This window comes from Nitrospira sp. NS4 (genome assembly GCF_049546785.1).
GTDB lineage: Bacteria > Nitrospirota > Nitrospiria > Nitrospirales > Nitrospiraceae > Nitrospira_D.
In genome coordinates this window covers 169,535-227,205 of sequence record NZ_JBMWAN010000001.1, presented here as the reverse complement: position 1 = coordinate 227,205, position 57,671 = coordinate 169,535, and the positions used below count along the sequence as shown (strand labels likewise).

Sequence of the window (57,671 nt, the reverse complement as noted above, 5' to 3'; positions counted from 1 at the left end):
AAAGGGGAAAAGAAAGAGGACAAGGAAGTCAAAGAGGACGACTACTATCGCCGGGAGCGCTCCTACGGCTCGTTCTTGCGGACGGTCTCCCTGCCGTGCGAAGTGAAGAGCGGCGAAATCAAGGCCTCATTCAAAGACGGAGTCCTGGAAATCCGGATGCCGAAGACGGAAGAAGCCAAGAAGAAAGCCGTGTCGGTCAAAATCGATTAGTTGTTCTGAGAAAGTCCTACGTATGGCCTGCAGCGGGCGAGGCGCCCGGAACACCGCGCCTCACCCGCTCTGGTTTGATTCAGGCGACTCACAATGGTTCCGATCTTCTTGTATGACGCTATGTCTGCTGAAGTCTTCGAACTGATCCTCGCCGGCGCCGTGGTTGCGGTGCTCTTCTGGATATTCTGGAAGAAAGGGAAGTCGGACTAAGCTGGCCCGTCCCGGATGATTCAGGTCCGATGGTTCAGCGGAGTAAAAGGCGTGGCCGATCCCGTTCCCCTCACAGGAATCCTCGAGTCCATCCCCGAAGCGGTTGCGGCAGCGGTCCGCCGGTCCGGCGGACGCGTTGCGCTGCAGATCAAGGAGGCAGGTGAGTACAGACGCTATACCTACGAGGAACTCGATCGTCTGGTCACAACCCTGTCTTCTTCATTGTCCTCTCTCGGCTTTTGTCCAGGTCAACGGGCCGCGATCTTGTTGGAGAACCGGCCCGAATGGGTCATTGCCTACTTCGGGATCCTGTCATCCGGCGGGACCGCAGTCCCGTTAGATATCCAACTCACCAGCCAGGAGATCCAGTCTCTGCTCGCCCGGTCCGGCAGCCGGTTCCTGTTTGTGAGCAGCAGGACGCGGCCACTGATCGGCACAGCATCGCTTACCGATGTGACGATCGTGACGGTGGATCAACCGGAGGCCTGGGCCCTGCGTAGCCTGCAGGAACTGCTCCGGGAGGAGGGGGGTGCCGGGACTGGGGGTAAAGCCGTGACGGTGCATCCGGACGATATTGCCGCGCTCCTCTATACCTCCGGGACGACCGGGGAACCGAAAGGCGTGCTCCTCTCCCACTGGAACCTGGTGTCGAACGCCAGGGGGTTGATCATGTCCGGCTTGGCCGGCCCCGATGACCACTTCGTGGCCCTGCTCCCGCTCCATCACGCCTATCCCTTCATGGTGAGCTGTCTGGTGCCGTTGCTGCTCGGGGCCGAGATTACCTTCGCGCCCACGCTCAAAGGGCCGGAGTTGCTGGAGTGCCTGCGCGAGGCCCGCATCACGTTCTTTGTGGCAGTCCCGCAGGTCTATGCCATGATCCGTCGCGCCCTCGGGGAAGAGATCAGCCGTCGCCCGGCGCTGACCCGGGCCTTCGTCAGGCTGTTACTGCCTTGTTCCGGATGGCTGCGGCACCACCTGCGGATCAATCCCGGGCGTACGTTCTTTGCCCCCGTGCATCGTCGGTTCGGGCCCTCGCTGAGGATCATGACCTGCGGAGGGGCGAGGCTCGATCCGGAGGCCGCCGAAGAGTTCCACCGATTCGGATTTACTCTGCTCGAAGGCTACGGTCTGACGGAGACGGCGCCGGTCATCACCTTCAATCCAGGCAGGAAGCCTAAGTTCGGTTCCGTGGGGTTGCCGATCCCGGGAGTCGAGGTCCGCATTGCAAATCCGGACGAGCAGGGGATCGGAGAAGTGACGGTTCGGGGTCCCAATGTGATGCTCGGGTATGACGGCAATCCCGAGGCCACGGCCGCTTCGTTCATCGACGGGTGGTTCCGTTCCGGGGACCTCGGCTATCTGGATGGCGAGGGGTATCTCCACCTCACGGGTCGCGCGAAGGAACTCATTGTGACGGCAGGGGGCAAGAAGATCGTTCCGGAGGAGTTGGAAACTCTCTATGAGGCCAGCCCGTTGATCGCTGAAATCTGTCTCGTCGGAGCCGTTCGACCCGGAGAAGGCGAGGGACTCTACGCGGTCGTCGTACCCGATCTGAACTATGTGAAAGCGGAGAAGATCCTCGATGTGCGCCAGGAGGTGAAGTCCGAACTGGCCAGGATCGGGTGGTCTTTGCCTGTTTACAAGCGGATCAGCGGGCTGTCGATCCTGTCGAGCCCCTTGCCTAGAACCAGGTTGGGGAAGATCAAGCGCTATCAGGTGGCGGCTCTGGTCGAGAGCATGGGGAGGGGGATGGCTCAGCCGGGCTCGCTCTCCGAGGCTGACCGGCGGTTGCTGGAGACGGAAGCGGGAGTTCATGTCTCGAAGGCCCTGAGACCTTTCCTTGAAAAAGGGCGGGTTCTGTCGCCGGAGGATCATCTGGATCTGGATCTGGGCTTTGATTCGTTGCGGCGTCTGGAACTACTGAGTGCGCTTGAGCAATGGTATGGCCATCTGCCGGAGTCTCTCATCCGGAATGTGATGACGGTGCGGGACCTGATCGAGCAGGTGAGCGGGCAATCCCCCGGCGGCGCCGTTATGGACGCCGGAGGGAAATCCTGGCGAGATCTGCTCAAGGCCGATCCCCCGCCGGACATACGGGAGAGGCTTCTGAGACCTCCCGCCCCGCTGTTCCGGCTGATGCTCTCTTTCGCGCGGCGGCTGGTGCGACTGTTGTTTCGTGTGGCGTTCCGGTTACGGGTGACCGGCATTGAGCAATTTCCCGTCACCGGGCCGTTCCTGTTGGCGGTCAATCACGCCAGCTATCTTGACCCGTTTCTACTCCTGGTTGCGGTGCCGGATGAGGTCTCCGGCCGGGTGCACTTCATCGGGTGGGAACCCTATTTCCGCAGCAGGGTCAGTCGATGGATCAGCAGACTGGGTCGTGTCATTCTTATCGGAGCAGAGGCGTCGTTTGTGACGGCGTTGCAAGCTGCCGCGCTGGTTGAACGCCGTGGTGGAGTGCTCGGAATTTTCCCTGAAGGCCAACGGTCCATCGACGGGAACCCGCTGCCGTTCCAACCGGGGATCGGGATCCTCGCCTGCGAACTGGGCGTCCCGGTGGTTCCCGCCTGGATCGAAGGGACTTATCAGGCCTGGCCGGTCGGGCGAACGCTTCCCCGGTTTAGTCCGGTGTCGCTGGTTGTCGGCCCTCCTGTCCTGGTCACGCCGGAACTGATCCAACGCTGGCAACAGGAGGGATCTCCCGTCTATGAAGCGGCCACGCAGATGGTTCGTGATGCCGTTCTGGCCTTGGCTCCGCCCTCGCCCTCGATACCCCCTGATACATAGGAAGGGGTGGCGCGGTTCACGCGGTTCATATGTAAGAGTGGATTCGGCCTGGCGCCGATGTGCCGGTGCTCTAGCGGTCTGACTCCATCGTGCGGGAGGGGGCGTTCGCCAGCTCCGTTATGACGCGTTGGAGGCCGAAGACCAGGCGGGCCATCCGGGCGTAGTCCACCTTGTCCGGCGTGTCGGCGGCTGTATGGTAGTGGGGATAGCGATTTGGCGCCGTGTCTGTCACCATCACGGCCGGATAGCCTTCCTTCCAGAACGACCAGTGGTCGGACCAGGCTACGCCGGGAATCCATTCCCATACCGCTCCCCCTTCAGACGGAAATTGTGCGTGCCGGCGAAAGGCCGTGAGGAGCCGCCGTACCCAGGGGGCGCATTCCATGTTGCTGACAAACGCGATGAAATTAGCGGTGGAAGGATAGAAGAAACTCAAGGGGAACGGATAGCGCTGGCTTCCCGGCTCATCGGAGTAATAGCCGATCGTCTCCAGGCTCAGCATCAGCAGGATCTTCTCGCCCTGCGCACGGCTCTGTTGCGCGTAAACCCGGCTTCCCATGTGGCGGCTCTGAAAGAACGGCGGCTCTTCATTGGTAAAGGCGACGAATCGGACGGTGCGCGAGGGTCTGGTCCTGGCGAAGGCCCGTGCCAGGGCGAGCAGGGCGGCCACGCCGCTGGCGTTGTCGTTGGCGCCGGGACTGCCCTGGACTGAATCGTAGTGGGCGCCGATGAGAAGAATCTCCTCGGGCTTGTCCGTCCCTCGTACTTCCGCCTCCAGATTGTCACAGGCTTGGCCGGATACCTGGTACCTCTGCCGACCGACCTCGTAGCCGAAACCAGCGAGCGTCGCGTGGATATACTCTGCCGACGCAACGAGTTGCTTGTAATGGAACAGATTGCGCTCTCCGATGGTGCCGGCGAGCTGCTGCACGGAGGCGCGCAGGTTTTCTTCGAGCCTCCGCTGTTCGTCTGTCAGAGGAGGGAGCGGCCCTCGAAAGCTGTCGCCCGGCATGCGGATCATAGGGGCTATTGTTGCACAGTCCGGCAAGCCGGTGTAGAGCGGTGTTGCCCCTCCATGCCGCAGTGCCAGCTGGACTCTGTGGCAATCTCCCCCAGTTTCCTCTCCGGACCGAGCCTGACGATTAGTCTTTCCTCCAACTTCTGCTGGAGACACAGGGGTTTCCGTTCGCACCGCTGATCGTGTTCCGGGCACTGGTCTTGCTCGTCTTCCTGACATGGCCGTCAAGGATCGGGTAAGCTCTGTACTCGCACTGATGACGATCCGTTGCACCGTTGGTCATGCTTGTCATGGCGGCAGTATTTGCGGGTCGGTTGATAGGAGGGAGGAGACAGATGGCGTTTGAACTCACGAGCCCGTCATTCAGGGAAGGTGATCGTATTCCAGACCGGCATACTTGCGAAGGTGACGATCTGTCGCCGCCGCTTCACTGGGGAGTGCCGCCGGCCGCCACGAAAAGCTTCGTCCTGATTGCAGACGATCCCGATGCTCCGGCCGGCACCTGGGTCCATTGGGTCATCTACAATCTGTCTCTTGATCTGCGCGGGCTGCCGGAAGGCATTCCTGCCAAGGACCATTGGCTCAACGGAGCGCTGCAGGGTCTCAACGACTCCAAGCGGGTCGGCTACGGAGGGCCCTGTCCTCCGCCGGGCAAGCCGCATCGCTACTATTTCAAGCTGTATGCGCTGGATGCTGTCCTCACTCTGAAGCCGCGGGCAACCAAGAGCCAGGTGTTGGAGGCGTGCAAGGGGCATGTGCTGGCAGAGGCCCAGCTCATGGGACGATTTTCCCGCTAGCAGGATGCTGAAAAAGTCCTCCGGCGGCGTTCTCGCATCGTTCAGAGCCTCAACGTACGGGGGAGATCACTGGAGGCAAAGTACTTCTCCGCTCGCAGGCGATCGAAGCGAGCGGATCAAGCGAATCTTGGTCTGTACCTCCTCTGCCCTTCCCTCACTGCGGCCTTGCCTGCGGAATGGGGCGTCTTGGCGCGCCGGGGTCGGGCGGGTGAGAACCGGGAGCTTTTTGAGCATCCTGCAGGATCGTGCTCTGTTGTTCCGATCATTCAGACTATTTGATTTCCCGTTGAGCGAACTCGTTTTTCCGTAACCTGCCAGGGAGGAGAGAGGAGTCGTCAGTGGCAGAGACTGAGACCAAGAGAGACTACTATGAGGTGCTTGGCGTAGATCGGTCCGCGACCCGCGAGCAGATCAAGCACGCCTATCGGCGGTTGGCGCTGCAGTACCATCCTGACAAGAACAAGGATCCCGCCGCGGCGGCGAAGTTTCGCGAGCTCGCGGAGGCTTACGCCGTGCTCTCCGATGACACGAAGCGGAAAGAGTACGATGCGACGGGTCACGTCGGCGTGAGCGAACGATGGTCGCAGGATGACCTCATGCGGGATTTCCAGTTCGGGGACTTCTTCGGCGGCCGCTTCGGCGATCTCTCGGGCATGTTCGGGGATCTGTTCGGCCGCCGCACGAGGCCTGGTGCAGGCGCGGCGAGAGGGGTGGATCTTCGATATGATCTGGAGCTCACGCTGGAGGAAGCGGCTCGCGGGGGAGAGCGCGAGATTCAGATCACACGATCAGAGAGGTGCGGGCCTTGCGGAGGCAGCGGCGCCAAGGCTGGCACCAAGCCGCTCTTCTGCCAGGATTGCAAGGGAACCGGGCAGAAGCAGGAGGTGAAGACGAAGAAGGATATGCGGCTCGTGACGTTGACTACGTGTGCTCGCTGCCGGGGGCGCGGACAGATTGTGGAATCTCCCTGCCCGATCTGTCAGGGAAACGGCTATCAATTTCTCCCGCACACGTTGAAGGTGAAAATTCCTCCAGGAGTCGATGACGGCATGATGATCCGTTTGGCCGGTCAGGGAGAGGCGAACGCGAATGGAGGGGCCCCGGGGGATCTCCTCATCCGTCCGCATCTCCGGCGCCACCCCCTATTTGAACGTCATGGCGACGATCTCTATATGGTTCAGTCGGTCACATTTCCTGATGCGGCGTTGGGGAGAAAGCTACGCGTGGCGGGGCTGGAGGGGGAGGCCTTACACGTTACGGTTCCGGCAGGAACCCAGAACGGCACCGCGCTCCGGTTGAACGGGAAAGGCATGCCCAAAGTTGGAGGAAGAGGGAATGGCGATCTGTTTGTGGTCGTGGAGGTCCGGACTCCGACCGATCTGACCGAACGCGAGCGAGGGCTCTTGCAGGAACTGGCGAAGTTGCAGCAGGCGCAGTCACGGGAAGAAGCGCCACCCCACACCTCACAGCCGTACACGCAGGAAGCGTGAGTAAACCGGTTGCATTCCTTCGTTCACAAGGGGGCTTCAGACCGGGCGGGAACAGATGAGGTGGTATGTAGTGAGCTGGCGGACAGGATGTTCGTGACGTTCCAATGTTCTAGATGTACTGTCTCAATGCTTCCTTGGCTTTGGTAAAACATGTCGGGCAGTAGGTGTGTGTGTGAAGGATATCGGTCGGGTTCACGCCATGGGTTTCGCGATATGTCCGCTGGGTAACCCAGTGGACGTGATCGACGGGAGATCCTGTCTCATCTCGAATGAATCCGCAGAGACAACAGACGGCGAGCAGCGTCGGAGCGATGAATGGTTCGCTCATCGAAGCAGAAGGAGCCTCACGAACGGTTCGAGCGAGCAGTTTTTTAAGAGACATATGCCACCCTGTTGTTCATTCACGCGTCCGAAGGAGGCCGGCGTCTTCGTTGCCTGATTCGGCCACGCCACGAAAGGCTCGGTCTTACAGGGATTCTTATAATCGCCTACAGCCATATACGGAACTGGGGCGCCTGCCAGTTCCAGTGGATCAGTTTACTAGCGTCTGAAGATTTGGACGGGAGTCTGCGGGGGGAGGGTCCAGAAGAGCCGGACCGGTTCCTTCACTCATTCCTGAGCAATTGGCCGGGTGTGTTGCTGGAAGCTGCGGCGCTGGCGATTTCTCTTACATATCGATTGTACCCTGCGAGTCATCCCCCAACTGGTCGGTGCCGGAGATCCTATCCGAAGATTCTCATGTGCCGATTCCAGGCATCGAGACGGAAGTGTGCGGAGAAAGCAGGATCACGATACGGGAATGGGGCAGGCCCCTCCGGTCAGGGAGGCCGAATCCTTTCAAGAGGAGCGGATTGGCGGAGTCGCCGATCGTGCGGGATCGATGGAATTGTTGCCAGTTCTGCGCTGCCTGGCGTTCCCGTAAGGTTTCAACGATGTCCTGGCAATGCCGGTGCAGTGGAGCGGTGACGCCCCGCTCTGTTCCTATACTCCGTGCAGTGCATTCCAATTGTGTAAGCAAGGCTATCGCTCGCCGGTTCATGTGTAAGACTTGCAAAGCAGGTGACAGCACGACGATGCCGGGTCCGGTCGCCTCTCGTTCCAGATTCACTGCGATGGCTCCTTGTTTCATGTGATGATGTCGTTGACGAGACAGTCGATGGTGTGGGGCGGGATGACGAGGACGCAACGAACGGCATGGATGGCTCAGTGACATATGGAAACATGCGTGTGACCGGCTCGATCCGCATTCAGGCCGGCATCAGGCGCCTGCTTCGACAGACTGAAGCGGTGCGAGCGAGAGGAGGTAGAGGAACGGACCTGGGTGCTGGAAGCTGAGGGTGCCTTCTCGCGTCAGCCGGTCCACGGCGTCAAAGACTTGGTTCCAGGAATAACCAGGTAGCAGATCGACGAGTTCATCCAGCGAGCAGGTGCCGACCCGGGCGAGTTGCTCGTGGATGGCCGATTCGATCGAATATGCCTGGGCCATAAAATCCTCCTCTGCACGACAAGTCACGAGTGGTGAAATCTGTGCGCCCTCTCGCGCGCAACCCTGTGGCTCAACTGACAGATAAATAACCCAAGGCCCTCTTCAGGGATACTAGGATGACCCCTTGTCCTGGGGAGAGACATTACTAGAGCCTGGTTTGCGACGGTTGGCCTGCTTGTCCGGTATGGGGAAAAGGCTTAGACTTGAATTCGTGAACAGCCCTTCAGCCGCGGGCGACGGCTTCTCAATGCCGCGGCCTATGTCATGCCGAGGAGGAGATTCTGTGGACGCGGCACGAAAACCCTCAAAAAGAAAAGCTACTGCCAAGACCGCCGCCAGGAACAAGGGTGCCAAGACGAGACCCGTAAGGATACTAAAGACACGGTCGCCTCTTCAGGAAAGCAACGCGTCTCAGACGCTGCGGGACGACGAACTCGACCGGGATCATCAGTTGGAGCTCGAAGCGGCCCATGACCGCGATGCGGACCTCTACGATTTCTCTCCGGTTGGCCATCTCACCCTGGATCGGGACGGCACGATCGTGGAGGCCAATCTGATGGCCGGAACGCTGCTCGGCACCAACCGGAAAGCGCTGATCGGACAATCGCTCGCGCGCTTTATCGCAGCGGAGGATGAGGGCATATTTCACCGGCATTGTCAGGAGGTCCTGAATACAAGCACACGACAAGCCTGTGAGGTGCAGCTACGGAAAAAGGCCGGCGCATCCCACTACCTTTATCTCAAGAGCCTTGCGGTCCACAAAGGGTCGGGGCGCTTCACCCACTGGCGGACGTCGTTCCTGGATATCAGTGATCGCAAACGGGCTGAGCAGGAGTCGGAGGCTCAGCGGGCGCAGCTTGAGGCGATCATCGGGGCAGCGATGGATGCCATCATCAGCGTGGATGAGACCCAGCGCGTCATCGTCTTCAACGCGGCGGCCGAGTCTGTCTTTCTCTGTCCGGCGGCAGATGCCATCGGGCAGCCGCTGGAGCGATTTATTCCACAACGGTTTCATGAGGCCCATCGGAACCATATCCAGACCTTCGCGAAGACTAAGGTGAGCACTCGCAGCGCGGGCCGGCTCGAGTCGCTGGTGGGGCTTCGGACCAATGGAGAGGAGTTTCCGTTCGAGGGATCCGTCTCACAAGTCACTGTCGGGAATAGCAGGCTCTTTACAGTGATTCTTAGGGATATCACCGAGCGCAAGGCTGCGGAGGAGGCACTCCGGTCTAGCGGCGCGTTCACTCGCACTGTCCTTAATTCGCTCTCCGCGCATGTCTGTGTGTTGGACAAGGACGGGGTCATCCTGACGACGAACGACGCTTGGAAAGAGTTCGCCCATATCAATTCGGATCGCGCGCTCACCGGTATCGATGTCGGGCAGAATTATCTGGAAGTGTGCCGGCGAGCGATCGCCGAAGGAGAGTCGATGGCACAGACGACTCTCGAGGGTATCGAAGCCGTGCTGGCGGGGCGTGCACCAATTTTTACCCAGGAATATGACTGTCATTCGCCGATAGAAGAACGCTGGTTTCTGATGCGCGTGACCCCGTTGAAAGGGGCGCAGGGCGCCGTTATCTCCCATACGGATATCTCAGAGCGGGTCAGAATGGCACGGGCGTTGGAGCAGCACATCCTCCTGCTTGGCGAAAAGCGGGAGGAGATGGAATCCCTGGCGGGGAAGCTGATCGAGGCCCAGGAACAGGAGCGCAAGCGGATCGCGCGCGAATTGCACGACGACTTCAATCAGCGACTGGCGGCGCTGGCCCTCGAACTGGAGGCGCTAGAACGTCTCTCCATTGGCCACTCCCCTGACTTGATCCCCAGGCAGCTCGCGGGGATTCGCGCCGACCTCGGGCGGCTCTCCGATGACCTGCATGATCTCGCGTACAAGCTGCATCCCTCGTTGATTGAGCATGTCGGCTTGGAGGTCGCCATGCGGGACCATGTCGCCGAGTTTACGAAGCGGACGGGGGTGCCCGTGACGTTCACTGCCCGCGAGGTGCCCGCGGCGCTCTCACCGGCGGTGACCACCAATCTGTATCGCGTGATGCAGGAGAGTCTCCAGAATGTGTTCAAGCATGCCCAGGCGAGTGCGGTCACGGTCAGGTTGAGCGGATCGTCGAAGGGGATCGGCGTGTCGGTGCGTGATAACGGCAAGGGATTCGACCTGGAGAATAAGGGCGCGCGGATGAAAGGAATCGGTCTCACAAGCATGCAGGAACGGGCGCGTCTCCTGGGCGGCTTTCTCAGGATCCATTCCCTCCCCAAGGAAGGCACGAAGGTCTGTGCCTGGATTCCCTCTGCGCGGGAGGACGCATGAAGAGGCCGCGCGTCCTCATGGCCGACGACCACTCGCTGATTCTTGCCGGTTTGCGGAAGCTGGTAGAGGCGGAGTGCGACGTGGTGGGCACGGTGGAAGACGGACGGGCGCTGGTGGAGGCGGCGGAAAAGCTGCGGCCGGACCTGATTCTGCTGGATATCTCCATGCCGCTCTTGAACGGACTCGAAGCGGCCCGCCAGCTTACGAAGCTTGTCCCTGAGAGCAAGCTCATCTTTCTGACCATGCATGCCAGCCCGACCTATGCGACGGAGGCCTTCCAGGCTGGGGCCTCCGGGTATCTCCTCAAGCGCTCCGCTGCGTCAGAGCTCAGTCTGGCGATCCAGTCGGTGCTCCAGGGCCAGCACTATCTCACGCCCTTGCTGACGAAGGATGTGCTGGATTCGGTCCTCAAGCCATCCACCGGCGAGCGAGGCAAGGCCGCCTCCGCCACGCTCACCGCGCGCCAGCGGGAAGTCCTGCAACTTGTCGCCGAAGGCCGCGGCACGAAGGAGATTGCCACGATCCTCAACGTATCGGTGAAAACGGTGGAGTTCCACAAGTTCCGCATGATGCGGCAGTTGGGCCTTCACACGATCGCCGACTTGACCAAGTATGCGATCACCCACGGCATCACCGGCATTTAGCGGATTACTGAACAGAGCATGTGGCGTATGATGGAGAGCATGCCCGTGGAACCGGTAGGGGATTGTCTGGGTCCATGCGATCCACTATGAGCTAGCAGCTCCGCTCTCCCACGAGATTCGTTTCACGGCTCACGTTTCACGCTTCGGAATCGGTTCCGCTCCTTAGACCTCTAGTAGGATTGGTTCTCAATACAAGGGGGGTTCCTAGTTCCAGCGTCTCTCCTAAGGACGCTAGGATGCGCCGTCTTGTCTGAGCGAAGGACGGCGGCGCATGGCAAAACCACGAATCCTGCTTGCGGACAATCATCCGGCAATACTAAACGCGTTATCCGGCTTGCTGGCAAACGGCCTGGGTGAGGTGGTGGCCGCCGTGACCGATGGCGAGGCGCTCGTGGGAGCCGCACAACGGCTGAAACCGGACATTATTTTCTCGGATATCTCGATGCCTGGGCTGAACGGCCTCGATGCCACTCGCACCCTCCAGACCTGTGCGCCGCAGAGTAAGGTGATCATTTTGACGAGTCATCAGGAGCCAGCGTACGTCACCATGGAGTTCAATGCTGGGGCTTGCGGCTACCTCCTCAAGAGAACGGCTATCTATGAAGAACTGTCTCAAGCCCTCACACAAGTGCTCGCCGGCGAGCGTTATATCGGGCGAGGGGTGAGAGAGGAATGGCCGCTTCACGACGGAGACGAAGCGTCGAGGCGGGTGCCGGAGCGCTAAAGGCGAGACACGGGGAATCAGAAGTTTCGTGCCGTGCCCGTCACGCGCTGAAGGGGCTGAGTGGTAGTGAAAGGGAGACTGTGATGGAGGAACAGCAATTCCGGGAGGAAGTCGGGGATGAGGTCTCTGGCCCGAGGATCTCCATGGCGCGGCGAAGCGGCGTATCAGGAGAAGCGGGGGCGATGCCGCCAAAGACAGAGGCGGCAATGGAAGCCGTAACGTTCCAGAATAGCAGCAAGGTCACGTTCATAAACACATGCGCTCACCAGCGGCTCATTGACGAGGTCCTGACCAGAGACGGCAAGCGGACCGGCAAGGTTCGATGCCTTGAATGTGGTGAGGTAATTGCCGACCCCTACCGGGGCGTGAAATGACTGGTTGAGCCAGTGGCTGGGCAGTTCCCCGTCGTTGGGGAAACGCCCGCCTGGAAGATCGCTCCTTAACGTAGAATCCCGCTCACGATCAGTTCGATTGCTTCCTCGGGACTCAGTCCCCGGGCCATTAAGGTTTCCAACTCCTTCTTATCCACACTCCCGATCGCGGCTTCGTGCGTGACTTTTGCTTCCGGGTGAAAGACCCGCACGATCGGGATGGCGCTGGCGTGGGCCTGGCCCTGCACGATCTCCATGCAATCGACGTGACCGCGTGCCCCTTTGGCATAGGCTTCGGTGATGCCGGTGATCTCGGCCTGTGCCTGATCCTCCAGCACCACACGGCTTTTGATGAGGCTGCGCGAGCGCTCCCCCCGGAGCATCACGGCTTCTTTCAAGATGATGCGGTCGGTCTTGTGGGCGAAGATCTTCGCGCTGAGTTCGGCTAGGCCCTCTTCCTCCACCTCGACGAGATAGTCGATATCCAGCCTCCCGACTGAGCCGGAGAGCAACGAGAAGTCTGAAAAGTAGCGGGCGCCTTTCCCGATCTTGATCGTCGCATGGGGCAGGACCTGCATGCCGCCGTGGGGGCCGTGGTAATGGCCTTCGGTATAGACCAGCGACGCCCCCGGACCGATCTCCATGACGGCCTGCATCCGGTGTTCTGCCGCTTCCGCGAAAGGAAAGAGACAGTGCGAGAGCACTCGCGCCTGTGCCCCTTCGCAGATCTGTACGTCGATCCTGATTTGTTGTACCCCGGTCGGGTGGGCGAGGCCGAAACACATGTGGATCGGCTGGGCGATCTGTGCCCCTGCTTCCACGATCAGTTTCCCGACGATGGCGTCCGGCGTTTCTTCCATTTCGACGCGGAGACCGGGTACTGTCCGCTGACTCAGGATGTGATGTCCATGAGCCACGACATGCGCGATGCGTGTATCGTCAAGGATGGCCGGTTCGGCTCCGACCATCGGGAGGGTGCGTCTCAGGTCGTCAAGCCCGGACATAGTTACAGACTTCCCCATCGCAACGAACGCAGGTCCGTCCGCGGAAATGATCGACGGCTTCGCGTGGACTGCCGGAGAAGATAATGCGCCCGGCGCAGAGCTGCGAAGCCCGGTCGGCGATGAGGGCGACTTCTTCCTGGTGCGTGATTAAGAGGACTGATCCCCCGCCTGCTTTCACGGCGCGAATGATGCCGATAATGTGATTGATCGAGAGCATGTCGATCCCCGCCGACGGCTCATCCAGGATGGCCAGTTTCGGCCTCATGGACAACACCGAGGCCAGCTCGATCCGGTGGCGTTCTCCGCCGCTGAGCGCTTTATCCACCCGGCGAGTCAGATAGCGTTCCGGATCGAGGCCGACTTGTCTCAGTGCCGGCTCCGGGGCGCCATCCGGTTTTCCCAGGGTGAGGTACTCGCGAACGGTGACACCTTCGAAACGGGCCGGCTCCTGCCATGCGAGCGTCAGGCCCAGCCTGGCTCGCTCATGCATCTTGAGGGGAAGCAGGTCGGTGCCATTCAAGAGCACGCGTCCGGCACTCGGCGCATAGCCCTCGCAGCCCATGAGGACATAGGCCAGGGTGGTTTTCCCGGACCCGTTGGCCCCGAGGAGTGCATGGATTTCTCCCGGTTGGACCGCCAGATTGAGCCGGTCGAGAATCGTATGGCGATCCGCCTCGTAGCTGAGCCGTTGTATGTCGAGTAGGGGATTGGACATTGTCGCACAGACTACTCCATCTCTGTACCTGCTGCATGAGCTGTGCCCGGAGCCTGAGGGCGCATTTGTGGGATAGAGACGCTAAGGTGGATCGTCAGCGTAGCGTTTTGCGGCATTCAGACAGGGGCGTCTGGGGAGTTCCTCCTCACCATGCCGGATTTCAGTGTCGAACGCATCGTGTCTCGGGTGGTGAAAAACATATATACCCAAGGACTTGTTACGATCGGAAAGCATGGCATTACCGTTGCGTTATCTCAAGGAGATTCAGGTTCAGAGGCTGCGATGTCTGTCATCTCTGCGGGGGCTGTATGGCTAAGCACATTACCATCATCCAAGGTCATCCTGATGCAGGTGCTCGCCATTTCGGCCATGCATTGGCGGATGAATATGCGAAGGGCGCGGAAGACGGCGGGCATGAGGTGAAGCGCATTGAGGTGGCCCGAATCGATTTTCCCCTCCTGCGGACGAAGGAAGACTTCGAGAAGGGGGTGCCGCCGGATGCGATCAAGCACGCGCAGGCGGCGATCGGATGGGCGGACCATCTGGTGGTCATCTATCCCCTCTGGTTGGGTTCCATGCCCGCGCTTCTGAAAGCGTTCTTCGAGCAGGTTCTTCGACCGGGCTTTGCGTTCGAGTATCAGAAGTCCGGCGGCATGGCGAAGAAACTGCTTACCGGCAAGTCTGCGCGCATTGTGGTCACGATGGGGATGCCGGCGTTCGTCTACCGCTGGATCTTTTTCGCGCACAGTCTCAAGAGCCTCAAGCGCAATACCTTCTGGTTCTGCGGAATCGGGCCGGTCAAAGACACCATCATCGGGTCCATTGAGGGGATGACCGAGAAACAACGTGCCGCATGGCTGGACGAGATGCGGGGGCTGGGAGATGTGGGGAAATAGTAGGACCGAGGAACGGTGGTGGTTCGCTCATCCTGTCATCCGTTGATCATTGAAGCCGGTTCGATGGAACACCTCGCATGTTGCGCCTGATGAGCTATCCCCATAGAATGCGCCGATGTTGGACGGGGCGCAGGTTGTTCGGCGTGGATGCGTGCCGTCCCAGTTCCCCTGGCAGGTTACACACGAGGTTCATATGATGAAATCCCTCATACTGGCCGGTATTATTTTGGGCTTTACCGTCGCTGCAAGCCATGCGGAAGAACAGAGCGAGGCGCGAGAAGCGGCCCGACTGCTGGCGGTACTGTTCGATTCTGGGCGCATGGCCGTCGGGAAGAACCAAGATCTCATTAACGATCCGGCGAAAGGGGACAAGGGATTCACTCCGGCGGTATTTGAAAAGCAGGCGTTGGCAGTCTTCGAAGAGCGAACCGGGATCAACCTGTCCGATCCCCATGCGAATGTTCCGGAGATGGCACGGCCGCTCCTCGCGCGACTGCTCGAAGAGGGCAAGAAAACGGTAGCCAGCTACCAGCCGGTCATCAATATTCCGGGGGTTCGGTATAAAGGCCTCATCCCTGCGACCTTCGGAACGGAGACGGCCGCGCGCTTTCAAAACTGGTCCGGTATCTATCTTCGGCAAATCGCGCCTGACCGGCTGTTGAGAAATCCCAAAAACAAGGCCGATGAGTATGAAGCGGGCGTGCTGAAAGCCCTGGCTGAACAGGCCTCCGGTGCAGGCAATACGAGTCCGAGTGCCGAGGTGACCGAGGGGGGGCGAATGTTGCGCGTCATGCTGCCCTTGTACTATGGCAAGGCCTGCCTGGATTGCCATGGGCAACCTCAAGGCGAGCGGGACATTTCGGGGTATCCGCGTGAGGGCGCCAAGGAAGGCGATCTAGGCGGGGCAATCAGCGTCAAAATGCCATTGAAATAACCGGCTGTGGCGAACGCCTTGTGGCCTGCGCGTCCTTCCGGGCGGGCACGGATTGAAACCTCTCCGCTGGTCCCGGTTTCCGCACGGCCGAGCTTGCTGGACATCCGGCCTTCGAATATCTTCCGGTTAGAGAAGAGTCTGAGCCCCTTTCCCTCTCACTCCGGCGGTCCCCTGTGCACCTCGTCAGTTGGTGACATTAACGGAGGGGGACAATGATTGCTGACATGGAGTATAATACGACTTCAAATTGTCCATCATGATCAGAGCGGAGTTGTGATCATGAGATGCGTTCCCGCCACAATTGCATCGTCAGTGTTCCTCACTCACTTCCAGATCGACCTCTCTCGGAAGTTTGGTCACCTCAGGAGGTGTCCTCATGTCCATTTCACAAACACTTAAAGCGTATCTTGATCGTGAACGGGTGCATTATGACGTGCTGCCCCACCCGGAGGTGTACCGTGCCGTGGCCATCGCTCAAACGCTTCATGCTCCGGAGAAGGAGATGGCCAAGGTCGTGATCGTGAAGGTGGGTGAGCGGTTCGTCATGATGGTGTTGCCGGCGAGCTGCCGCGTGGATCTCCATCGCCTCCGGGAGATCTTTGTGACGAACCATGTACGGCTCGCGACCGAGGATGAGTTCAAAGGTCTATTCCCCGACTGCGAGGTGGGGGCCATGCCGCCTTTCGGCATCCTCTATGGGCTTCCTGTCTATGTGGATCGGTCGCTTACCGAGGACGAGCAGATAATCTTTGAAGCCGGAACCCACTCAGACGCGATCCGTATGCGTTACTGGGACTTTGCCGCGCTCGTCTTTCCGGTGGTGACGGAGTTCCAACGATCACCCTCAGCAGTCTGGTGACATATGCTGCCACAAGATCCCGCCGCCGGATTTTCTCAGGGGAGTCGCAGTCGATCACGAATTTTAATTGGGGTCGATGACTCGGAGGGTTCTGCCCGGGCGCTTGGCTATGTGGGCAACCTCCTGCGCGATGCTCGCGACGTGCAGGTCACGTTGTTTCATGTGCTGAAGCCGATGCCGCGCGAACTTCTTGAGCATGGCGGATCCGAGGATCCGGCAGAGGAGAGACGCCTGGCGGAGGCCTTGCGCCGGGACCAAGAGGACTGGGTTCGCGCGGAAACCGCGATCGAGTCTCCGATTTTGGCGAACGCGTTGGAACTGTTCGGGAGGACCGGGTTCCCTTTGGAGCGCGTCGCGGTGAAGAGCGGCTGCGAAGATAGCGTCGCCCATACCATCCTCGATGAAGCACGCTCCGGCGGCTATGACACCATCGTGGTGAGCCGCCATGACTCGAATGGGCTCAACCGCTTGATGCACGGAAGTGTCACGGACCAGTTGCTCCGGGCCGCAGCCGGCTTCACGTTGTGGGTCGTGGAATGACCGGGACCCACGACCCGGGTTCCGGCTGAATCCTGGGCGCGTCTTCCTTGATGGATCGCATCATGTATGCCAGGTTGTTGTCTTGATCGTCTTGACGCCGTTTACATGGATTGTCGCGATGCGGGCCTCGTGCGATGAGAGTGACGAGCCGCACCAGGCCTGGAAGCCGGACACGAGCGCCGGCGAATACCATCATCGGAACGCGGCCTAAGACCAATCGTCACGCGTATGGGTTGGAGGCCCTCGAGGAAGCGAGCCGGGCAACTGCGCGGGCGGGTCCTGTCGTCGCAGCGGCCCGAGAGCTGCCATGTGATTGATGCGGGCATTCCAACCGGGAAATACCGAGTCAGCTCCTTGCCGTTGCCGCTCTTGACCGGTGTGTGACCGGGGCGTAGAGTAAAGACTCCTCTTACGAACCGCCTCAGACGGGGGTGGTGGCCATGATCCTCCGTGGAAGACAGATCCAACGGTGCGGACATGGCAAGTGCGGCCTCTTCTCCGATCACGCTTTCCCCATCAATCTAGCTGAGTTGGCGACGTCCGGCGGCCTTGGCCCATCCGGATGGGCCTTGCGACGGTGTCTCGCGTCTTCGCCATTTCAACACCGGGAGGTTCAACTCGTGTCCGACTGTAAGGACCGGAAACCGGTTCTTGTGGCTCGCGCAAGATGGCGCGGGGTGCGCCGGCCACGCGCCGAATTGCCCGATCCCGAAAGGAGGTCGTTATGCCGTACCGCTTCAACACCTTCGATGTGATCGTGGGAGTCGGGCTGTGCGCGATTGTCTTTGGCGCCCTGCTGTTTGTTGTCGCGGCCAGCGGGACGTTCCAGGCCGTCATCCCACAGCCCCTCTCGACTGACCAGCCCGCCGGCCGTGAACTCGGCATGACCTGGCTCCAGCCCGCCTTGGGCCAAGCCATTGTCGAGCAGTCGCTGTTCGAGCGCCGTGCCAATCAGGTCATGGCCCAATCCGCATCCGAGTGGAACCGGGCGACACTGGCGCATCAGGCCTTCCAATCGCTCCCGGGCGGTCCCTTCGGAGCCGTCAGCCAGCAAGCCGTGGCAGTCCCCGCTGAGCACATGGCCCGCGTTCAGGCGGTCATGGGGCGGGCGATCGTGAATTTCACTCAGCGCGGCATTCGAACCGGAGTGTTATCCGCAGATCAGTTTCGTTCGGGTTACAACATCCGCATGATCCGCGCGACCGAAGCCAGAGGGCAGCGCCTTGATCGCGAATTCTTCTCCACCTGGCAGGCGACTCTCGGGCGCGGGATTGTGGCTGCCATTCAAAATTACATTAGGCAGGCCGGCGCGATCCAAGAGCGGGTCGGGATGGCGCTTCTGCAGGTCGTGCGGGCTCAAACAGGAACGGAAGAAGTCCGAGCTGCGAAACAAGAGCAACTGGCAAGCCTCATCGTGGCCGCTGTCCGAACTGAAGCCTTGGCGGATCGGTTGACCGTGCTGGCGGCGCTTGAGGCCCTGCCAGAAGAAACGGGTGTCGTCTCTACCGAACCAGCCTCCTTGCCGGAGGTGCCGATGGGCGTCGTGATTGTCTCCAGCCTCATGTTGGCGGCGGTCTTTTTTGGCGGACTGTCGCTGGCTGCGCAGAGCAGAGAATCCAAATTCCTCGACGCGAGGAGAAGGGACGATGCCAAGTGGGTGTATCGCATCGCAGCGTGAAGGGCGAGGGAAAGGAAAGGACTCGCGCGGTTCTCACGCGAGTGTGTGACTTATGTCATGGGGATATTGGGGAATCGTGGGAGGTCTCCTGGCGATGGTGGCAACCTTATTCGTCTGCATCGATATCCTGTATCCAAAAGCGAAGGGGTTGCCGCCAGCACCGACCGGCAGGATTGATGAGCCGAAGCAGGCGGTGACTCAAGCCGCAGCCGGCCACCGTCAGGCTGCCTAGGTTCGTGGCCTAGAGACCTTCATCGCTGATATCAGTGAGGTGCTCCATGGTTGAGATCATCGGTCTCGGAACGATGGGTGCGCTCGTGTGGCTGATCGCCTGGTCGATGGCGGGCGAAAGCGAGTCTGAAAAGAGACGGATTGCGATGTCTCGCGAGGGGAGTCGCTCCGTCGAACCCGCCGCAAGCGACATACCAACGAGGCACGCCGCCTAATTTCAGCGATGCGCGGCTCCCAGGGAAGAGGGAAGGGGGGCTTTTGTCCGGACGGAAGCAGAACACTCTGAAGCGGGTAATGGCGGCTTCTGTCGTCTCGACGGCAATGCTTCTCCGGCATCTTGCCGGACGGATCACTCGACCGATGTATTCGCTGATGCGGCGGCTGTGCTGCATCGATATTCCGGAGGGGCCCAGCCGACCTCAGGGCGGCGGTCTTGACGGCGCCAATTGCGCCATCGCCGGATCGGAAGAGCATTACCGAATGGTCTGGAACCATTCGCTCCACCTGGGAATTCTTGTTGATTCCAACGGAATCATCCGGGATCTGAATCGGCGCGGTGAGATCAAGCTGTGGCGATCTGCCGCTCGTCTGCTCGGCACACCGGTGTATGCGCTGTTTCGCCCAGAGGATCAACTCCGGTTGTATGACTTGTTGGCTGAGGCATTCGCCTCAGGCAAGGAACGACCGGCCGGAGAATGGAGTGTGCCGGCTCCTACGGGGGACTTCTTTGTAATGGAGGTTGACCTCGTGCCACTCCGGAAGGGCGGTATGGTCGAGATGGTCATGCTGCAGTTGACCGATTGGACCGAGAAAAAGCTGCTGCAAGACCGATTGCTGCGATCGGAGCGTCTGGCATCCTTGAGCCAGTTTGCCTCCATGTTTGCCCACGACATCAGGAATCCCTTGGCCGGCGTCAAAAAGACTTTGGAACTGATGGGACAGAGAGTGGAACTTCAGACGGATCCGGTGCGACGCTGGTGCGAAGACCTCCAATTTACGATCGAGCAGCTCCAGGGGATGATCAACGACATGCTGGACGTGTATCAGGAGCATTACTCCGGCCTGCCGCTCATGACCTCGTCGGTGTGCCTCAACGACCTGGTCCACGAGGTGCTCCATCTCTTTCGACTGGAGGCCGAGAGCCGGGAGATTACGTTCAATCTCCGGTTGCCCGATGACCGTCTCATGCTCGAAGGCGATCGCCGGCGTCTCGAGCGGGTGTTGAGCAATCTGGTGCACAATGCCCTGAAGTTCTCGCCCCGGCGAGGGCTCGTTACGGTGTCTGCCTGGAGTGAATGCGGGGAGAACCCTGCGGATGGCGCGGGGGACGCAGCCGAAACGGGAGACCGTATATCTATTTCGATAGAGGATGAAGGGCCGGGCATTGACCTGGATGTGCTTCCGCATATCTTTGAGATGTTTTTCCGGCCTCAGGGCGGGCAGGACTGGCGGACCGGCCGAGGGCTGGGCCTGTATTTCTGCCGACTCGTCGTCGAAGGCCATCACGGGTCGATCCGTGCCGCCAATCGACACAATGGCGGCGCCAGATTCCAGGTTGAGCTTCCGGCGGGAAAATCGAGCCATGTCCATCACCTTGCTCATTGCTGAGGATCAACGGCTCTTCAGGCAAAGTCTGCGGTTGCTACTCGAGCGAGAGCCGGACTTGATTGTGGTCGGCGAAGCAGGAGACGGTCGCGAGGCCTTTGACCTGGCGATGCAACACAAGCCCGATATCGTGCTGATGGACGTCGATATGCCGAAACTCGACGGGGTCACGGCAACCAAACTGATTCACGCCTGCCTACCTGACACGAAAGTGCTGATGTTGTCTGTGCATGACGAGGATACACGGATTATCGCGGCCGTGGAGGCCGGGGCCTTCGGCTATATCTTGAAGGACGCCGACCATGCGGAGTTTTTGCACATTATCAGGGCCACCCATCGCGGTGAGCATGTGCTGTCCCCATTCATGCCGGACCGATTTGCGCGGAGCGCCGTGGCGGCCGTCGCAGAAGCGCGTGGCAGTGAACCCTCGCTCTTGTCGACCCTTACGGAACGGGAGCGGGAGATCCTCGCCTGTGCTGCGGCCGGTCGTGGCAATAAGGAAATTGCCGACCAGCTGTGTGTCTCGGTCGATACTGTGAAAACTCATCTGCATCATATCTATCAGAAGCTGTCCGTGAAGGGGCGAGTCGAAGCCGTGCTCGTCTATCTGCACACCACCTAGCGCGTCTGTATCCCTGCCCCGTGTCACCTGCCGGATGGAGGGAAAATCCATCCTTCCGGTAATAGTCTCTTTCTCACGTGTCTTTTATAAAAGAAGCTACCGTTGCGGAGCGCATTGCATGGTGCAAGATCACGGCCGTGATCGGCAACGAGCATACCGGTCTCAAGCGGGGAAGCGCTTCTGACCCGGGCGTGAGGAGATCAGTCACAGAAAGGAGGCGGCCATGAGGAACACACGAATTCATGGCAGGCTATGGGGAATGCTTCTCGGTGTCTGTGTGATGGCCCTGTTGCTCACCAGTCCCGTGCTTGCCGCAGGGAACTGGGTAGACGAGATCTCGAATATGGTGGCCTATGAGAGGGACGCCAATCCCGGATCAAACTTTGATCCGTATTTTGCGCAGTTGAACAAGATCCAGGCCGGGGTATCCGGAGGGGATCAACAGGTTGTGAAAAATGAGACTGAGCATTTTCTCAAGATGTTGGCCAATCGTGACAATGGCATTAACGATGTGGCCGCTGATGAGATTTACAACTTTGCAATGACGGTGAGGCCGATGGAAGAGACACCCGCTGCCGCGGCCCCTGAGCTGGGAGCCGGCAGCGAACGACTCATGTCCGTGCCGGACCATACGATCAACACTCCCTACGAGGGCGGACCGAAATGCCCGGCGGGAGGTTGTGACTATTGGAACGACGATGTCTTCGATCCCGGGGCTTCTTGAGTTGTCATCACCGGGTGGGGACTCTCACCCGAAGGGTGTAGTCCGATTCAACCATTCAGGCAATGGTTCGGATCTCCCCATCGGCGTAGCATCCAGCCAAGGTTACCATAACGGGCCAAACGCACCCCGGAAAGAAGAGGCGGAAAGCGCGAATTCTGAACGCGAGCAGGGGTGCCGTCCGGTGTCGTGAGAGGTGTTCTCGTTCTGGTTAGGCTCTGGCAGAAATGTCCTTAGCGGATCACTGAGCGAGTGCCGTGGGAGGGCGCTTCCCTTTCCCCTCCCACGGCCGATATCCGGCTGTGAGGTTCAAGAAGGGGGAAAGAAGGTGAGGACATGTTCAAGCATTGGATATTGAGTATGGCCGCCGTCATGTTCTTTGTGACGCCGGTCGGTGCCGGTGAGCCGTCGCGGGAGATTACGGCTAATGCCCACTACGGTTTCAGCGGGGTCATCAACAAGATCGAGTCGGGGATGTTGTTTATCCATACCGACAAGAGTCTGCAGGATCGGACAATCAGTCCGAACAAAGCGGACCGCGTGGGGCTGCACAACGCGAAGGTTGGCGATACTGTGAACCTCATGGTTGATTCGGGAAATGTGATGGTCGATGTGTCCGGGGCGGATCGCTTCTTCCCGGATCACCGGTTTGTCGTCGGGACAGTGAACTATGCTGATCCGTACTGGAAGGAGATTCAGCTGTCCACGCCGGACGGGACCGCCACCTTCGAGGTGGATACACTGGCCGGCAACAAACTGTCCGTGCTGCCCGATGGAGCACCGGTGACGATCGAGCTCGATGCTGACAATGTGATGGTTGACATTCATCGAGATCGATAGCCCTGAGGAATTCGAGCTCAGGGGTGCTGGGCACTTCACCAGATGGCCACCGTACGATTTTAGCAGTACGGTGTTCGCTGGCTCGATCCAGAATGGCTGGCGGACACCGGACGGGGCTGGTAGTTGGCATGGCCGGTGCGTGGGAGACGACCGTATGGCGAAGCCTCTGCGCGTAGTCACGGCGGCGCTGCTCTTCCTCACGGCAATTGCTGCGACAGGGGGGCGGCCGGTCTGTGCGAAAGAAGCGGCAGCGGATACGGGAATCACGTTCGAGACGATTCTCGAAGTGGAGCATACGGCCCGTCTCCTCGCCATTCTTCTGGATTCCGGCCGGTCCGTCATCAATGAAAACCAAGACATCTTCGATGAGCCAGGAACATCCGGCAAGGGGTTGGCCCCTGATGTATTCGAACGACAATTGACCGATATGTTTCGCAGCCGGTCCGGGGTTGACCTACACAACCTCAATGCTGGTCACGTGCCGGGTCAGGCCAAGAAGTTGATGAAGGAACTGGTCGCGGTGAGTCGGCACGTCGTTGCCGATGTGCAGTCAGAGAGGAATCCATCGGGGAAGCCTGGGAGATTTATCCCGGCGATATTTGGGGACCGCGTGGCCGCGCTCTTCACCGAACGGACTGGAGTCCGAATGAAACAGACGACGCTGGCGCCTCGCAATGTCGCCAATGCCCCGGACTCGACCGAGCGATCCGCGCTGGAGTTCTTTGCCGATCCCAGTTATCCCCGGGAAAAGCCGATCGGCGAGACGACCGCAAAGAGCGGGATATTCCGATTGATGTTCCCGCTCTATACCACCAGGCGCTGTCTCGATTGTCACGGGGAGCCGAAAGGGGAGCTGGACCGGACCGGCTATCCAAAGGAAGGCTTGAAACTGGGACAAAATGCCGGAGCGATCAGCGTGATTATCCCGATTGCCAAATGAAAAGCGTGGCGTTGACCATAGGGTTGCTGGTGATCGGGCTGGGATCGGCCTTGGCAGCGGAGCGTGTCGGCGGAGTAAGCGAAAAACCCTCCGGAAGCGGGGTGATCGTCGATTCGGATGGGTACGTGCTCACGGCCTCTCACGTGGTGGCGAATGCGCGGCGGATCGTGGTGGTGACGTACGGGGAGGTGCGTGTCCCGGGGGTGGTGGTGAGCATCGATGTTGAACACGATCTCGCGTTGCTGAAAATCGAAATCGCGGGCATTTCTACCGCTCCGCTCGGATATGCGGGATCGGTAAAATTGGATGAGGAAGTCGTGGTCGTTGGTTTTCCCTTCGGACTTCGCGAGGTGTCGGTGACCAGGGGGCGGGTTGCAGCGGTGCGAACCAAAGGCGTCCGGCGGGTCTTCCAGGTTGATGCCGCGGTCAATCCTGGCAACAGCGGTGGTCCGGTCTTCAATGCGCGGGGCGAAGTGGTGGGAGTGATCATCACGAAGTTTAGTCATCCCTCTGGTGTCATCTCGGAAGGGATGGCCTTTGCTGTTCCAATGAGTTATGCCACCCCGCTGCTGGCAAATATCGAATCGTTTGATTTCACGACGCTTGGGAAAGGGCGCAAGAGACCGAAAGGACCGAGCGGGCAGAATCTCGTCGAGGCGCTGGTTCGCGCAACGGTCAGGATCGAAACTGTGCGGGGGGGAGATGGCGCACCACCTCAAGCTGCGTCCCCACCGGAGGCGAGCGGCAAGAGCGAAGCTGCGTCTGCGCGGGTCCCTCGTGGGCCGGTTCCCAGAAGCCATGATTCGTCCGTACCGTTGCCGGATGAGGCGGCGGTTCAGAAGGTTAATGAAGAGCTTCGCCGGGTTCAGCAAAACGAACTTGAGCAACTAACCCAGCGCGGGGTTCGCCCTCCCGAGCAGATGGTGCTGATTCCGGCCGGTGAGTTCTTGATGGGGTCGGAAGATGGATTGGCGGATTCGCGTCCCATGCATCGGGTATATGTGAGCGCCTATTGGTTTGACAAATATGCCGTCACGAATCGCCGGTACCGGCAATGTGTGGAGGCAGGAGCGTGCCCCTTCCCAAAGGATCGGTCGAGCTACGACGATACCGCGCGCGGAGAACATCCGGTGACCAACGTGACATGGAGCCAAGCACGCGGGTATTGCCGCTGGCTGGGCAGAAGGCTTCCGACGGAGGCGGAGTGGGAAAAAGCGGCGCGAGGGACCGACGGGCGGCTCTATCCCTGGGGGAACAGCGATGAGGTGTTCAAGGCCCGGGCGAAAACGGTTGATCAGCAGCTCATGAAAACCGGCACCGATCCGGTCGGCACCATGGATTTTGCCGTCTCGCCCTATGGAGTGGCGGATCTTGTCGGCAATGTGTCGGAGTGGGTCAACGACTGGTACGCGGAGGATTATTATCGCTCGGCCCCTGCGCGCGACCCGCAAGGGCCGGTGCGAGGGTCGTTCCGTGTATTGCGGGGAGGCGACTCCGGCGATCGTTCACTGGAATTGCGCGCCAGCTATCGGGGCTGGGACGATATGACCTATTGGGGGCCTTCGCTGGGATTTCGCTGCGCGGAGGATCTGCCCTGATCGAGGCTTTTCATCCCAGTGTCGGTGCCGCTCTTCATCCATGGCCCAGGTGCATTAAAGACGAGACGAAGCCGCGATGAAGGAGATTCAGAAGGTGGTAAATCTCCGGTCCGCGACGCTCGGATTTGCGGAGAGCCCTGAGCTGATTTGCAAACAAAGCGAGCGATTCTGCTCAGTGCGCTCAGTGCCATTCTCATACGTAAGTTGTTCTACATGCCAAAGAAATAAGCCTGCACGAGAACTACAAAAGAGCTAAATCTCTACAACCCATCGGTTTTGTGGCTTTAGTAGCCGTCACGGTCTCGTTACTCCGATCAAAAAGCAGCACGATCACAAGGCATCTCGACAGGCAAGGATATTGCGTTCGGAAAGCCCGTGGCTTCTGTACACCATCGGGCACGGAGCGAACGAATACCGGTCGAGGCCCGCCTGTCACTAAGAGATTCCACTCGTATAGCTATGTGAATATGAGCGAGGTTTATCGTCGGTACAGGGCCTTGCTCGAAGTCTCTAATGTGCTGAACTCGCAGCGCGAGATGGCCAGCCTGTGGCAGGCATGCACCGAGCGCATCAAGGAGGTCGTTCCGTGGGAACGAGCCGGTGTTTTGCTCTATGCACCTGAAGAAGATGGGTTTCGGTTTCATGCCCTTGAAACCAGCGTCCCGAAGCGGGTGCTCCAACGCGACACCATCATCCCGAGAACCGGCAGTGCCGTGGGGTGGGTGTATGACCATCGCAAAATCCATGTCCGGCCGTATCTCCAAGAACTGCAAGTGTTTCTTGAGGATCAGTACTATGCGGAAGAGGGGCTCGGCCGAATGGTCAACTTCCCGCTTCTTGCGCGCGGGAAGTGTCTGGGAACTCTCAACATCGGGAGTATTGCGTCGGGCGAGCCGGATTCAGAGACATTGGAATTTTTGAGCCAGATTGCAATCCAGGTTGCGTTGGCCATTGAGAATGTACAGGCGTATGAGCAGCTGACCCAGTTGAGTCAGCAACTTGCAAAACAGAACGCCTACCTGACTGAGGAGATTAAACAGGAATATAATTTCGGACTGTTGGTCGGCAAGAGTGAAAGCCTGCGCAAGGTAATGGCGCAAATCGAGGCGGTGGCCGCGACACCCACAACGGTTCTGATCACGGGGGAGACTGGCACGGGCAAAGAGTTGGTGGCGCGTGCTATCCACGAGAGCAGTCTGCGGCACAAGAAACCCTTTGTGCGGCTCAATTGTGCGGCCCTGCCGGGCGGTCTCGTAGAAAGTGAATTGTTCGGCCACGAGCGGGGGGCCTTTACCGGAGCGGTTCAGCGGCATCAGGGCCGGTTTGAACTCGCTCACGAAGGAACACTGTTTCTCGACGAAATCGGGGAGATGCCATTAGAAGTTCAGGCCAAACTCCTACGGGTATTGGAAGATCACCAAGTCGATCGGGTTGGGGGAGTGCGGTCGGTGCCTGTGGATGTGCGTCTCATTGCTGCGACCAATCTAGATCTCGCCCAAGCCGTCCTCGAGAGACGTTTCCGAGCCGATTTGTACTATCGACTGAACGTATTTCCGATCATGCTTCCCCCTTTGCGTGACCGTAGCCAGGATGTCCCGCTTCTGGCACAACATTTTCTCCAGCTCTGCCGGGTGAAGCTCAAGCGGGGCAACCTCACCTTCCATGACTCGGCGTTGACACGGTTGGCGCAGTATGACTGGCCCGGAAATATTCGGGAACTCGAGAACGTCGTTGAACGAGCGGCAATTCTTGCCTCGACCCATATCGTCGACATTGACGAACGCGTCGTGATGCCCCGTCCGAGGCAATCGACGGTTGTGGAACAACCCACATCGGTGCCCGACTCAGAACGTCTTCACATTCTTCAGGTTCTTGAGCGCGCCGGGTGGCGGATTTATGGTCCGCTTGGAGCGGCCAACCGATTGGGGGTTAACCCCAGCACGCTGCGCAGTCGGATGAAGAAGCTCGGGCTGTCACGGCCCACCTTTCCCGCTCCCCTTGAACAAGCCTCTCCATCATGTTCCTCAACCATCGCGGCCAATCGCGAGTCTGTCTGAGCAGCATGGAGCGATCGCGTCCTGAACCGTGACGATGGTAAGGCTGATGACCTCCCACAGTACTAGCTCAAATGCTGAAACTACTCTGATTCTGGCCCTGTAGTTTCCCAACTTACACGTATGAAAGAAGCTAAAAGGTAGCCGCAGCCTCTACGTTGCCCGGCCACGACGCGCAGGCCTCGGAGGTGCAGAACTCCTATCCGTCCTCCAGGCCTATGCCTTGCGTTCAACAGCGTGGAGCGCCGTGACTGTTGTCTCATCTCACGAACACCTCTTCATTGAAACTCCCCGTCCGTTCGCAAGGTTCGCGGTAAAACGCGAGTCTTCGCGATAAATGATGCGTCCTGGCGACAGGCAAATAGGTACGGCAGGCCCCTTCCACGAGCAATGGCCCAGCAGCGCAGCTAAGTAGTTTAAATTGCGTGCATTATGTTGGCAGTGGAGCTGCGTGTGTATCTGGCACGTGGCTTGCTGGTCTTGTAGCCCAGAAATCCGTATACGCGTGAGTTTGGGCGAGGTGATGTTTCAAGAAGGTATGTGACGTCCTGAAACTCAGAGATACCCCGGTATTCAACGCCACGAATTGTTACGAAGAGGATGGGCGATGGCATCGGCAAACAGAGAACGAGGTCATTCCGCGGTCATAGCTCATGCGGCTCTGGCGGGAAAGCGGTGCCGATCCGGAGTAGTGGGATTGCTGTTGCTCATGAGCCTCGCAGGACTGAGTGGTTGTTACCTTTCGTGGCCATTCGAGAGGCCGGCACCTTCTCTCGACGACGCTGAATTTATGGCCGCATGGAAGACATACCTCCATTGCCGTTCGAGCAGAGAGCCTGACGAGATCCATTCCGACCTGCATCGGTTGAAGCGCGTTGCACATGCGGTGATTACCCAGGACCAGGCCTTTGTTCTTCTGCCTGCTGCGGTCCGGTCGCTGATTGCGGCACTTCCGTCCAGGCTGGCTGTTGATCCTGAAGCGATGGTTGTCGCCTGTGCGCTGCATGGCAACCATGTGGCCCAGGCGGCAGGACAACCTGAGCTGAGCATGGAACTGTTCACCACGGTTGTAGCGGCACAGAAGGGGGCTGCCTCTACTCCTACTTCCTATGCCGTTGAGGTCAGCCGAAGACTCAGTGACATGGAGTAGGGGATTCCCATCCGATCGCAGTGGACTGAAGTGGCTATGGGGGGCTCAGACATAATCGAATCGTCATGAGTTCTAAAGACATTGGGGGGAACAGATGTACATGATCAGTCACACCCAGGGAACGCGCAGAGGTATGTGCAGCAGGCATTCTAGGAGCATGACCTACCTCAAGACGGACGGTAGGTGGTCGAACGCGGCGGAAGGCGCAGGTGGCGTCCTGGCGCAAGGAGGCGATAGCCATGAGCGCAGGGTATGACTTTGATCTGTTGTGCATCGGCAGCGGTCCCGCAGGTCAGCGGGCTGCGATTCAGGCTGCCAAACTGGGGAAACGGGTGGCAGTCGTGGAGAAACGCCCCTCTATGGGAGGCGTCTGTCTGGACATGGGAACCATTCCGAGCAAGACGTTTCGCGAAGCCGTCTGTTCCCTCGCGCAGGGGAATGGCCAGTTCGGCCATGGGCCGGCGTTTCGCCGCGATCTCAACCCAACACAGCGATTCTCCGTGGAAGGACTCCTTCATCGTATGGGGGTGGTTGCCCGACGCGAGTCTCAGGTGATCGAGCAGCAACTGTGCCGGAATGACGTCCAACTGATTCGAGGAGAGGCTTCGTTCAGCGGTCTTCATACCCTCGTCGTGACCTCTACGGAGGGCCAGCGTACGGTGACGGCTTCCAACATTCTGATTGCCGTGGGCACGTACCCGGCCTCGCCTCCCGGCGTACCGGTCGATGGAGACATCATCCTCACGAGCGATGACGTCGTCCGGCTCAGGCGGCTGCCTAAGAAGCTCGTTGTCGTCGGCGGGGGCATCATCGGGATCGAGTATGCCTCGATGTTTGCCGCCCTTCAGGTCGAGGTGGTCGTGGTGGACAAGCGCGAGCGGCTCCTGGAGTTCTTGGACAGGGAGAGCGTGGATGAACTTATGCACCAGATGCGGCGCCAGCGTGTCACGTTCCGGCTGGGCGAAGCCGTCGAAAGCCTGGAAGTGACAACGAGCACTCCCCCGCAGGCCGTCGTTCACCTGGAGTCAGGGAAGTGGATCGTAGCCGATCAAATCCTCTTTTCGGTTGGGCGGATTGGCGCAACTAGCCGGCTCAACCTTGAAGCCGTGGGGCTCAAGCCCGATGCGCGAGGACGGTTGACAGTCGATCAGCAGTTCCGAACCGCGGTGTCGCATATTTATGCAGTGGGCGACGTCATCGGCTATCCGAGCTTAGCCTCCACGTCGTTCTCGCAAGGACGGCTTGCAGCTTGTCATGCGTTTGGTGTGGAGACGGGGCCGATGATTGAACATCTCCCGATCGGCATCTACGCCGTGCCTGAGGTCTCGGCAATCGGCCAGGCAGAACATGACCTGACGATCAAGAAGATCCCCTATGAAGCCGGCATTGCTCGCTACCGAGAGATTGCACGAGGACAGATTCTTGGGGATGACAGCGGGTTTCTCAAATTGCTCGTGCATCGCGAGGATCAGCGATTATTGGGGGTTCATGCCGTCGGGACCGGCGCCACGGAACTGATCCATATCGGACAGGCCGTCTTGGAGCTGGGCGGCGGACTCCCGTATTTCTTACGGACCGTGTTCAATTATCCCACGTTGGCGGAGTGTTACAAGGTCGCGGCCCTCGATGCGTTCAACAAGTTGTCCAAGTAAAGGCGGTGAGAATGGAAGGAAGATGTGATTGTGACGCCAGCCATTCACGCTTCGGACCGCGCGTTCCCGGTTTGATCTTTCTGAGTCGTGGCATCCTGAGCGGTCATCCCCAATCCGCTGAAGGCAGCGGGATTGTGCCTATGGCTGCGAGGAAGAACCTTCGGCGTAGAGATCAATAATGTCTGACAACTGATGGCAGGGAAGGAGCAGACATGCAATGCAGACTGTTGGGCACCTTGGTGCTGATCTCACTGGTTACTTATTCTGGCATCGTGCAAGGCCAGTATCATGGAGCAGACAATCCGAGTGATGCCAATACTTCTGGAACGTCTGGGATGTCACAGACACCGGGAAGTCACGCGGAGAACTGGCTTCGACACGGAGAACGTCCACCCACGCCGGAGTCTTACGTGCCACCCAGAAGTCCTGATCTCGGCGAACCGACAGCTCCGCTTTCTCCATCAATTGGGCCAGGGGCCGGATTACTTGGGCCAGAAGCAGGCCGCAGTCCGTCACGACTCAGATCGAATATTGAAACTGAACGCGGAGAGCCAGGATCCGGCAGAGGTGGGCGGTAGCATCACTGTCTCCGGGCGCACGATCCGGCTCTCGATCAGGGGCCCTTCCAGGGGGGAGGATGAGTGACGCTCGATCGTGATACGGAGTTCATAACGTCAACACCAACAAGCGACGGAAGACGGTTCGAGCAGATGCGGGTGGCCTGCATTCCATACGATAGCCGTGGAAAGAGGGGCGTATGACGCAACGGAACAGCAAGGGGAGCCCGTGGTCGATCATCTTGGCCGGCGGTGAAGGTACGCGCCTGGGGTATTTCGTACAGCGGTGGTTAGGCCGTCAGAGACCAAAACAGTTTTGTGCCTTTGTTGGCACGCGATCCATGCTCCAGCATACCTTGGATCGTGCGGCGCGTCTCGCGCCGGTGGAGCGGTCTGTCCTCGTCATCGCGCGGACGCATCGCCAGGAGGCGATGATGCAACTGGATGGAGGCAGGGTCGGAACCATTTTGTTACAACCGGCCAACCGGGATACGGCAGCCGGCGTATTCTTGCCGTTGACCTATGTGCGGGCGCGAGATCCCCGGGCCACCGTCGTCATCTATCCCTCCGACCATTTTGTGTACCCTGAAGACCAGTTTCTGGACAACGTGCGGGATGCGATCCTGGCCGCGGAGCGGTTGGCAAACCGCATCGTCTTGCTGGGAGTGGCGCCGGATCGCCTCGAGCCGGATTATGGCTGGATTCTGCCGGGGCGACGCATTGTCCATTCCGGAGCGAAGCAGATCCGGACGGTCCTGAAATTCTTGGAGAAGCCCACGGCGCAGCAGGCTGATGCGGCGTTGTCGGACAACGCGCTCTGGAACACATTGGTGGTGACAGCGAAGGTGAACATGCTTTGGAAGTTGGGGCAGCAGTGTTTCCCTGACCTGATGGAGCGTTTTGAGCGCCTTCGTCGTGCAATCGGTACCGCAGAAGAGATCCGTGTTTTGGATGAGATCTACCGGGATATGCCGGAAAAGAATTTTTCTTCTGACCTCCTGCAGCAGGTCCCCGATCGTATCGCGGTCACCGAACTGACGAATGTGCTGTGGAGTGATTGGGGGAGACCGGAGCGCATCACAGAGGCGCTCCGGCGGATCAGCCGAATACCCGCCTTCCCTTTAGAAACACTGAATAGTCCATTTGCTCCGATTGCTCCGATTCGCAACAGGAATCGTTTCGCTGCGGGCAGTTGAAGGGAGGCCGCGATGATCCTGTAGGCGTGAACTGATGAGATGGCAGGCGGGGGAATTCATGGCTGTCTAGTTTGAACAGGGCATCGTTTCAAGTGAATCCAACCACGCACGCTCAGAAATGGAATGGACAATTCTCAAGGAGGTAACTGGATGAACGTCATACACCCCGACATCGTGAACCCGGTTCGTGCCCTCCAGACATTCGGACAATCCGTCTGGCTGGATCATATCGGGCGGAGCTTTATCGTCAGCGGGGCATTGCAACGTCTGATCGCGGAAGATGGACTATGCGGCGTGACGTCCAATCCCACCATCTTTGCGAAGGCTATCAGCGGCAGTACGGACTATGTTGGGGCAATGCGCGCGCTCAGGCGGGAGCCTGGTTTGGACAGGAAAGCGCGCTACGAGCGGTTGGTCATCGAGGATATCCAAAACGCGGCGGATCTCCTGCAGCCGGTCTATGCACGAACGAAGCGGCGCGATGGCTATGTGAGTTTGGAGGTCTCGCCCCATCTGGCCCGGGATACCCGGGGCACGCTTGAAGAGGCACGGCGACTGTGGGATGCCGTCGGACGCGACAACCTGATGATCAAAGTTCCTGCCACCCCCGAAGGGATTCCCGCCATTGTGCAACTGATCGGTAGGGGGATCAACGTCAACGCGACCCTTATATTTGCGCAGGAGACGTATGAACGTGTCGTCGAGGCCTGGCTCATGGGATTGGAACAGTTGGCGGCGCGCGGCGGCGACATAGGGACTGTGGCCAGTGTGGCCAGCGTGTTCGTCAGTCGCATTGATACGGCGGTGGATGCTGCGATTGCCGCGCGCCTCAAGGGATCAACGAACGAGACGGAGCAGGCTGTACTGAGAAGTCTTCAGGGGGCAGTTGCCATTGCCAACGCCAAATTGATTTATCAGCGGTACCAGGCGCTGTTCTCCGGCACACGCTGGGACGCGCTTGCCAGACGCGGGGCGATGACCCAACGGGTGCTCTGGGCCAGTACCGGCACGAAGAGTCCCGCTCATCGTGACGTGCGGTATGTGGAGGAACTGATCGGGCCTGACACGGTCAACACGGTTCCCCCGGCGACGTTCGAGGCCTTTCGCGATCACGGACGCCCTGACAGTCGGCTTAGCGAAGGAGTCGGTGACGCGAAGGTTACTCTGCTTACGCTAGCGGAAGCAGGGCTCTCGATGGAGGAGATCACGGCCCGGCTGTTGGAGGAGGGGCTGCAGTCGTTCCGGGACTCCTTCGACCAGCTCCTTGCTGCCGTAGAACATCACTCCAAGGAGGACGCATCTGGTCGACCCAATGGCTGTACTTACAGCTTGGAAGCCTCCTTAGCTGCCGGGGTCCGATCCTCTCTTCAGGAATGGGGCGACTACCACAGGGTACGACGGCTGTGGTCGTGCGACCCATCTCTCTGGACTGATCAGGATGAGGACCAATGGCTTGGCTGGTTGGGGATTACTGACGATCAGTTGGCCCATCTCCCACTCCTCACCAGCCTTGCAGAAGAAGCCAGGCACAGGGGCTTTACTCACGCCCTGGTCCTGGGTATGGGTGGTTCAAGCCTCTGCCCGGAAGTCATGAAGATGACGTTCGGAAAGAACGCGGGCTATCCGGAACTCCACGTGCTGGATTCGACAGACCCGGCGCAGATCAAAACCGTCGAGGGGACCCTGAATCTTGCGAGCACTCTCTTTATTGTCTCGAGCAAGTCCGGGAGCACCCTGGAACCGAACATCTTCACGCAATACTTCTTTGACCGTGTTCAGTGCCTCGTCGGAACCAAAGAAGCAGGCCAGCGGTTTATTGCGATCACGGATCCTGGCTCGACGCTGCAGCGGGTTGCCGAGGTAAGTGGGTTTCGGCATCTCTACTTTGGGGTTTCCAGCATCGGAGGCCGGTACTCCGCTCTGGCGAATTTCGGTATGGTGCCGGCAGTCATCATGGGTGTCGACGTGGCTCAGATTCTTGAGCGCGCGCAGGAGATGGTGGAAGCCTGTTCCTCCTATGTCCCGCCCGAGGAGAATCCCGGTTTGGTGCTCGGTACGATCCTCGGCGTGCTCGCCAATCACGGCCGCGACAAAGTGACGATCATCGCATCACCCGGTTTGTCAACGCTTGGTGCCTGGGTTGAACAGCTTCTTGCCGAGTCAACCGGGAAAGAAGGCAAGGGGATCATCCCGGTCGATCGCGAAACAGTGGGGGCTCCGGAGGTCTATGGACGAGACCGCCTGTTTGTCTACATCCGCTTGCAGCCCGAGCCGGAGCAGAGCCAGGACGAGGCCGTCGAAAGGCTCGAGCGGGCGGGACAGCCGGTTGTCCGCATCTCGGTGGCGGACCCTTATGATCTGGGCCAGGAATTCTTCCGCTGGGAGTTTGCCACGGCGGTTGCGGGAGCGATCATGGGGCTCAACCCGTTTAACCAGCCGGACGTGGAAGCTAGCAAATTCGTGACCAGACGCTTGACGGCCCAGTATGAACGAACCGGGGGGCTTCCGCCAGATTGTCCGATCATCGAAGAACAAGGAATCAGATTATATGCCGATCCGGTCTATGCCAAAACGCTCGCGGCTGCGATGGGCGGCTCTTCTTCGCTGAAGGATTATCTAACAGCGCATCTCAATCAACTTGCTCCGGGCGATTACTGTGCTTTGCTGGCGTACATCGAAATGAATCACGCGCATGAGGCAGGACTCCAAGCCATGCGTCATTCGGTGCGGGACAAGAAACGGGTGGCCACGTGTCTGGGTTTCGGGCCTCGATACCTGCATTCGACAGGGCAGGCCCACAAAGGAGGGGCGAACAGCGGGGTGTTTCTCCAGATCACCTGCGAGGATGCGGTGGATCTGCCGGTTCCCGGACAGCGCTACACCTTCGGCGCCGTCAAAGCCGCGCAGGCCCGCGGCGATTTTCATGTCTTGGCGGAACGAGGCCGACGGCTGTTGCGGGCGCATCTGGGCGCCGATGTCCAGGCGGGATTGGCCACTCTTCAGACGGCGATTGAGCAGGCGTTGATATGATTAGACTGCGGATCGATCCCACGTCACGTGCGATTGGCCGACGGAGGCATCGTCCTGCCGTACTGGCAAACACGGACATTGTCGCGGTGTCTTGAAGGAGTCTCATGGAGGCCATGATGACCGAGTCACAATCAGATGCGCTCGTACTGTTCGGCGCTACCGGGGATTTGGCATTCAAGAAGATCTTTCCCGCCTTGCAGGCCATGCTCAAGAGAGGTCATCTCACGGTGCCGGTGATCGGGGTAGCCAAGGCGAACCGGCATGTTGCGGAATTGCGGGATCGCGTCCGCGAGAGCCTTAAACAATTCGGCGGGGGAGTCGATGAAGCCGCCTTTGCCAGGCTCGTCCAGTTGCTACGGTTTGTCGATGGCGACTATCGGGAGGACGAGATCTTCATTCGCCTCCGCCGGGAACTCGGCAGCGCCCGGCGCCCCCTCTATTACCTGGCGATCCCGCCCAGTATGTTTCGCACGGTGGTCGAGGGACTCGGCAAGTCGGGTTGTGCTCAGGGAGCGCGAGTGGTGGTCGAAAAACCATTCGGCCGGGATCTGGCATCAGCTCAAGCATTGAACCGGACCCTGCACAGCGTCTTCGACGAATCGGCGATCTTTCGTATCGATCACTATCTGGGGAAAGAGTCGATCCAAAACCTCTTGTATTTTCGTTTCGCCAATTCGTTCCTCGAGCCGATTTGGAATCGCGAGTACGTCGAATGCGTGCAGATCACGATGGCGGAACAGTTCGGCGTATCCGGTCGGGGAAGTTTTTATGAGGAGGCCGGGGCTCTGCGCGATGTGGTCCAAAACCATCTGTTGCAGGTGGTGGCGAATCTCGCGATGGAGCCGCCCCTCAGCGGAACAGGTGAGGCGTTACGCGACGAGCGCATCAAGGTCTTTAAGCGCATGAGGCCGCTGACGCCGGACGATGTGCTGCGCGGGCAGTTTCGCGGCTATCGGAACGAACCGGGAGTCGCTTCCGACTCACGAGTAGAGACGTTCGCCTCGCTCCGGATCCATCTCGATTCGTGGCGATGGGCGGGAGTCCCGTTCTTTATCCGTGCCGGAAAGCAGCTCCCGGTCACGGCCACGGAAGTGTTTGTGGCCTTGAAACGTCCCCCCCAGAACGTGTTCGGTGAGACAGGCGGAGGAGCACGAAATTATGTTCGGTTCCGGCTTGGCCCTGATCGGGTGGCGATCGCGATCGGGGCGCAGGCCAAAGTTCCAGGAGAGAAGATGATCGGGCGTGAGACCGAGCTTTTCGTGAGTCATCAGCGGGGAGACGAGATGGAAGCCTATGAGCGGCTGATCGGCGATGCGATGGTCGGCGACGCCTCGCTCTTCGCCCGGCAGGACGGGGTCGAAGCCTCCTGGCGCGTGGTGGATCAAATCCTGACGGCGTCGACGCCGGTCTACGGGTACGAACCCGGCACATGGGGGCCAGGCGAGTCCCAGGCGCTGCTCGGTCCGTTCGGCGGATGGCAGAGCCCGAAGGAGCATCAATGAATCATCGGCGAATAGACCGACCGTTTCACCGTGTGGCTTCCGGACCCGTCCGCGGCCAGATGCTGAAGGTTCTGGTTGTGGACGTGGGCGGTACAAGTGTGAAGGTCTTCGCGTCAGGACAGCAGGCCTCGCGAAAGTTTCGCTCGGGGCCGGCGTTGTCGCCCAAGCAGATGATCGCCGGCGTGGTAGAGGCGGCGGAGGACTGGGCCTACGATGCGGTCTCGATCGGGTACCCCGGGCCTGTAAGTCAGGGCCGGTTGCTGGAGGAGCCGAGAAACTTGGGAGTCGGTTGGGTAGGATTCGACTTCATGAAGGCCTTCGGATGTCCCGTCAAGGTCGTCAATGATGCAGCCATGCAAGCTCTGGGAAGTTATGAGGGGGGCAGGATGCTCTTTCTCGGCCTGGGAACGGGATTGGGCTCGGCGTTGATTGCGGACAAGGTCATCCTGCCGATGGAATTAGCCCATTTGCCGTATCGACATGGCAGAACCTTTGAAGACTATGTCGGCCTTCGCGGACTTGAGCGATTTGGCAAAACGAAGTGGCGGCGAGCGGTGAATGATGTCGTGACTCGGCTGAAGACCGCTCTGGTAGCCGATTATGTCGTGCTTGGCGGCGGTAATGCCAGGCAACTCATGCAGCTCCCGGAAGGTGCTCGCCTCGGCGACAATGCCCATGCCTTCATTGGCGGGGAGCGATTGTGGAACGAACCAGCGTGACGCGGGTGTTGGCCTGGCCGACGCAGAAAGAAGACAGCCTATGCAACTGGGAATGATCGGACTCGGCAGAATGGGGGGCAATATGGCGCGGCGGTTGATGCGCGGGGGACATCACTGTGTGGTGTTCGACATGAATCCAGAAAACGTGCATAGGCTGACTGCTGACGGTGCCGTCGGATCGAGTTCTGTGGACGATCTGATCAGCCGATTGACCACACCACGAATCGTATGGGTGATGGTGCCGGCGGGAGATGCGACAGAAGCTACCGTGGAATCCCTTGCCGAACGGCTAAGCCCTGAGGACATCGTCATCGATGGAGGGAACTCGTACTTCAAAGATGATGTCCGGCGCGCGAAGGCTCTTAGGGCCAGAGGAATTCACTACGTGGATGTCGGCACAAGCGGGGGAACCTGGGGGTTGGACCGGGGCTACTGCCTGATGATCGGCGGATCGGAGCCAGTGGTGAACCATCTTGATCCGATATTGAGAACCTTGGCACCTGGCCGGGGCGATGTGGCACGGACGACTGGTCGAGAGATTCTGCAAGGAACAGCTGAGGAGGGGTATTTGCACTGTGGATCTTCTGGTGCAGGGCACTTCGTCAAGATGGTCCACAACGGGGTTGAGTACGGCCTGATGCAGGCCTATGCGGAGGGGTTCGATATCTTCCGCCATGCCAACTCGGACAACCTTCCCGAGGAAATGCGGTATGACTTGAATCTGCCCGATATTGCCGAAGTCTGGCGACGCGGAAGCGTGGTGGGATCGTGGTTGCTCGATTTGACCGCCGCGGCCCTGGTGGAGAATCCCGATTTGTCAAAATTTACCGGCTCGGTCCAGGATTCCGGCGAAGGTCGTTGGACCGTGATGGCGGCGGTAGAGGAGGGAGTTCCGGCCGAGGTCCTGTCCGCCTCTCTCTACACCCGGTTTCGTTCTCGTCAGGACCATACGTTCGCCGAGAAGGTGCTTTCTGCAATGCGCTACAAATTCGGCGGCCATGTCGAACGATCCGGGCCATGAATACTCACATCACCAGTATAGAAATGATAGTCCTCACATGTTCGGCTTAACCATGCGGAGGAATAATGCAGGTCAGAGATAAACGTTTTGTGAGGTGAGGGTCAGGTGAGGATCTGCGGTTGCCCGACCCCGGCAATGACCTCTTCGGTGATCATCACGGATTTCACCCCCCCGAGCGCTGGTACGTCATACATGAGGTCCAGCATCACTTCTTCCAGGATCGTGCGGAGCGCCCGTGCACCGGTTTTCATGATAGCCGCCCGGCGGGCGACGGCTTTTACGGCCGCGTCGGTAAACCGGAGTTCGACCCCTTCGATCTCGAAGAGGGCCTGATACTGCTTCACCAGCGCGTTGCGCGGCTCGGTGAGGACGCGAATCAGGGCCGGTACGTCCAAATCCGACAGCGTGGTGAGGACGGGGAACCGGCCCACAAATTCGGGAATGAGTCCGAATTTCAGCAGATCCTCGGCTTGCACGCGGCGCAACACATCGGTGTGGCCGTCGATCTCGCAGGCGGGATCGACGGCTCCAAACCCCAGCCGCTTGGGCATGGTGCGTTGGGCAATGATCTGATCCAAGCCCACGAAAGCGCCGCCGGCAATGAACAGAATATTCGTCGTATCCACGCGCACGTAGTCCTGTTCGGGATGTTTCCGTCCGCCTTTGGGCGGCACATTGCAGACTGTCCCTTCCACCAGTTTGAGGAGCGCCTGTTGAACGCCCTCGCCCGACACATCGCGGGTCAATGACGGATTCTCCGACTTGCGGCTGATCTTGTCGATTTCATCGATGTAGATGATCCCTGTCTCGGCGCGCGCGACGTCATAGTCACAGCTGTGCAGCAGCTTCAGCACGACATTCTCGACATCTTCGCCCACATAGCCGGCCTCTGTCAGCGCTGTCGCATCGGCGATGGTGAAGGGGACATGAAGGATGCGCGCCAAGGTTTGGGACAGGAGCGTTTTGCCGGTCCCGGTCGATCCGATCATCAGAATGTTGCCCTTTTGAAGGTCGACGTGTTTGAGCCGGTCCCGGTTCACAATGCGCTTGTAGTGGTTGTGTACTGCGACGGAGAGGACCTTCTTGGCGCGGTCCTGCCCGATTACATAGTCGTCGAGCGTCGCTTTGATTTCAGTCGGCTTGGGGATCACCAACGGCAGGGACGAGGATGAATTCTTCTGCTTCTCCTCCTTGGTCATGGACACGGAGCAGTGGCGAAGGCACTCCTCACAAATCATCAACGTGGATGCCGTCTGGCAGGAGCGACAGGTGTATGGGGCAGGACTGGGGATCAGGTTCTGAACCGCCTCCTGCTGCTTGCCGCAGAAGGAACAACGTCGGTCTGGTTTCTGTGAAGGCTGCCGCGTTTCCCAAAACACAGCCGCTTCCTCCATGCTGCCAGGTCAGGCGAGGAGGGGTCTCATCCGAAAGGGCTTCGGCCCCTGGCTCGCGTTCGGTGCCAAAACATCACGGGCGACCCTGCACGAACGGTGGGAGGTCGCCCGTGGTTTGCGCTTAGGACGCTGAACGCTATTGATCTTTGTGAATTGGGCCTATGAGCCCGTGAAAAGACCCGCGCGAGCTACAGGTATCGGCTTACTCGTCGGGGGGCAGTTTGATGCAACCCAGGCGCTTGTGTTCCTCACAGGAGCTGCGCCTCTCCGTCATGGCTTGTATCCAATGATGTGTTCCCTACGCGGGAATTGGTGTTGCCCCGGGAGATGCGGCTCGTGTGACCGACGAGACACCCGCCGTTAGCTTGGCGGGCCGTTCAGGTCCGGTGGACTGAGGTCTTCCATCATGTACCTCCTCCCTGGTGGTGAAACAGAGGAAATCATTCGACGGACGACGCGGACATTCTCTTCATACGCCTCCCCGGTTCTTCTGTCAACTGGTCTTCCGGCTGCAGAGCGGATGCATTCAGGATAAGTCGATCACACAACATCGACGCCAAGGGAGAGGACGTGCTGGTTGTCATGCGGGGTGCCTGCTGTGGATACACACACGAGCAGACCTGCCTGGTGGCAGGCATCGCCGAGACGGCCTGCGGCTGCGTTGTGTCGAAGGCCGACGTGTGAAGCCCCATGTGTGACAGCACGGACGACGGGATCCCGGGGCAACCTTCCAAAGGGCACCATGAGCGTGGCTTTCGGGTCAAACGTATGAACCTGTGTCAGCTCGTCGTGCAAGAAGGGCGCGTAGATGACGGGATCGGTGAACCCAACCCTCTGTACTGATTCAAGGGGCTGCTGCGCCATTCCTTCACCCGCAACTCCAACATCAGTCCCGCTTATCCTGCAACCGCCTTGAGCACGTCCTCAATTGTCGGAATGGTTTCGACGTTTTCTGTACTGAGCTTCGTGACCTCCTGGAGTGACACGCGATCGATCCGTCCCTTCCCATTGGTCGTCCGATTTACGGGTTCAGCATGGAGAACCACGAGCACGTGGTCCTCCGTGCGAGGCACGTCAATTTCCACGAAGTCGACACCTTGGGCGCTCCCTGTCTGGATCTCCCCCAAGGTATTCTCCGGGGCATGGCCCGCTGCCCCACGGGGTGGCCGATGTTCAACGCCCGCTGCATCGAGGCTCCTGCCGCATCCATCGGGGAGGAACACGCAGCCGGGTCTAACGAATCGGTGGCGCAAATCGAAGATTGTGTGCGTCCAGATTTGCGAGATAATCCTTCATCCGTCTTCGCTCGCGGTTCTTCACATATTCGATCATTTTGTGGTCAATCTCCAGCAGCCCGAGTCCTGGCGGGATTTCGTCGGGGCTGATCACAAACAGGTTGACTCCCAGCTCCTTGGCTTTCACCTGCGCTTCCTTCAGACGGTGCTGGATGTACCGCTCATTCAACCGCAGGAAGGCGTTCAACTCCAGCAGGTCCCGCAGCGGGTACGGCTCAACACGCACGCTTTGCCTCGGTACATTGAGGAAAAGGAACACCGTATCGCATCCACAGCTGAAGGCCTCTTCAAGCGGAAGCGGGTTGGCCAGGTCGGCGTCAAGATACCGGTAACCATCCATCTCGACCAGCTCAAACAGAGGGTACAGGGCCATGGACGCGCGAATGCGTTTCATGAAGAGGTCCTCTTTGGCCTTCAGGCTTCGCCCACCCTCATTCTCCGCCATGGCAAGATCCTGATCCTTATTGGAAAACACCACGGTCGCGCCATCCTCGTACCGTTCAGCAATGATTTTCCAGTTGATGGGGCTTGTCAGCACTTTGTGCAGATCAATCTGCTCGGCCAGCCTGCTCAAGAGCGGGAATGGATCAAGGAAGGCTTTCATTTGCTTGAGCTCAAAATACTTATCCACTTCATCGAGCGTGTCTTGAATTTCCGGCGCCTGCACAAGCCTCCGAAAAGGCTTGTGCGGGGACTCAAACGCATCCATGAGACGAAACAGGAAGCTCACCGTCCGGCCTGCGACGCGAATAGGCATACGCACACAAAAGGACACGACCAGAGGCAGAAACTTCATCGCTCGTCTGAAATCATGAAGCATCGACCCGCTCGGGCCCCAATCTTGAGTCACCTGCGGCACAACCCCTAAGAGCCGTGCCAGCTTCTCCCGGAGGTAGGGGTGGATCTCATAGATCGCGTCCGGGGAAGTGATATAGTCTTCCCAGATACGGATGGTGTTCTGGGCACCGGTTACACCGGGATTCTCGACAAACCCGAGGGCATTGCAGGTTCCGGCTGAGGAGCTCACGATGTGGGTCGGATGAAGGCCGGCTTGTACCAGTTCAGCAGCCACGACCGCCTGGATAATGGCTTTGCAGCCGCCCCCGCAAAATACAAACAGGATGTTCCCGTACTTATTCGAGAAATTATCGGACATGCCCATTCTCCGGCCTGGTCTTTCCGGAATACCTCCAGCATTCAGACCGGATTCGGCTGTGCCGTAAGCATTCTGGATGTATCCCGACATCACACGTACTGTGTGCTCGATCTGTCTTTGTATCCGGAGGACCCGCCCAGATGAACACGTATGATGTCTGCATTGTCGGCGCGGGGGTCGTCGGGTGCGCCATCGCCAGGGAGTTGGGGCACCGGCGCCGGAATGCGCCGCTCCGCATCATCGTCCTTGAACAACACGAGAGGGCAGGCGAGGAAACCAGCAGACGCAACAGCGGCGTACTCCACAGCGGAATCCACGAACGACCGTTTTCGCTGAAGGAGCGGCTCGCCCGAGAAGGGAGCGCGCTGGCAGTCTCATACGCGGTACAGCAGGGCATCCCGCTGCTCAGAACAGGGATGGTCATCGCCATCTCACGGGAGGACATCCGTCGAGGTCTGTGGCGGGAGGTTGCTTCGCTCCGCCGGCTGTGGTTCAACGCCTGGAAGACAAAGACGCGGGTCATGTTCGTCACATCCTCTGGTTTGCGTGCCTGGGAACCGCATCTCCGGGCTTGCTGCGGGATCGTCATTCCGAGCGTCTCTGTCATAGACCCTCACGCCTTCGCGCAATCTCTGAAGGCCGACTCAGAAGCTACCGGCGCGCACTTTGCCTTCAACAACCGGGTGATCGGTATCGATATAGACACGAGTGCTTATATCGTTACCACCGAACGTCAGAGAATCCGTGCCACATGTCTGATTAATGCCGCCGGTCTCTATGCCGACGATGTTGCCGGGCTCGCCCTGCGCAAGACAACGTATACGATCCACCCACTGCGGGGTGAGTATTACGAACTGGTCAACCCGGACAAGAAGCGCCTCATCGGCCGCCTCGTATATCCTGCCTGCCCTCCTCACGCGACCGGCAAGGGGATTCATTTCAGCCCCCGCCCGAACGGACAACTGTTCGTGGGGCCGAATGAAGTCGTCATCCAAGACAAGACGGACTATACGTCGCGCAAGACCCCGCCTGGCGTCTTCGTCGAAGCCTTGCAGAAATTCCTGCCGGCCCTGGAAGAAGGGGATCTCCGGTGGGCTTACTCCGGGATACGCCCCCGCGTCATCACTGCGGAAGGCCGCACAAGCGATTTCATCGTCTCGGTAGACAGAGAAGACCCGCCGCTCATCAATCTGATAGGCATTGAATCCCCGGGACTTTCCGCCGCTCTGGCTCTCGCCGGGCATGTGGGAGACCTCCAGTGCATCCGGAGACGTGTGAAATAGAACGGCTCTCGCGCTCTCCCGCGGCGACTACGACTGTTGAAGGTGGAGTCGCCTGCTTTCCTCGACTCGTAATATCCGATGCAGTGTCTTCCCAAGAATGGTTTTGGGCAGCTCCGTGCGGAACTCTATCTTCTTGGGCACTTTGTACGACGCCAGATAGCGCCGGCAGTGCGCGAGGAGGTCGTCCACAGACACTGAGTCCACCGTGAGCACGACAAACGCCTTGATCGATTCGCTCCCGTCCCCAAGCTGTACCCCGATGACGGCTGCCTCACACACACATGGATGGAGAAAGAGCACCTGCTCGATTTCGGCGGGGTACACATTCAACCCGGATGTGGACAGGATCATGTCCTTCTTTCGATCCACGATATAGAAGAAGCCGTCTTGATCCACGCGCGCGAGATCACCGGTCGCGAGCCACCCATCTGGCGTCAGCGCGTTCGCCGTTTCCACAGGGTTGTTCCAATACCCCTGCATCACTTGCGGGCCCCGGACCCAGAGTTCGCCGATCTCCCCCGACGGGACCTCCCGGCCCGTCTCATCGACGATTCTCGCTTCGGTGTTCGCAATGGGCAATCCGATGGAGCGTTTGACCGAGAGGCCGCGGGGGATGTTGCAGTGCGTGACCGGAGAAGCTTCAGAAAGACCGTATCCCTCGATAATCAGGTGACCGGTCCGTTCTTTGAATTTCTTCAGGAGTTCATAGGGAAGCGCGGCCCCGCCGCAAATCACGAATCGTGTCGCCGTAAAGTCCTTCGCATCACAGTGGTCGAGCAGTTTCCGCACGAGAGCCGGCACGAGTGTAATCACGGTGGGCTGCTTTTTGCGGAGGAGTGTCAGCAACACCGGCATGTTGCGGGGATCGGGGACCAGCACCATGCATCCTCCCACAGCCACGCAGATATTTTGCGTGACGGTCATCCCGAACACGTGAAAGAGCGGAAGCGCCGCAAGAAAGCTCTCCACTCGTTCGGCCGGAGAAAACCAGCTGATGAGTTGCCGAATGTTGGCCGTCAGGTTGCGGTGACGCAGTTCCGCTCCTTTGGACACGCCGGTGGTGCCGCCTGTGTATTGAAGGAGCGCGATATCGTCCGGGGTCACAATCGGGAGGGCCTCCGGGGCTACGGGGGGCACGCTGTCCAACACATCGTGGAAGAACCACGTCGTGTCGCTGTGGGGAATCGCAATCGGCGGCCGGGGGTTGCGACGGTGATAGAGATACCTCGCGATCGTCGTCATGTAATCGGTGATCCGCGTCACGATGATCAGTTCCAGACCGAGATCCTGGACTTTCTGGTACATCAGGTCGAGCACCACGATCGCTCGCGCCCCCGCGTCTCGCAGTTGGTGGGACAACTCATGTTCCGTGTAGGTCGGGTTGCAGGCGACGACAATTCCTCCGGCCCTCACAATGCCGAAGTAGGCGATGACCGCCTGCGGGCAATTCGGGAGACAGAGCGCCACCCGATCTCCTTTGCGAATTCCCAATGCCGCGAGGCCGCATGCAAACCGTTCAACGAGGGAGTGGCATTCGTGGTAGGAGAGGGTTCTGCCGAAAAAATAAAGAGCCGGCCGGCGGGAAAACCGCTGGGCACTTCTGGAGAACAGCTCCGGGAGCGTCTCGGGAGGAAGCGGCAGCTCACGGGGAACTCCCTCGGGATAATAAGGAAATGACGGTCGCTTGGACATGATGCCTCCCGTTTGGCTCAGGTCTGATCAAGATATTCCCGGCACTACCATCCTCCGTTTGAGAGACCAGCGCAAGGCTCGAAACGTTTGCCATATTGGGCTGCCAGGGATTCCAAAGTCTGGGTTATGCTTCCGGGTGTCATCGTTTCCCGCGCCCAGGTGAGAAGGCCTCCACGGAATGCGGGAAATCCGATCCCATGGATCAGCGCGAAATCCACCTGCCATGCCTCTTCCACAATGTGGTCATGGAGACAGCGCACGGCTTCATCGACCATCGGGAGCAACAGCCGCCGGTGAATGACGTCGTCAGAGGAAGGCTCTGCTCCGGAGGGGAAGGTTCGGCGATAGCGTGCAATGATTTCGGCCGTCTTTGGATTCACCCTCCCTGACTCCCAGAACGTCGCGGGCGCTGCTCCCTTCGGCAGCAGGGCTTGAAGCAGTGCATCGCGAGATTCGATGCGCGACCCCAGCACGGCGAGAGAACCCAGTACGTGCCAGGCGACCCGAAGTCCGATCAGATCGAGGAGTTCCAGAGGCCCCATAGGATGCCCGCTGTCCACCGCCATGCCGAAGTCCTTCGCGACGGCGTCAATGCGTCGAATGGCGACTCCCTCGCCGACCAGGATCATGGCCTCTGCCAGATACCGCGACAGAATCCTGTTCACGAGGAAGCCCGGTCCGTCGTTCACCACCAGCGGAAACTTGCCCAGCCGTTTGGCCAGGCCGCAGGCCTGTGCAAGGGCCCGGTCGGAGGTGAAGGGCGCGCGTACCACTTCGACCAACTGCATTTTGGCCACAGGGTTGAAGAAGTGGAGCCCCACGCAGCGTTCCGGATGGACGGCCTTCGCCGCAATGTCGGCCAGGGTATAGGACGATGTATTCGTCGCAAAAATTGCATCGGGCCGTGCCTCCGATTCAAACTCCGCAAGCACGGCCCGTTTTATGTCCAGTGTCTCCGAGACTGCCTCAATGGTCAGGGACGCGGTGCCCACATCCTTAATATGAGTGGTTGGAGCGATCCGCATCATTCGATAGCGCAGATCGGACGGAAGAATGATGCGTTTGCGAAGCTGGGCAGTTTGGGCGGCATGGATGCCTCCGATCGCTTTTGCAAGAATGTCCGAAGACACGTCTCGCAGCACCACCGCGTACCCTTTTTCGGTGAGCTGCCCCGCGATTTGGGACCCCATCAATCCGGCTCCCAGCACGCCGATGCGCGTCGTCACGGTCGGGATTGTGGCGACGTTGCGTTTCAGCTTCTCGCCGGCCAGGAACAAGCCGACGAGTTGCGCGGAAATCGGGCCGGCCATGAGATCCATCAGGAGGGGTTTTTCGATGTTGAGCGATCCCTCCAGAATCCTCACCCGCATTCCTCTCTCGATGGCCTCGATGGCACGGAGCGGAGCGGAATAGAAACGCCGGACGCGTTTGAGCACCTGACGTCCGGCATAGCGACAGAGGAGCGTCCGAATCACGGGCGTGGTCAGGATTCTCTGGCTTGTCCGGAGGGGGCGCAGTCTGAGGGGGGCTCGACAGAGACTGTGGGCTTGTGCAATGGCGGCCTGCACGAGGACTTCTTTCCGGACGTCTTCCAGAGTCCTGGTGCCGGATGGAATGGAGGCGGCCATGCCATCGATCAGGCCCATCCGCAGAGCTTGCCGGGGAAAGATCGTTCTTCCCGTCGTGATCATGTCCAATGCCGCCGGCAGGCCGATCAGCCGCGGGAGCCGCTGGGTGCCACCGAACCCGGGAAGAATGCCCAGTTTGACTTCCGGCAGCGCAAAACTGGTCCTCGGATGGGTGGTGGCGATTCGCGCATGACAGGCCAGGGCCAGTTCACATCCTCCTCCGACACAGACCCCTTCCACCGCTGCCACAAAGGGCTTCTGCGATCGCTCTATCGCGTCAAAGAGCCTGTGGGTGGTGATGACGAGTTGCTCCATCTCGTGAAAGGAATGCCGGCGTTGCGCATCGTGCATCTGCTCCAGATCCGCTCCCGCGCAGAAGTTTCCTTCCTTCAGGCTCACCAGCACCACGCTCTTGATGGCATCGGATTGATCGGCAAGCTGCACGATCTCCTGCCACTCCGCCATGCTCTCCACATTGAGCACATTGACCGGCTTGCCGGAGTAGTCAAACCCCGCCAGCAGGATCCCGTCGCCAAGCACTTCGGTCTTGAAGTGCTTGAACCGGCCGGGAGCCATGGTGTGGCCCTGTGTCATGCCTATTTCCTCTCCAGGATCATTGCCACACCCTGTCCGCCGCCCACGCAAGCGCTGATCAGCGCCCGCTCGGCGTTCCGCCGTTTGAGTTCGAACAGCGAGGTCATGGCCAAACGCAGACCGGACACGCCGACCGGGTGCCCGAGCGCGATGGCGCCGCCGTGCGGGTTCAGATCATCGGGCGGGATTTCACCGAGGCGTTCGGTCAGCCCGTGACGGCCAAACTTGGCTTCCATGAGCGAGGATGAGTCAAGGATGCGGCTGATCCCCAAGACAACGGATGCAAACGCTTCATTAATCTCAAATACTGAAAAATCCCTGAGCGCCAGGCGAGCCTTGGACAACACTTTGACGATGGCCCCGACAGGGGCCAGGCCCATACAGGCAGGCTCATAGCCAAAATCGGCGTAGTCTTTCACATACCCGAGGATCGGCAAGCCGAGGAACTTGGCCTTGTCCTCTTCCATGAGAAGCATGGCGGCGGCTGCATCCGTGATCTGTGAAGAATTGGCCGGTGTGACCGAACCGTAGCGCTTGTCGAACACAGGTTTCACCGTACCAAACATCTTCTGACTGGCGTCCTCACGAATGCCATTGTCTCGCTCGACATGAGTGCCTCTCTCGGAAAGGTAGACGGGCACGACCTCCTCCGCGAAGAGCCCATTCTGCCACGCCTGCGCCGCGAGCCTGTGTGAGCGGACGGACCACGCGTCCTGATCTTGCCGGGACATGCCGAGGGCAGGATCTTTTGCAATATTCTCTGCCGTCTGTCCCATGATGAGGTCGCACATCGGATCCGTGAGTCCCATCATCAAACCGACCCGAGGAGGATATCGCTTGAGGTTCAGGAGTTTGGGAATGAGGGCGAGAGCACCGGCTGTTCGTTCGCGGAAGTGTTTGGCTTTGGCGGACTGTATAACAAGGTCGGCAACCGTAGGGTGGTACAGGACCGGAATACGGCTCATCGACTCCATACCGATGACGAGCACCGTGTCGGCGTCCCCACTCCTGATGCGCAAGCTCGCATAGTAGAGCGCCGTCACGCCGGATCCGCAGTTTTTCCCCGCCACCGTGTCGGCGGGGATCGTTGATGGGAGGCCGCCGGTGACGGCCGCAACCCGAGTCGGGTTGACCGCGTGCATGGGCGTGGCCACGTTGCTGCCTAACACGCAATCGATGGTCTCAAGGGGGAGATTCCAGCGATGACATCGCTGGACCATGTCGCGGACAACGCTGGCGCCAAGCACTTCCGCATCCGTGTCGCGAAAGTCTGTTCCCTCTTTGCAAAGGGGGGTGCGGAATCCGTCTACGATGACGACATTGCGCATACCGTTGTCCGCCACGGCATTAGGAACGATGTTCAATCGCGTGCTGGCAGCGAGCCATACGCCGGACCGTGGTACATCCTACCACGGAACCGATACGTCCTCTCCTCTCTGAAGTATCAGAGCCTCCCCTATTTCGAGGGGGGTCGCCAAATCCTGGGATACAAACAATGACAGTGGTGGTAGAGTATCAAATCGGAAGCGAGGCTCGTCGTCTCACAGTAGGGAACGCTCATGGCCAACCCCGAGCTGTTTCAAGGGTCTGTAGCAGTTGCTGAGACCGCCCGTGACAAGGCTTCCTATGACGGGTTTCTTGCAGGGTTGTTCGAAGCGAACGTTCGGTGGGAGCTCCTCACCTCCATCGGCCTCCCAGAGACGAGTCCTTCTGCCTGGAAGTTCCTGGAGCAATTCAAAGCCGCCATTCTCCCCCTCGATCCTGAACGAGTTGACAGAGAGGGAGAGCTGCCCGAGCCGGTCTTGAAGACGCTCGCGGATCTCGGCGCGTTCGGTATCAAGATTCCCAAACGCTTCGGTGGGCAGGAGTTCACCCAGTCTGAGTATCAGAAAGTCGCCACCCTGTGTGGAAGTTTTGATGCATCGCTCACCGTGTTGCTGTCGGCAGCGCAATCGATCGGCGTTCCTGAACCGCTGCACCTTTTCGGGACAGAAGAGCAGAAGGCCAGGTATCTTCCCCGGCTTGCGCGGGGAGAAGTGTCGGGGTTCGCGCTCACGGAACAACAGGTCGGGTGTGACATCGCCAAGGTGGAAACCTGCGCGGTTCGTGTCACAGAGAGCGGGAAGACCGTCGGATATCGCCTCTCAGGAGAAAAGTTTTTCATTACAAATTCCGCCAAACAGGATGGCGAGTTCCTGTCTTCGCTGCTCGTCGTCATCGCACGCATCGTCGATCGGCCGGAGGAGCTTCAAGACCCCCAGGCACAGAAGCATTATGGGGCCTTCATTGTTGAAACCCGATGGCCAGGGTGCTCCGTCACCCGTCTACGTTTCGAGGGTGTGCGAGGGATTTACAACGGCGTACCGACGTTTAAGAACGTCAACGTCCCGATTGACAACCGACTCGGCAGCGAAGATGACGGTCTGAGGATCGCACTTGCCACGTTGACAGTCGGCCGACTGACGCTCCCCGCAGCTTGTCTGGGAGGCCTCAAACAGTGTCTGTCCGTGATGCGCTGGTGGGGGCGCACGCGTGTTCAGTGGAACAAACCGATCGGCGAGCACAATCTGATTGGAGAAAAACTCTGTCGCGCCGCGGCCTATACGCTGGCCCTCGAAGCGGTCATGGCTTTCTGTGGCGCCTGGGCGAACAGAAAGGGCGACCTCCGTCTGGAGTCGGCGGCGGCCAAGATTATCGGGAGCGAGTGGTACTGGGAGGTGGTCAACGACCTGTTTCAAGTGCGCGGGGGGCGGGGGTTCATGACTGTCGAGTCACAGCGTAAGAGCGGGGAACTCGCCATTCCGGTCATGCGCATGTTGCGCGACGCGCGTATCAATCTGGTATGGGAGGGGACAAGTGAGATTCTGCGCATCTGGATGGCACGCGAAGCCCTTTCCCCCTATATCGAAAAGGGCATCGCTTTTCTCCAGGGGTCGCCTTCGCAGCGGGCAGAGGCGGCGTTGTACTATGCGCGCATGGCGCTTCGTTCCAGCCTGCCTTTCTTGCCTCCGGGGCCCGGTGCGAATATATTTGGACCGGATCACGCCAGGTGGGTTCGCTTTATCGAGTCATCCTCCCAGAGCGTGACACGGGCGACGCTTGCCGCCACGCTGCGCCACCGGCAGAGCCTGCACCACAAGCAACTTCTGCTGCAACATGTGGTGAATGACAGCCTCCGGCTCTTTCCCATGGCCGCGACGCTCTGGTTTACGTCCCAACCGGAGATGCGGACAAAACCGGGCATCCGCGAGTTGGCCGCCTACTTTTGCGAGGACATGGAGGAGCGGCTCTATCCAGCCTCATCCCCAACGCGGCGCGTCCTCAGTCGTCAGAAGGACGCCACCGTCTACAACTTGGCAAGGCGGATCATGCAGGGCCACTATGCGTGGCTTGAAGAAGGGATCGTGCCGCTGATCGATAAATGAATGGTCATGCCGGTCACTTCAGGCGAGCGAGAGGCGGCTTTTAGTCGGCCACTCGCACCAGTACCTTTCCCATAGGCCCTTGTGCCAGCCGGGCGAACCCCATCTTCACATCCTCGAACGGGACAATGGTGTCCACTTGTGGCCGTTGCCCTATGACTTCCAATCGATCGACGATCTCCTTCCAGGCCGCATGGGCTGCTTGAATTGTACAGTCTCCAACCGAGACTCCACCCATCCGAATCCGGCGGAACAACAAGGTCGCAGAGTTGAACTCCGGCACGCTTCCTCCGCTCCTGCCGACCACGCTGATTCGGCCGCCATGGCCGAGCAGCGCCACCATCTGAGGCAACAAGGCACCTCCAACGCTGTCGACGGCCAGATCGACTCTCTTCGGACTGATCGCTCCCGTCACGGTTTTTATAAGGTTGCCGTCCGTAGGATCAAAGGCGAAATCGGCTCCGAGCATTTTCAACCTGGCGCGTTTCTCCGCACTGCGTGACAGGGCCAAGACGGTGAGATCCATCGATTTCCCAAGCAGCACTGACGCCACGCCGACGCCGCCCGATGCGCCGGTGACGAGGAGGACTGATCCTGCTAGCGGAGGCGCCGGAGGATCCTTCCACTGCGTCAAGGCTTGCCAGGCAGTCAAGAAGACCAATGGGGCACCAGCCATCTCTTCGAGGGACCAGTTGGGAGGAATTCGGGTTACACTTTCCGCGGGAACCACGACTTTCTCGGCCAGCGTTCCCCACACGTCCACTCCCACGTCGCAGCGTAGAATGCCGACGGTCTCGCCCGCGCGGATGTGATTCACTCCGGCCCCTATCGACACCACGTCGCCCACGCCATCACGCCCGAGAATGTGCGGGAGCGCCGGCTTGGCCGGGTACATCCGCCTCGCCAAGAACGCATCCGCGGGGTTGAGGGCTGCGCACCTCATCCTGAGCAGCACCTGTGCCGGGCCCGGTTCAGGATCCGGCACCTCGCCGAGCCGGAGTCTTTCGATGCCATCATAGGAATCCATCAACCATGCACGCATAGGCTCATCTCATTGTGGTCGGTTCGTTGGTGGCGTGGGATCTTCCGGGACCACCAGATAGATGGCGGAGCCTTGGCTCAGATCGCTTTACGCTGACTTTCTTTTCCGGTCCTGATGGCACTCTCCCGTCTGCCCAGGTAATCCTGAAGGCCGCGCGGGATGATCCCATGGGAGAGTGAAGGGTACGTGCCGCTGAGTGCCCTCTTCCCAACGTCGGTCACCGGTTTATCATGATTGCGGATCAGTCCTCGGATATTGTGGTCGATGCGTTGCGTGGCCTCGCGGAACACTTCATCAGCAAGGTCCCAACCCTCAAGATTTCCGTCGATCCGCTCCTGTCGCTCGGCATAGAGGGCGGTCGCTGCAATCACCAGCAGATCTTCGCCGGCGATCTCGATCCGGTTTTGGCGCCCTTGGTCATCCTGAAGCGCGTGCCGATGGAAGAGCAGGGCATAGAAAATCGCCCGCGCAAGCCTGCGACTCGTACGTTCGACGAACGCCAGTTTGGACCGGACGTGAGGGGATTGGAATTCAGGCCGAGCCGGTAGCGGATTGCGCATCCATTGCCCCCAAAACCAGGGAAGATAGAATCTCGCGAGCCGTCCCAACTCCGTGAGCCGGCGAAGGCCGGTCACCCGTTCATCCAGGTACTGTTTCGCGCGCTCAAGATGCATGTTCAGGCCCTCGCGCGCGACGAACGGGCGCAAAATATCGGTGGCCCCTTCGCCGATCCGATACATCTCCGCGTCACGAACCAGTTGTTCAACGCCGAACGCAGGCTCGCCGCGCAGCCGTTTGGAATCGGCCGTTTCGTACCCCATCCCCCCGAAAAGAGTCTGGGCATCTTTCAGAAACTGGATCGTTCTCTCCGAACAACAGATCTTGGCAATTGCCGCTTCGATGCGGACATCGTAGGTATGGTGATCGGCCAGCCGCCACACAGAGAAGGCGAGCGCTTCCATCGCATACAGATTCGCCGCCATGCGGCCCAGCCTCATGCGTTGTGTCTGCCGCTCGCTGAGGGGTTTCTGAAACGTCAGCCGCTGGTTGGCCCGATCGAGCGTCGGTTGCCACGCCTGCTTGGCCATGCCCAGGCATATGGCCGGGATGCTGATCGCGCGGCCCACGTTTAGGATGGTCAAAGCATATTTCAGACCACGACCGATTTCCCCGATCACGTTGGCCGCTGGGATCCGGACATCCGTGAAGGTCATGTAGGCGTTCTCAATGCCCCGGCAGCCTTCGAATTGACAGCGCTGTCGTATTCGTACGCCTGGCTGGGTCATATCGAGAACGAAGGCGGTATGGACATGATCCTCCGCTCCCTTGCCATCAGGAACTGGAACCCACAAGGTCTGCCCGCCGTCCTGGCGACGCCTCGCCGGCACTCGCGCGATCAATGTGATATAGCGGGCGATCGAGCCGTTCGTACACCAGAGTTTCTCGCCGTTCACCACAAATGCCGTGCCGCTGGAATCGAGCACCGCTTCGGTCCCGATATTGGCCGCATCGGATCCGGTGATCGATTCGGTGAGTGCGAAGGCCGAGATGGCTTCCCGCGCAACGATCGGCAGGTACTTGCGTTTCTGCTCCTCATTGCCGAACAGGAGCAGCGGCATGGCGATGCCGATGGACTGCGGCACAGCGACGGTCAGGGCCAGAATGTTGCTCCAACTGGCCATCAACATCAGGGCGCGGCCATAGTTTGTATAGGAGAAGCCGAGCCCTCCATACTCTTTGGGGATTTTCATGCCGAATGCGCCGAGCGCAAACAACCCTTTCAGCACGGAATCGGGGATCTTTGTCGTCCGTTCGATTTCATCCGGATCGACCTGCGTGGTGAGGAAGGTTTCAAGTTGCGGGCGATACAACTCCCAGGCAGCCTTCTGCTCCGGTGATTCTTCCGGCGTGAGCAGCAGTGAGAAGTTGGGCTTTCCGACAAAGAGCCCTGTCATGAAACTATGGCCGGTTACCTGCTCTCGGGCTTCTTCGATTCGTTCGAGGCCTTTGAAGAGGGTTGCCATAGGTGCTCCATCAGGATGCCGCTTGCTACGAGAGTGGCTGCGGCTGGAGTTCCTCAAATCGCGCTGTGAAGTGGCGCAGCGCCGGCGCCTCGTAGGTCAAACTGAGGCCATGAATCATCTCGCGCGTCCGGTACAGTTCGATAATCGATTCGGCGACATAGGTAATCTGCATGTTGGTATAGACCCGGCGCGGGATGGCGAGCCGGACCATCTCGAGGGCAGGATGGATTGTTCGGCCGGTAGCCGGTTCTTTTTTGCCGAACATCACTGTCCCGATTTCAACTCCCCGGATCCCGTATTCCCGATAGAGGGCGACGGCCAATGATTGGGCGGGAAATTCGGCCTGCGGAATGTGCGGCAGGAACTCTTTGGCGTTGAGGTAGACGGCGTGTCCCCCGATCGGTTTGAGAATGGGCACGCCCGCCTGGTCCAGCAGCTCTCCCAGAAAGCGGACCTGCCCGACCCGGAATCGCAGATAGTCTTCGTCCAGCACCTCGCGGAGCCCTCGGGCCATCGCTTCGAGATCCCGGCCTGCTAAACCTCCGTAGGTGGGGAATCCTTCGATCATGATGAGCATGTTGGTGATGTCCTGTGCCCACTGATCGTGGTTGAGCGTGAGAAAGCCCCCGATGTTCACGAGGCCGTCTTTCTTGGCGGACATGGTGCAGCCGTCGCCGTAGCTGAAGAGTTCCCGCGCAATGTCGAGAATCGACGTGCCGGCGAATTCCGGCTCCCGCTCTTTGATGAAGAAGCAGTTTTCGGCGAATCGGCAGGCATCGAAGAAGAGGGGGATGCGGTGGTGGTTCAACAGCGCACGGGTCTGCCGGATGTTCTCCATCGACACCGGTTGCCCGCCGCCGCTGTTGTTCGTGATCGTCAGCATCACCAGCGGAATGCGATCCCGCCCGATATGGTGGATCGTTTCCTCCAACCGGACCAGATCCATATTGCCCTTGAACGGCAACTCGCAGTGAGGGTCGTAGGCTTCTTTGATCACCACATCCAGTGCCTGGGCTCCTTGATGCTCCACGTTGGCGCGTGTGGTGTCGAAATGAATGTTGTTCGGGACGCACATGCCCGGCTTCACCACGGTGGAGAAGAGTAGATTCTCGGCCATGCGCCCCTGATGGGTGGGGATGACGTGGGTGTAGCCGAAGATGGACCGAACGGTTTCTTCGAGATGGTAATAGTTCTTACTGCCGGCATAGGACTCATCGCCGAGCATCAGGCCCGCCCACTGGTCATCGCTCATAGCGGAGGTACCGCTGTCGGTCAGGAGGTCGACGTACACACTCTCAGCCGGCACATGAAACAGATTGTAGCCCGCTTCTCGCAGCAGACGATCCCGCTCTTCGCGCGTGGTGCGTCGAATCGGTTCGACCACTTTGATTTTGAACGGCTCGGAAGGGAATTTCATGCGACCGACCTCTTGAACCGCGCCAGTTCCATTCTAAAGGCCTGCGGTCCTCCGTACTCAAAGACATACCGGGTCATATCGAAGAGGGGAGCGGGATCCAGATCGCGCAGCAGTTCGGGTTTCCACGTGATCTCCAACTGCTGGATCATCGTCAGCGCTGTCGGCGTACCGACCACGCCGAGCTGCACCTGGCCGTAAGATTGGGAAAAGATGAGAATCTCCCGGTCGAACATGGCTGCGTTGAGATCCGCCGCCGCTCCCTGGATTTTAAAGTCCTCTTCAAATCGTCGAAACGCGGGTGCCCGCTCGAGTTCTTCGCGAAAGGCGAAGAAGATCTGGATTCCGGCTCGCTGCTGGTCGTTCATGACCTGGATGGCATCGGCCACGACCGGCTCTTGCTGCATTTGCTCACGCGTCAGGACCAGTAGCCGGCGTATGGCCACCCCGCGCTTCGCCGCCGCCTGGTTCGCCAGAAGGTAATTCGGATAGAGAGCCTCACCCTGTTTCCAGATGTTCCACCGCTCCATGATCGCATCGATAGCATGTTCGGTCGTCTGAACGAGTCGAATCGCCTCGGCACTCGCTTCCGCCCCTTCGTAGGTTAAAGTCTGGGTTTCAAGCTGGCGCAGTTCCCGTCCGATGGCTTCCACCTTTCGCGGAATGTACTTGGGGCTCTTGGGGACGTGGAGCATGACGTCGACGGCCGTCAGCGCCAGGGTCCAGTATTCTTTGGCTGAGGACGGCGCTTTGTCTTTTTGCGCGATCAGTAGCAGTTCGACAGGATTCTTATTGAGGAGATTGGCGATCTTCATGCACAGCTCAGGCTTCGGAATCTTCAGCCCGCGGCGCATCAAATTAGCCTCCGGTTGGGCGATGCCCAGTTTCTCGGCCAGCGCATAATCGCTGCTGAGGTCATAACGGTCTTTCACGGCCTCAAGGTACCGAGAGATTTCAGACATGCAGCGCTCCTTTCACTTTCAATTAGACGGCCGGAATTGTTCTCATCTCATGGATGACGTCATGCCGCGTGATGGTGGAGGTCATGGGCATTCCGGTCGGGAGCCTCTTTCCGCTCCAAGCCCATCCAGAATCCCTCGAGATAACGGAGGACGGCATCGACCCCGAACCGAAAATCATCCCTGTCCTGATCGGACATCCCGGCATCGCCCGCTGTCTGCACCGCCGCCACCGCCTGAGCCATCGCATCCTCATGGGTGGATTCGAGTTCCCGGTGAAAGGCGAAATAGGTGATGTCCATGTGCGGATAGCGAGTCGTCTTCAAGGAAGTGAGTCCGGGGATCAACTGGTCCCACATCGTGATCGCCATGTTTTCAAGGCCAAAGGATGCGCCCAGAGCCTTGGCGTGGTTCCTGTCGCTGTACAGGTGTTCCATCCCTTCGATATAGGCCTTGGTCGATGGGCGCATGGGGCGAGACATGGCCCAATGCACATCAATGCCGATGGATCGCAAGAAGTCTCGATAGAGGAGTTCATGGCGATGGCGGGTTTGGCCGTCACCCAACTCGGAATACAGGACCTTGGTCAGTTCATCGGCAACCTGTTCGTCTTCGGTATTCACAAGCTGAGACATCAGGATTTGAGGGAAATAGCGGACAAAGTTATAGAACTCGGTTGCAAATTCCCTGAGGTCTGTATCGGTCAGGCTTCCATTTTTGAAGCGATCGAGGTAGGGATTGTGAATGGCCCCATGTCCAAGTACGAAATTCTTCATCTCTTGATAGAACGTCATGGGCCACCTCCGAATGTCGGACTGATGGGCCTTTCAGATCAAGAACGGCTTTGTTTCTATGCTGGATGATATTACTTTTACATTAAACTATCAATATCTTGGAGTGAGAAATAGGCGCAGTACTTCATTGAGTTGTGTCAATACTGTGAATGTGGAGGTTGTGCCGATCGTTCTGTGTGCCATCTGAATAATAAAAATATTATATTGCTCAATATAATGTTTCTGTTATATTGTGTCTGCGAAAAGATTTGTAGTGAGGGCGAGCAACAGTGAAGTGAAATCCGTTTCCCAGAGAAGAGGTGCCACCATGAATCACGCACCTGGGATTGATCACATCACGCTCTGTGTGGAGAACCTCGATGTGGCGGAGTTTCTCTTCACCAAGGTTCTCGGTTTTGAGGTGCTCTGGTCGGCTCGTGACGTGGGGAGCGACAGATCATCGATGGATACCGTCGTTGTACAACGAGGGAACGCTAAGGTTGCACTGATGCAGGGGCGAGACAAGACGGTGAAGTCCCAGATTAACGAGTTTATCGAAAAGTACGGGCAGGGGGTGCAGCACTTCGCCCTTGAGGTTGACGATATCGACGCAGCCTGTCGCGAGTGGGAGGTTCAAGGCGTCAAGTTCAGCGGGCCGGTGAAAGAAGGGCGTGACGGGTTCGGCCCTCTCAAGCAACGGTTCACCTATCCACTCTTTCCGGCCAGCGGTTTGTTTATTGAACTCATCCAGCGGGAGCATGGAGGGGAAACGGCGAAGACGTTTGTCCGAAGCACCGTTGAATCGCTCTACAAAGACATTGAACGTGATCAGGCCTCCGGTCTTGAACGGACGATCATCGACTACGACTCA

The 57,671-nt window shown here is 59.2% G+C and carries 47 protein-coding genes (2 of these 47 running past the window's edge); 31 read left to right on the top strand and 16 right to left on the bottom strand.

Annotated features, from left to right (window positions below):
* Positions 1–210 carry the 3' portion of an Hsp20/alpha crystallin family protein gene (locus ACO9S2_RS01055; protein ID WP_423719903.1) on the top strand. Its footprint begins 303 nt before the window's first position, so the window shows 210 of its 513 coding nt (coding positions 304–513); its start codon lies off the left edge, out of view; its stop codon occupies positions 208–210.
* A gap of 261 nt (positions 211–471) precedes the next feature.
* The gene (locus ACO9S2_RS01050) at positions 472–3,207 is read left to right on the top strand and encodes an AMP-binding protein (protein WP_423719902.1); all 2,736 of its coding nucleotides are present in this window, start codon (positions 472–474) and stop codon (positions 3,205–3,207) included.
* A gap of 70 nt (positions 3,208–3,277) precedes the next feature.
* On the opposite strand, the gene ACO9S2_RS01045 is transcribed toward ACO9S2_RS01050, so the two are convergent.
* The gene (locus ACO9S2_RS01045) at positions 3,278–4,219 is read right to left on the bottom strand and encodes a M28 family peptidase (RefSeq protein WP_423719901.1); all 942 of its coding nucleotides are present in this window, start codon (positions 4,217–4,219) and stop codon (positions 3,278–3,280) included.
* Between the two features lie 341 nt (positions 4,220–4,560).
* Between ACO9S2_RS01045 and ACO9S2_RS01040 the strand changes: the two genes are divergently transcribed.
* Positions 4,561–5,022 (top strand): YbhB/YbcL family Raf kinase inhibitor-like protein, encoded by a 462-nt coding sequence (locus ACO9S2_RS01040; protein ID WP_423719900.1) that lies wholly within the window; start codon positions 4,561–4,563, stop codon positions 5,020–5,022.
* A 338-nt stretch (positions 5,023–5,360) separates the two neighbouring features.
* On the top strand, positions 5,361–6,512 hold the full coding sequence (dnaJ, locus tag ACO9S2_RS01035) for a molecular chaperone DnaJ (protein ID WP_423719899.1): 1,152 nt from the start codon (positions 5,361–5,363) through the stop codon (positions 6,510–6,512).
* 109 nt (positions 6,513–6,621) lie between these two features.
* Here the strand turns inward: dnaJ and ACO9S2_RS01030 are convergent, their stop codons facing one another.
* Both ACO9S2_RS01030 and ACO9S2_RS01025 read right to left on the bottom strand, forming a co-directional pair.
* Positions 6,622–6,840 (bottom strand): hypothetical protein, encoded by a 219-nt coding sequence (locus ACO9S2_RS01030; RefSeq protein ID WP_423719898.1) that lies wholly within the window; start codon positions 6,838–6,840, stop codon positions 6,622–6,624.
* A gap of 930 nt (positions 6,841–7,770) precedes the next feature.
* Entirely contained in the window at positions 7,771–7,998 is a 228-nt protein-coding gene (locus tag ACO9S2_RS01025; RefSeq protein WP_423719897.1) for a hypothetical protein, read from the bottom strand.
* A 283-nt stretch (positions 7,999–8,281) separates the two neighbouring features.
* On the opposite strand from ACO9S2_RS01025, the gene ACO9S2_RS01020 reads away from it, so the two are divergent.
* The 4 genes from ACO9S2_RS01020 (at position 8,282) to ACO9S2_RS01005 (ending at position 12,063) form a co-directional block, all read left to right on the top strand.
* Positions 8,282–10,321: a PAS domain S-box protein gene (locus ACO9S2_RS01020; RefSeq protein ID WP_423719896.1), complete on the top strand. Its 2,040-nt coding sequence runs from the start codon at positions 8,282–8,284 to the stop codon at positions 10,319–10,321.
* The gene (locus ACO9S2_RS01015; RefSeq protein ID WP_423719895.1) at positions 10,318–10,965 is read left to right on the top strand and encodes a response regulator; all 648 of its coding nucleotides are present in this window, start codon (positions 10,318–10,320) and stop codon (positions 10,963–10,965) included. Before ACO9S2_RS01020 ends, ACO9S2_RS01015 begins: the two co-directional genes overlap by 4 nt.
* A 271-nt stretch (positions 10,966–11,236) precedes the next feature.
* On the top strand, positions 11,237–11,689 hold the full coding sequence (locus ACO9S2_RS01010; RefSeq protein ID WP_423719894.1) for a response regulator: 453 nt from the start codon (positions 11,237–11,239) through the stop codon (positions 11,687–11,689).
* 83 nt (positions 11,690–11,772) lie between these two features.
* Positions 11,773–12,063, top strand: a complete 291-nt coding sequence (locus ACO9S2_RS01005) for a hypothetical protein (protein ID WP_423719893.1) — start codon at positions 11,773–11,775, stop codon at positions 12,061–12,063.
* 65 nt (positions 12,064–12,128) lie between these two features.
* Here the strand turns inward: ACO9S2_RS01005 and ACO9S2_RS01000 are convergent, their stop codons facing one another.
* Both ACO9S2_RS01000 and ACO9S2_RS00995 read right to left on the bottom strand, forming a co-directional pair.
* On the bottom strand, positions 12,129–13,064 hold the full coding sequence (locus ACO9S2_RS01000) for a SufB/SufD family protein (protein WP_423719892.1): 936 nt from the start codon (positions 13,062–13,064) through the stop codon (positions 12,129–12,131).
* The gene (locus ACO9S2_RS00995; protein ID WP_423719891.1) at positions 13,051–13,779 is read right to left on the bottom strand and encodes an ATP-binding cassette domain-containing protein; all 729 of its coding nucleotides are present in this window, start codon (positions 13,777–13,779) and stop codon (positions 13,051–13,053) included. Before ACO9S2_RS00995 ends, ACO9S2_RS01000 begins: the two co-directional genes overlap by 14 nt.
* Positions 13,780–14,087: 308 nt before the next feature.
* On the opposite strand from ACO9S2_RS00995, the gene ACO9S2_RS00990 reads away from it, so the two are divergent.
* From ACO9S2_RS00990 to gnd, 20 genes are all read left to right on the top strand, one after another.
* The gene (locus ACO9S2_RS00990; protein WP_423719890.1) at positions 14,088–14,675 is read left to right on the top strand and encodes an NAD(P)H-dependent oxidoreductase; all 588 of its coding nucleotides are present in this window, start codon (positions 14,088–14,090) and stop codon (positions 14,673–14,675) included.
* 193 nt (positions 14,676–14,868) lie between these two features.
* Positions 14,869–15,609: a Tll0287-like domain-containing protein gene (locus ACO9S2_RS00985; protein WP_423719889.1), complete on the top strand. Its 741-nt coding sequence runs from the start codon at positions 14,869–14,871 to the stop codon at positions 15,607–15,609.
* 376 nt (positions 15,610–15,985) lie between these two features.
* The gene (locus ACO9S2_RS00980) at positions 15,986–16,468 is read left to right on the top strand and encodes an aminoacyl-tRNA deacylase (protein ID WP_423719888.1); all 483 of its coding nucleotides are present in this window, start codon (positions 15,986–15,988) and stop codon (positions 16,466–16,468) included.
* Between the two features lie 3 nt (positions 16,469–16,471).
* Positions 16,472–17,008: a universal stress protein gene (locus tag ACO9S2_RS00975; protein ID WP_423719887.1), complete on the top strand. Its 537-nt coding sequence runs from the start codon at positions 16,472–16,474 to the stop codon at positions 17,006–17,008.
* Between the two features lie 724 nt (positions 17,009–17,732).
* A complete protein-coding gene (locus ACO9S2_RS00970) occupies positions 17,733–18,686 on the top strand; it encodes a hypothetical protein (protein WP_423719886.1) in 954 nt (317 codons plus the stop codon).
* A gap of 94 nt (positions 18,687–18,780) precedes the next feature.
* On the top strand, positions 18,781–18,918 hold the full coding sequence (locus tag ACO9S2_RS00965) for a hypothetical protein (protein ID WP_423719885.1): 138 nt from the start codon (positions 18,781–18,783) through the stop codon (positions 18,916–18,918).
* 293 nt (positions 18,919–19,211) lie between these two features.
* Entirely contained in the window at positions 19,212–20,525 is a 1,314-nt protein-coding gene (locus ACO9S2_RS00960; protein ID WP_423719884.1) for a two-component system sensor histidine kinase NtrB, read from the top strand.
* Complete coding sequence (locus tag ACO9S2_RS00955) at positions 20,500–21,144, top strand: response regulator (protein WP_423719883.1); 645 nt, start codon at positions 20,500–20,502, stop codon at positions 21,142–21,144. Before ACO9S2_RS00960 ends, ACO9S2_RS00955 begins: the two co-directional genes overlap by 26 nt.
* 223 nt (positions 21,145–21,367) lie before the next feature.
* A complete protein-coding gene (locus tag ACO9S2_RS00950) occupies positions 21,368–21,868 on the top strand; it encodes a hypothetical protein (protein WP_423719882.1) in 501 nt (166 codons plus the stop codon).
* A gap of 333 nt (positions 21,869–22,201) precedes the next feature.
* On the top strand, positions 22,202–22,705 hold the full coding sequence (locus ACO9S2_RS00945; RefSeq protein ID WP_423719881.1) for a hypothetical protein: 504 nt from the start codon (positions 22,202–22,204) through the stop codon (positions 22,703–22,705).
* Between the two features lie 154 nt (positions 22,706–22,859).
* Positions 22,860–23,645: a Tll0287-like domain-containing protein gene (locus tag ACO9S2_RS00940; RefSeq protein WP_423719880.1), complete on the top strand. Its 786-nt coding sequence runs from the start codon at positions 22,860–22,862 to the stop codon at positions 23,643–23,645.
* A 5-nt stretch (positions 23,646–23,650) separates the two neighbouring features.
* On the top strand, positions 23,651–25,243 hold the full coding sequence (locus tag ACO9S2_RS00935; RefSeq protein ID WP_423719879.1) for an SUMF1/EgtB/PvdO family nonheme iron enzyme: 1,593 nt from the start codon (positions 23,651–23,653) through the stop codon (positions 25,241–25,243).
* Between the two features lie 467 nt (positions 25,244–25,710).
* Positions 25,711–27,300 carry a sigma 54-interacting transcriptional regulator gene (locus tag ACO9S2_RS00930; protein ID WP_423719878.1) on the top strand — a complete coding sequence of 530 codons (1,590 nt, stop codon included), beginning with the start codon at positions 25,711–25,713 and terminating at the stop codon, positions 27,298–27,300.
* Between the two features lie 787 nt (positions 27,301–28,087).
* Positions 28,088–28,447 carry a hypothetical protein gene (locus tag ACO9S2_RS00925; RefSeq protein ID WP_423719877.1) on the top strand — a complete coding sequence of 120 codons (360 nt, stop codon included), beginning with the start codon at positions 28,088–28,090 and terminating at the stop codon, positions 28,445–28,447.
* Between the two features lie 239 nt (positions 28,448–28,686).
* Positions 28,687–30,099, top strand: a complete 1,413-nt coding sequence (gene sthA / locus ACO9S2_RS00920) for a Si-specific NAD(P)(+) transhydrogenase (RefSeq protein ID WP_423719876.1) — start codon at positions 28,687–28,689, stop codon at positions 30,097–30,099.
* A 757-nt stretch (positions 30,100–30,856) separates the two neighbouring features.
* On the top strand, positions 30,857–31,852 hold the full coding sequence (locus ACO9S2_RS00915; RefSeq protein ID WP_423719875.1) for a sugar phosphate nucleotidyltransferase: 996 nt from the start codon (positions 30,857–30,859) through the stop codon (positions 31,850–31,852).
* 150 nt (positions 31,853–32,002) lie between these two features.
* The gene (locus ACO9S2_RS00910) at positions 32,003–34,882 is read left to right on the top strand and encodes a bifunctional transaldolase/phosoglucose isomerase (protein ID WP_423719874.1); all 2,880 of its coding nucleotides are present in this window, start codon (positions 32,003–32,005) and stop codon (positions 34,880–34,882) included.
* Between the two features lie 113 nt (positions 34,883–34,995).
* The gene (gene zwf, locus ACO9S2_RS00905; protein ID WP_423720689.1) at positions 34,996–36,384 is read left to right on the top strand and encodes a glucose-6-phosphate dehydrogenase; all 1,389 of its coding nucleotides are present in this window, start codon (positions 34,996–34,998) and stop codon (positions 36,382–36,384) included.
* A 59-nt stretch (positions 36,385–36,443) separates the two neighbouring features.
* Entirely contained in the window at positions 36,444–37,103 is a 660-nt protein-coding gene (locus ACO9S2_RS00900; protein WP_423720688.1) for an ROK family protein, read from the top strand.
* Between the two features lie 40 nt (positions 37,104–37,143).
* Complete coding sequence (gene gnd, locus ACO9S2_RS00895; RefSeq protein WP_423719873.1) at positions 37,144–38,124, top strand: phosphogluconate dehydrogenase (NAD(+)-dependent, decarboxylating); 981 nt, start codon at positions 37,144–37,146, stop codon at positions 38,122–38,124.
* Positions 38,125–38,225: 101 nt separating this feature from the next.
* Here the strand turns inward: gnd and clpX are convergent, their stop codons facing one another.
* The 3 genes from clpX to ACO9S2_RS00880 all read right to left on the bottom strand — a co-directional run bounded on the left by clpX (position 38,226) and on the right by ACO9S2_RS00880 (position 41,969).
* Complete coding sequence (gene clpX / locus ACO9S2_RS00890) at positions 38,226–39,518, bottom strand: ATP-dependent Clp protease ATP-binding subunit ClpX (RefSeq protein WP_423719872.1); 1,293 nt, start codon at positions 39,516–39,518, stop codon at positions 38,226–38,228.
* A gap of 896 nt (positions 39,519–40,414) precedes the next feature.
* Entirely contained in the window at positions 40,415–40,741 is a 327-nt protein-coding gene (locus tag ACO9S2_RS00885) for a glycerophosphodiester phosphodiesterase (protein ID WP_423719871.1), read from the bottom strand.
* Positions 40,742–40,751: 10 nt separating this feature from the next.
* A complete protein-coding gene (locus tag ACO9S2_RS00880; RefSeq protein WP_423719870.1) occupies positions 40,752–41,969 on the bottom strand; it encodes a patatin-like phospholipase family protein in 1,218 nt (405 codons plus the stop codon).
* Between the two features lie 140 nt (positions 41,970–42,109).
* Here ACO9S2_RS00880 and ACO9S2_RS00875 point away from each other — a divergent pair, with 140 nt between their 5' ends.
* On the top strand, positions 42,110–43,252 hold the full coding sequence (locus ACO9S2_RS00875) for an NAD(P)/FAD-dependent oxidoreductase (protein WP_423719869.1): 1,143 nt from the start codon (positions 42,110–42,112) through the stop codon (positions 43,250–43,252).
* A 27-nt stretch (positions 43,253–43,279) separates the two neighbouring features.
* On the opposite strand, the gene ACO9S2_RS00870 is transcribed toward ACO9S2_RS00875, so the two are convergent.
* Genes ACO9S2_RS00870 through ACO9S2_RS00860 form a run of 3 tightly spaced genes read right to left on the bottom strand, consistent with a single transcriptional unit; the run spans position 43,280 to position 48,494 of the window.
* The gene (locus tag ACO9S2_RS00870; protein WP_423719868.1) at positions 43,280–44,944 is read right to left on the bottom strand and encodes a long-chain-fatty-acid--CoA ligase; all 1,665 of its coding nucleotides are present in this window, start codon (positions 44,942–44,944) and stop codon (positions 43,280–43,282) included.
* A 44-nt stretch (positions 44,945–44,988) separates the two neighbouring features.
* On the bottom strand, positions 44,989–47,166 hold the full coding sequence (locus ACO9S2_RS00865; protein WP_423719867.1) for a 3-hydroxyacyl-CoA dehydrogenase NAD-binding domain-containing protein: 2,178 nt from the start codon (positions 47,164–47,166) through the stop codon (positions 44,989–44,991).
* Positions 47,167–47,168: 2 nt separating this feature from the next.
* On the bottom strand, positions 47,169–48,494 hold the full coding sequence (locus ACO9S2_RS00860; RefSeq protein ID WP_423719866.1) for a thiolase family protein: 1,326 nt from the start codon (positions 48,492–48,494) through the stop codon (positions 47,169–47,171).
* Between the two features lie 231 nt (positions 48,495–48,725).
* Here ACO9S2_RS00860 and ACO9S2_RS00855 point away from each other — a divergent pair, with 231 nt between their 5' ends.
* A complete protein-coding gene (locus tag ACO9S2_RS00855) occupies positions 48,726–50,591 on the top strand; it encodes an acyl-CoA dehydrogenase family protein (RefSeq protein ID WP_423719865.1) in 1,866 nt (621 codons plus the stop codon).
* A gap of 40 nt (positions 50,592–50,631) precedes the next feature.
* Here ACO9S2_RS00855 and ACO9S2_RS00850 read toward each other — a convergent pair whose 3' ends face one another.
* From ACO9S2_RS00850 to ACO9S2_RS00830, 5 genes are all read right to left on the bottom strand, one after another.
* Complete coding sequence (locus tag ACO9S2_RS00850) at positions 50,632–51,630, bottom strand: quinone oxidoreductase family protein (RefSeq protein ID WP_423719864.1); 999 nt, start codon at positions 51,628–51,630, stop codon at positions 50,632–50,634.
* Between the two features lie 77 nt (positions 51,631–51,707).
* Complete coding sequence (locus ACO9S2_RS00845) at positions 51,708–53,654, bottom strand: acyl-CoA dehydrogenase family protein (protein ID WP_423719863.1); 1,947 nt, start codon at positions 53,652–53,654, stop codon at positions 51,708–51,710.
* Between the two features lie 25 nt (positions 53,655–53,679).
* Entirely contained in the window at positions 53,680–55,071 is a 1,392-nt protein-coding gene (locus tag ACO9S2_RS00840) for a tryptophanase (protein ID WP_423719862.1), read from the bottom strand.
* Positions 55,068–56,030, bottom strand: coding sequence for a hypothetical protein (locus ACO9S2_RS00835; RefSeq protein ID WP_423719861.1), 963 nt, complete (start codon positions 56,028–56,030; stop codon positions 55,068–55,070). The genes ACO9S2_RS00840 and ACO9S2_RS00835 overlap by 4 nt, the downstream gene beginning before the upstream one ends.
* A 59-nt stretch (positions 56,031–56,089) precedes the next feature.
* Entirely contained in the window at positions 56,090–56,821 is a 732-nt protein-coding gene (locus ACO9S2_RS00830; RefSeq protein ID WP_423719860.1) for a TenA family transcriptional regulator, read from the bottom strand.
* A 307-nt stretch (positions 56,822–57,128) separates the two neighbouring features.
* Here ACO9S2_RS00830 and ACO9S2_RS00825 point away from each other — a divergent pair, with 307 nt between their 5' ends.
* Positions 57,129–57,671, top strand: partial view of a VOC family protein gene (locus ACO9S2_RS00825; RefSeq protein ID WP_423719859.1) — the 5' portion only. The gene runs 45 nt beyond the window's last position; the window shows 543 of its 588 coding nt (coding positions 1–543); the start codon lies at positions 57,129–57,131; the stop codon falls past the right edge of the window.

Excerpts from the sequence above, each read along its gene's own strand:
- ACO9S2_RS00880 (WP_423719870.1), bottom strand. The coding sequence starts at position 41,969 with ATGTCCGATAATTTCTCGAATAAGTACGGGAACATCCTGTTTGTATTT.
- ACO9S2_RS01040 (WP_423719900.1), top strand. The coding sequence starts at position 4,561 with ATGGCGTTTGAACTCACGAGCCCGTCATTCAGGGAAGGTGATCGTATT.
- ACO9S2_RS00995 (WP_423719891.1), bottom strand. The coding sequence starts at position 13,779 with ATGTCCAATCCCCTACTCGACATACAACGGCTCAGCTACGAGGCGGAT.
- ACO9S2_RS00930 (WP_423719878.1), top strand. The coding sequence starts at position 25,711 with ATGAGCGAGGTTTATCGTCGGTACAGGGCCTTGCTCGAAGTCTCTAAT.
- ACO9S2_RS00840 (WP_423719862.1), bottom strand. The coding sequence starts at position 55,071 with ATGAAATTCCCTTCCGAGCCGTTCAAAATCAAAGTGGTCGAACCGATT.
- ACO9S2_RS01030 (WP_423719898.1), bottom strand. The coding sequence starts at position 6,840 with ATGAGCGAACCATTCATCGCTCCGACGCTGCTCGCCGTCTGTTGTCTC.
- ACO9S2_RS01045 (WP_423719901.1), bottom strand. The coding sequence starts at position 4,219 with ATGCCGGGCGACAGCTTTCGAGGGCCGCTCCCTCCTCTGACAGACGAA.
- ACO9S2_RS00940 (WP_423719880.1), top strand. The coding sequence starts at position 22,860 with ATGGCGAAGCCTCTGCGCGTAGTCACGGCGGCGCTGCTCTTCCTCACG.
- ACO9S2_RS00915 (WP_423719875.1), top strand. The coding sequence starts at position 30,857 with ATGACGCAACGGAACAGCAAGGGGAGCCCGTGGTCGATCATCTTGGCC.
- zwf (WP_423720689.1), top strand. The coding sequence starts at position 34,996 with ATGATGACCGAGTCACAATCAGATGCGCTCGTACTGTTCGGCGCTACC.
- ACO9S2_RS00925 (WP_423719877.1), top strand. The coding sequence starts at position 28,088 with ATGGCCGCATGGAAGACATACCTCCATTGCCGTTCGAGCAGAGAGCCT.
- ACO9S2_RS00960 (WP_423719884.1), top strand. The coding sequence starts at position 19,212 with ATGGCGGCTTCTGTCGTCTCGACGGCAATGCTTCTCCGGCATCTTGCC.
- ACO9S2_RS00900 (WP_423720688.1), top strand. The coding sequence starts at position 36,444 with ATGCTGAAGGTTCTGGTTGTGGACGTGGGCGGTACAAGTGTGAAGGTC.
- ACO9S2_RS00875 (WP_423719869.1), top strand. The coding sequence starts at position 42,110 with ATGAACACGTATGATGTCTGCATTGTCGGCGCGGGGGTCGTCGGGTGC.
- ACO9S2_RS00910 (WP_423719874.1), top strand. The coding sequence starts at position 32,003 with ATGAACGTCATACACCCCGACATCGTGAACCCGGTTCGTGCCCTCCAG.
- ACO9S2_RS01010 (WP_423719894.1), top strand. The coding sequence starts at position 11,237 with ATGGCAAAACCACGAATCCTGCTTGCGGACAATCATCCGGCAATACTA.
- ACO9S2_RS01005 (WP_423719893.1), top strand. The coding sequence starts at position 11,773 with ATGGAGGAACAGCAATTCCGGGAGGAAGTCGGGGATGAGGTCTCTGGC.
- ACO9S2_RS00860 (WP_423719866.1), bottom strand. The coding sequence starts at position 48,494 with ATGCGCAATGTCGTCATCGTAGACGGATTCCGCACCCCCCTTTGCAAA.
- ACO9S2_RS00955 (WP_423719883.1), top strand. The coding sequence starts at position 20,500 with ATGTCCATCACCTTGCTCATTGCTGAGGATCAACGGCTCTTCAGGCAA.
- ACO9S2_RS00975 (WP_423719887.1), top strand. The coding sequence starts at position 16,472 with ATGCTGCCACAAGATCCCGCCGCCGGATTTTCTCAGGGGAGTCGCAGT.
- ACO9S2_RS00845 (WP_423719863.1), bottom strand. The coding sequence starts at position 53,654 with ATGGCAACCCTCTTCAAAGGCCTCGAACGAATCGAAGAAGCCCGAGAG.
- ACO9S2_RS00850 (WP_423719864.1), bottom strand. The coding sequence starts at position 51,630 with ATGCGTGCATGGTTGATGGATTCCTATGATGGCATCGAAAGACTCCGG.
- sthA (WP_423719876.1), top strand. The coding sequence starts at position 28,687 with ATGAGCGCAGGGTATGACTTTGATCTGTTGTGCATCGGCAGCGGTCCC.
- gnd (WP_423719873.1), top strand. The coding sequence starts at position 37,144 with ATGCAACTGGGAATGATCGGACTCGGCAGAATGGGGGGCAATATGGCG.
- ACO9S2_RS00950 (WP_423719882.1), top strand. The coding sequence starts at position 21,368 with ATGAGGAACACACGAATTCATGGCAGGCTATGGGGAATGCTTCTCGGT.
- ACO9S2_RS00945 (WP_423719881.1), top strand. The coding sequence starts at position 22,202 with ATGTTCAAGCATTGGATATTGAGTATGGCCGCCGTCATGTTCTTTGTG.
- ACO9S2_RS00990 (WP_423719890.1), top strand. The coding sequence starts at position 14,088 with ATGGCTAAGCACATTACCATCATCCAAGGTCATCCTGATGCAGGTGCT.
- ACO9S2_RS00965 (WP_423719885.1), top strand. The coding sequence starts at position 18,781 with ATGGTGGCAACCTTATTCGTCTGCATCGATATCCTGTATCCAAAAGCG.
- ACO9S2_RS00980 (WP_423719888.1), top strand. The coding sequence starts at position 15,986 with ATGTCCATTTCACAAACACTTAAAGCGTATCTTGATCGTGAACGGGTG.
- ACO9S2_RS00835 (WP_423719861.1), bottom strand. The coding sequence starts at position 56,030 with ATGTCTGAAATCTCTCGGTACCTTGAGGCCGTGAAAGACCGTTATGAC.
- ACO9S2_RS01025 (WP_423719897.1), bottom strand. The coding sequence starts at position 7,998 with ATGGCCCAGGCATATTCGATCGAATCGGCCATCCACGAGCAACTCGCC.
- ACO9S2_RS00870 (WP_423719868.1), bottom strand. The coding sequence starts at position 44,944 with ATGTCCAAGCGACCGTCATTTCCTTATTATCCCGAGGGAGTTCCCCGT.
- ACO9S2_RS00830 (WP_423719860.1), bottom strand. The coding sequence starts at position 56,821 with ATGACGTTCTATCAAGAGATGAAGAATTTCGTACTTGGACATGGGGCC.
- ACO9S2_RS00855 (WP_423719865.1), top strand. The coding sequence starts at position 48,726 with ATGGCCAACCCCGAGCTGTTTCAAGGGTCTGTAGCAGTTGCTGAGACC.
- ACO9S2_RS00865 (WP_423719867.1), bottom strand. The coding sequence starts at position 47,166 with ATGACACAGGGCCACACCATGGCTCCCGGCCGGTTCAAGCACTTCAAG.
- ACO9S2_RS00970 (WP_423719886.1), top strand. The coding sequence starts at position 17,733 with ATGCCGTACCGCTTCAACACCTTCGATGTGATCGTGGGAGTCGGGCTG.
- clpX (WP_423719872.1), bottom strand. The coding sequence starts at position 39,518 with ATGGAGGAAGCGGCTGTGTTTTGGGAAACGCGGCAGCCTTCACAGAAA.
- ACO9S2_RS01015 (WP_423719895.1), top strand. The coding sequence starts at position 10,318 with ATGAAGAGGCCGCGCGTCCTCATGGCCGACGACCACTCGCTGATTCTT.
- ACO9S2_RS00985 (WP_423719889.1), top strand. The coding sequence starts at position 14,869 with ATGATGAAATCCCTCATACTGGCCGGTATTATTTTGGGCTTTACCGTC.
- ACO9S2_RS01000 (WP_423719892.1), bottom strand. The coding sequence starts at position 13,064 with ATGTCCGGGCTTGACGACCTGAGACGCACCCTCCCGATGGTCGGAGCC.